Here is a 56465-nt window from a genome sequence, read left to right on the forward strand (position 1 = left end):
GGGTCTTGGTCAGGCCGAGCTGGAGGAGCGCCGTGACGAGGCCGCAGATCAAGATGATCAGGAGCCGGTACTTGCTCATGTCGAGGCCGAGGACCGTGACCTGGCCCTGCAGCGCCGGCGGGATGGCGATGAACTGCTGCGACGAGCCCATCGTGTAGTCGACGATGGCGACCGACATGAACACGAGCCCGATGGTGAACAGCACCTGGTCGAGATGGCTCTTGGCGTAGACGTGGACGTAGAGGGTGCGCTCGAGCAGAGCGCCGAGCGCCGCCGAGAACAGGAAGGCGACGACGAGGCCGAAGCCGAACGGCACGCCGAGCCGGTTCACGACGACGAGCGCCGCGTAGCCGCCCGCCATGGCGAAGGCGCCGTGCGCCAGATTGACGAAGTTCATCAGCCCGAGCGTCACCGACAGGCCGGCGGCGAGCACGAACAGGAGCATGCCGTAGGCGATGCCGTCGAACAGGATCGTGACCATGGGACCGCCGGGGGTGACAGTGTGGACGCTTCCTTCACCTCTCCCCTGCGGGGAGAGGTCGCTGCTCGCGCTTTTGCGCGAGCAGCGAGTGAGGGGGTGCCGAGGCATCCGACCGGCGCCGGAGCCCCCTCACCCTAACCCTCTCCCCACAGGGGAGAGGAAACAGGCTGCGGTCGAGGCACCGACGTGCCCTTCGCGCACATTCGATCTCACTTCTTCGCCTTGCCCGGATCCTTCACGTCCTTGAAGGTCTCGAACTCGACGTTGTAGAGCTCGCCGTTCTTCTTCTCGACCTTGCGGACGTAGATGTTCTGGACGATGTCGCGGGTCTCCGGGTCGATCGAGATCGGGCCGCGCGGGCTCTCCCACGCCATGCCTTTCATCGCGGCGAGCAGCTTGTCGCCGTTGGTGTCGCCGTTGGTCTTCTTCAGCGCCTCGTAGACGAGGTGCATGGCGTCGTAGCCGCCGACCGACATGAAGTTCGGGCGCAGGCCGTTGTTGGCCTTCTTGAACGCCTCGACGTACTTCTTGTTGAGCTCGGAGGGGTGGTCGGCCGAGTACATGTGCGCCGTCACGGTGCCGATCACCTGGTCGCCCATGCCGTTGAGGAGGTCGTCGTCGGTCACGTCGCCGGTGCCGATGATCTTGATGCCGGCCTTGTCGAGGCCGCGCTCGATGAACTGCTTGACGAAGGTCGCCCCCTGGCCGGACGGCACGAAGACGAACACGGCGTCCGGCGAGGCATCGCGGGCGCGCTGCAGGAACGGCGCGAAATCGGGCGCCGCGAGCGGCACCTTCAGGGCCTCGGCCACCTGGCCGCCGCCCTTGGTGAAGGCCGCCGTGAAGCTCTTCTCGGCGTCGATGCCGGGTGCGTAGTCCGACACGATGGTGACGACCTTCTTGACGCCGTTCTTGGCCGCCCATTCTCCGATGATCTCGCTCGACTGCGGCAGCGTGAAGCTGGTGCGCAGGATGTAGGGCGAGCGCTCGGTGATGATCGAGGTGCCGGCATTGGCGACGATGGTCGGGATCTTCGCCTCGGTGGCGAGCGGCGCGACGGCGAGCGCCGTCGGCGTCACGGCGAAGCCGATCAGCACGTTCACCTTGTCGCGGACGATCAGCTCCTGGGCGAGGCGCTTGGCGTTGTCGGCGACGGCGCCGTCGTCCTTGACGATCAGCTCGATCTTCTTGCCGGCGACCGTGTCGCCGTGCTGCTGCATGTAGAGCCGCATCGCCGCGAGGGTCTGAACGCCGGTCGACTGCTGCTGTCCCGTCATCGCCTCGATGACACCGATCTTGACGACGCCCTGCGCCGAGGCGGCCCCGACGGCCAGAAGGCCGAAGGCGACGCCGGCGGCGAGCCGTGTCAGCATGGTCCCGAGCATGTCTTTCTCCCTGTGGTTCGTTGTTTGTTGTCGTTGCAGTCGTCTCGTCGTCTCGGAGCGGCTCGATGGGCCGAGCCCGGCCCCCATGCCCCCGACATGCCGTGCGCCACCGACACCGGAGCTGTCGCGTCCGGGCTCGCGGACCTGACGGTCCGCGTTCCGGAACGACCCGTGCCACATCGCGGCGGCATGCGGTCCGGAGGTTCGACGTCGCTCGGATCCTCAGATCTCGAAGAACACCGTCTCGGCGTCGCCCTGCAGGCGGATGTCGAAGGTATAGACCGTGTGGCCGTTCTGGTCCGACTTCGCCGCGATCAGGGTGGCGCGCCGCTCCTCCGGCACCAGCGCCAGGATCGGATCGGCGGCGTTGCCGGGCTCGTCGGCGAAGTAGATGCGGGTGTAGCTCTGCCGCAGCATGCCGCGACCGTAGACCGCGACCAGGATGTGCGGTGCCTGGGTCGTGTCGTCCGGCCCCGGCACCGGGCCGGGCTTGATCGTCTCGAACACGAAGCGGCCGTCGGCGTCCGTCCCGGTGCGCCCGAAGCCCTGGAAGGTCGAGTTGCGCGGCCGCGGGTCGGCCGGGCTCGCGTAGCGGCCCTGCGCATCGGCCTGCCAGATCTCCAGCATCGAGTCGGTGATCGGCGCGCCGTCGCCGTCGAAGACGCGACCCTCGATGCGGATGCGCTCGCCGGCGGCGTCCGGCGTGATCAGGTTGTTGCCGAAGGTGTCCTTCCAGGCGTACTTGCCGTTCGGGGTGAGGCCGTAGGCGAAATACGGCCCGACGGTCTGGGACGGCGTGATGCCGAGCGACATCTCAGCTCTCCATCGGGGTCTGGTTGCGGCCGCGCAGCACGATGTCGAACCGGTAGGCGAGCGCCCATTCCGGCACGGTGCTCTCGAGGTCGAAGGCCGAGACCATGCGGTTGCGCGCCGCCTCCTCGGTCACCGAGTTGAAGATCGGATCGAACGGCAGAAGCGGATCGCCCGGGAAGTACATCTGGGTGACGAGCCGCGACACGAAGGAGTGGCCGAACATCGAGAAGTGGATGTGGGCCGGCCGCCAGGCGTTCGGATGATTGCCCCACGGATAGGCGCCGGGCTTCACGGTGACGAACTTGTAGTGCCCGTTCTCGTCGGTCTTGCAGCGGCCGGCGCCGGTGAAGTTCGGATCGAGCGGCGCCGGGTGCTGGTCGACGACGTGGATGTAGCGACCGCAGGCGTTGGCCTGCCAGATCTCGACCAGCGCGTTCCGCACCGGGCGACCATCCTCGTCGAGCACGCGGCCGTGCACGATGATGCGCTCGCCGAGCGGCTCGCCGGCGTGCTGACGGGTGAGATCCTCGTCGCCCGGCTGAACGGCGTCCTGCCCGTAGACCGGGCCGGTCAGCTCGCTCAGCGTGTGCTTCATCAGGATCAGCGGCTTGGTCGGCGACCGCTTCGGAGTGCTCTTGTACCCCGGTGACAACCGGGGCGGAAATGCGGACAGACTCTGGGTGGGAAAAAAGAACGTCATGGCCCTGGGTGTTTCCTGTGTTGTCGCTGCGATGAGCTTGTTTTTTCGTATTTCACCCCGCCGGGGCGGCGAATGCAAGTCCAGATTGATCCGATTTTGGACGCTGCGTGCGATTATCGCGCACCCAAGCCGCAGTCGTCCCACCGCCGATGGCGGTGCCCGGTTCCCATGACGCCCCGAGCGGAACGGGCCTCCGGCGAAGCGTTTTCGGACTGCCGAGAAACGGCGGCGCCATCGGGAGGCCCGCATGTGGGCCGTGCAGGGCTCGGGTCTGGCCTGCTCCATCGCACCCTGCCATGGTCGCGTCCCCGTCGCCGTCCCGCCTTGCCGGCCCAGCGCCCGAACCTGGATCCCGCCCCCGATGCGCATCGACGCCTACACGCACTTCATCCCGGCCGGCATTCTCGCCGCCATGGACCGGCTCGGCGCCGGCCAGCAGGGCATCGGCAAGCGCATGCGTGGCATCCCGTGCATCTACGACCTCGACGCCCGCCTGCGGATGCTCGACTCATTCCCGGACTACGCCCAGATCATCGCCTATTCGAGCCCGCCCATGGAGGACGTGGTCGCGCCCGAGCAGACCGAGGCGCTCTGCCGGATCGTCAACGACGGGCTCGCCGAGATCGTGTCGCGCCACGGCGACCGCTTCCCGGGCTTCGTCGCGCAGGTGTCGCTCGCGAATGTCGAGGGCGCGATCCGCGAGGCGAGGCGCGCCATCAACGATCTCGGCGCCTGCGGCGTGCAGATCTACACCAACGTCGAGGACAAGCCGATCGACCTGCCGGCGTTCGAGCCGTTCTGGGACACGGTGGAACAGCTCGACAGGCCGGTGTGGATCCACCCGGCGCGGCGCGCCGACTTCCCGGACTACCGAAGCGAGGACAAGTCGCTCTACGAGATCTGGTGGACGTTCGGCTGGTCCTACGAGACCGCCGCCATGATGGCACGGCTCGTCTTCTCCAAGGTGCTGGACCGCCATCCGCGCCTGAAACCGATCGTCCACCATTTCGGCGGCATCGTGCCGATGCTGGAAGGCCGCATCGGGCCGGGCTGGGATCTGATCGGCACCCGCACGTCGGACGCCGACTATGCGAGCCTCAAGGCGTCGCTCGCCAAGCGCCCGCTCGATTATTTCCGCGAGAGCTTTTTTCCGGACACGGCCGTGTTCGCGTCGAAGATCGGCACCCAGGCCGGCCTCGCCTTCTACCCGAAGGAGAACATCCTGTTCGCGACCGATTGCCCGTTCGACCCCGAGAAAGGCCCCGGCTTCATCCGCGACACCCAGCAGATTCTCGACAGCCTGGATCTCCCGCAGGAGACGCTCGACCTGATCTATTTCGGCAACATCCAGCGCATCACCGGTAAGACCTTCGTGAAGTGAGGGCCGAGGCGCCCGCCTGAACCTCTCCCCGCCGCGCGGGGAGAGGTCGGATTGCGCGCCGCAAGCACGAAATCCGGGTGAGGGGGCGTCACCGTATCCACGAGAGGCCCCCTCATCCGTCTCGCCGCTGCGCGGCGAGCCACCTTCTCCCCGCACGCGGGGAGACGGTCCGCAAGGCACCAACGGCTCTCCACAAGTCCGTCGTACGCGCGGTTAGAATCCCGGCGGCGCTTCTGCTAGCGTGCCGCCGCCATGGACGCCCTGCACAAGCCCGCTCCCGACGGGACCGCCGATCCGCGTGCCGAGACGCGCGCCCCGGACACGTGCGCCCCGGACACTCGTGCCCCGGACACTCGTGCCGCCGACACCCGCGTCACGCCGATGATGGAGCAGTACATCGAGATCAAGGCCGCCAATCCGGACTGCCTCCTGTTCTACCGGATGGGCGATTTCTACGAGATGTTCTTCGCCGATGCCGAGACGGCGAGCCGGGCGCTCGGCATCGTGCTGACCAAGCGCGGCAAGCACCAGGGCGCCGACATTCCGATGTGCGGCGTGCCGATCGAGCGCGCCGACGAGTACCTGCATCGCCTCATCGCGCTCGGCCATCGAGTCGCCGTGTGCGAGCAGATGGAGGATCCGGCCGAGGCGAAGAAGCGCGGCGGCAAGTCGGTCGTGCGGCGCGACGTGGTGCGTCTCGTCACGCCGGGCACGTTGACCGAGGACTCGCTCCTCGATTCCCGCCGCAACAATTTTCTCGCCGCGATCGTGCGCGGCAAACCTTCGTCGGAATCGGACGACACGCGCTTCGCGCTCGCCTGCCTGGACATCTCGACGGGCGAGTTCCGGCTCACCGAATGCGACCGCGTGCGGCTGGCGTCCGAGATCGCCCGGGTCGAGCCCGGCGAGGTGATCGTCTCAGACGCGCTCTGGGAGGATCCCGAGGTCGCGCCGTTCCTGCGGTCGCTGCCCGCCGTGACGCCGCTCGGCCGCGACGTGTTCGACGGCGCCAGCGCCGAGCGGCGGCTCACGTCGTATTTCGCCGTCGCCACCTCGGAGGCGTTCGGCACGTTCTCGCGGCTGGAGCTGACCGCGGCCGCCGCCTGCGTCACCTATGTGGAGCGCACCCAGCTCGGCAAGCGGCCGCCGCTGTCGCCGCCGTCGCGCGAGGCGCTCGGCGCGACGCTGTCGATCGACGCGGCGACCCGCGCCAATCTCGAGCTGATGAAGACGCTCGGCGGCGAGCGGCGCGGCTCGCTGGTCGCCGCGATCGACCGCACCGTCACGGCGGCGGGCTCGCGCCTCTTGGCGCAACGCATCGCGGCTCCTCTGACGGATCCGGCCGCGATCGCGCGCCGGCTCGATGCGGTCGAGTTCTTCACACGCGAGTCCATCCTCCGCGGCGTCGTGCGAGAAAAGCTCGCGGCGGCGCCGGATCTGGCCCGCTCGCTCGCCCGCATCGTGCTGGCGCGCGGCGGCCCGCGCGACCTCGCCGCGATCCGCGACGGACTCGCGGCCGCCGGCGATCTCGCGGCGCGCTTGTCGGCCGACGGACTGCCGGACGAGATCACGTCGGCGACGCACGATCTGCGCGCGCCGGATCCGGCGCTCGCCGAGACGCTGGGTGCGGCGCTCGCCGACGCGCTTCCCTTGCAGAAGCGCGACGGCGGCTTCGTGCGGTCGGGATACGAGCCGGCGCTCGACGAGGCGCGCGCGCTGCGCGACGAGTCGCGTCGCGTGATCGCGGCGCTGCAGGCGCGCTACGCCGACGAGACCGGCATCCGGGCGCTGAAGATCCGGCACAACAACGTGCTCGGCTATTTCGTCGAGGTGACGGCACAGCACGCCGAGCGGCTGATGACGCCGCCGCTGAACGCCACCTTCATCCATCGCCAGACGCTCGCCGGCCAGGTGCGCTTCACCTCGACCGAGCTCGGCGCGCTGGAGGCGAAGATCGCGAGCGCCGCCGACCGCGCGCTCGGGCTCGAGCTCGAGATCTTCGACAGGCTCGCCGCTGCCGTAGTCGCCGCCGCCGACGCCGTCAAGGCGGCCGCACAGGCGCTCGCCGTGATCGACGTCGCTGCGGCGCTCGCCGCGGTCGCGACGGAATGCCGCTTCGTGCGGCCCGAGGTCGACGACGGCGTCGGCTTCTGCATCGCGGGCGGCCGCCATCCGGTGGTCGAGCAGGCGATCGCCGCCGAGGGCGGCTCGTTCGTCGCGAACGACTGCGACCTCTCGCCGACCTCCGACACGGGGCGCGGCCGCATCGCCGTCGTCACCGGCCCGAACATGGCGGGCAAGTCGACCTATCTGCGCCAGAACGCCCTGATCGTCGTGCTGGCACAGGCCGGCAGCTTCGTGCCGGCGACGCGGGCCAAGATCGGCGTGGTCGACCGGCTGTTCTCGCGCGTCGGCGCCGCCGACGATCTCGCCCGCGGCCGCTCGACCTTCATGGTCGAGATGGTGGAGACGGCCGCGATCCTGAACCAGGCGAGCGACCGCTCGTTGGTGATTCTGGACGAGATCGGCCGCGGCACCGCGACCTATGACGGTCTCTCGATCGCTTGGGCGGCGGTCGAGCATCTGCACGACCGCAATCGCTGCCGCGCGCTGTTCGCCACGCATTTCCACGAGTTGACGGCGCTCGCCAACAAGCTCGACCGGCTGTTCAACATCACGGTGCGGGTGAAGGAGTGGCACGGCGACGTCGTGTTCCTGCACGAGGTCGTGGCCGGCGCGGCGGATCGCTCCTACGGCATCCAGGTGGCCAAGCTCGCCGGCCTGCCGCCGGCCGTCATCGAGCGCGCCAAGCACGTGCTCGGGGCGCTCGAGGCCGAGGACAGAACCTCGCCGGCGCGAAAGCTCGTCGACGATCTGCCGCTGTTCGCGCCGCGCGTCGCACCGCCCAAGCCGGCCGTCGATCCGCACGCCGAGGCCGTGATGAAGCGGCTCTCGGAGCTCGACCCCGACGACATGTCGCCGCGCGAGGCCCTGGAGGCGCTCTACGCTCTCAAGCAGGCGGCGCGGGGGTGATCGTCACCTCTCCCCGCGCGGCGGGGAGAGGTCGACATTCGCGCGATCAGCGCGGATGTCGGGTGAGGGGGCGTCACCGCGAGTCTGTGCTGTCCGGAAGCGCCCCCTCATCCGGCTCGGACCTTCGGTCCGAGCCACCCTCTCCCCGCGCGGCGGGGAGAGGGAAGACGGAGCGCTCTGCGCCTGACAAAGCACCAGATCAGATCCGCCCGGCTGATCGGATCGGACTTACCCTCTCCCTCAGGGAGAGGGTCGACGCGCGAAGCGCGTCGGGGTGAGGGTTTACGGAGCGAGTTGTCTGGCCTCGGCACCCCCTCACCCGGACTTCGCGCCTTCGGCGCGAACCCCGACCTCTCCCCGCCGGGGAGAGGTGAAAAAGTCGGATCACGCCGCGTCGGCGCGCGGGCGGACCGTCTGCTTCACCTCGAAGCCCTCGAACTTCGGATGCTCGAGATAGAGCGGGCCGGTGCCGGAGTTGTCGGCGCGGGCATGCGCCTTGCGGAACTCCTCGGACGTCGTCCACGCCTCGAAATTCGCCTTCGTGGCCCACACGGTGTGCGACGAGTAGAGCGTGTGGTCCTCGGCCTCCGGACCTTTCAGCAGGTGGAACTCGACGAAGCCCGGCATGCGATCCAGATAGGTCTCGCGCGTCGTCCACACGGTCTCGAACGCGGTCTCGCTGCCCTTCTTCACCTTGAAGCGGTTCATCGCGATGTACATCGGGGGGTCTCCTGTCTGGCGTCTGGCTGGATTGAACCCTGACCGCTCCGGAAAAGGAAGCGATCAACGAAGGAAGAAGCTGACCGGCACCGAAAAGCTCATGCCCTGCCCGTTCGGCGGGGCCGGGAACGGCGAGGCGCGGCGCACCATCGCGGTGGTCTCCTGATCGAGGCTGGCGATGCCGGACGAGCGGCCGAGCCGCACCGAGGTGACGCGACCCGAGCCGTCGATCGAGAAGCTCACGCTGGTCGTGCCCTGGTGCCCGGCCGCGCGCGCGTCGGAGGGGAACTGCTTGTGGCGGGCGAGATGCGCCGCGACGATGCCGCGATAGTTGGTGTCGAGATCCGAGCGGCCGCGGCCGAGGCCGCTCGCCGCGCTCGACGCCACGCTCGCCGTGGCGCTCGCGGTGACGCGGGGCTTCGGGTCCGTCTTGGGCTTCGGTTTCGGCTTGGCGACCGGCTTCGGCTTGGCCTCGACCGTCGGCTCGGGCTTCGGCTCTGGCTTCGTCTCCGGCTTGGGCTGCGGCTTGGGCGGCTCGGGCGGCACCACCGCGACCGACTCGGGTGCCTCCTCCGCGATGACCGGTGTCGGCTCGGGCGGCGGCGGCTCCTTCACGGGCTCCGGCTCGGGTGGCGGGGCCGTCGCCACCTGTTGCTCGACCGGCGGCGGCTCCTCCGGCGTCGGCTCGACCTTGGCCTGCTCGGGCGGCGGCGGATCTTCGACCTTCTCGGGCAGCTTCTCGTCCGGCTGCGGGGTCGGCTCGCCGGTCGAGGCCGTGCTGGTGGTCTCCGAGTCGCCCGGATCGGGTGCGAGGCCGGCGAGCTGGTCGGCCCCCAACACCATCTCGACCGAGATCACCTCGAGGCCGATGCTGGCGGCCGGCGGAGGATCGCGGAAGAACGCGGCGAGCACCGCCCCGTGCAGCGCGACCGAGCAGAGCAGCACCACCGCGGTGCGCCCTGCCGAGCCGGCCTTGGCGCCGACGACGGCCCGGTCGTCCGTCGCGAGCGGCGGCAGCGACGGCGCGGCGTGGTTGCTCGGCCCGTGATCGCGGGTCGCCCGCACATGGGCGAGCGACACCACGTTCGTGCCTCTCGTGGTCCCCTCGCCCGCGCAAGCTCCGTCGCCATGTGGATCGGTGTCGCGCCGCAGCTCCACGGGTGGAGCCGCGGACGCGCCGTCGGCGTCGGAAGGGCGGCCCGGCACGACCGTGAGCAGGCCGTGACGGGGATCGATCGGGGCACGCGAGGCTTTCATGGCGGGGCTCAGGCTCCTCCGAAGCGGATCTTGACCGAGCCCTTGAACGTGATGCCGGGTGCCGGCGAGGCCCACAGAAGGTCGTTCTGGGCGCCGACGTCCGCGCTCTTGGCGATCGCATAGGGCCGGTAGTACTGGTTGAGCAGGTTGTCGATGCCGAAGCTCATCAGCACGTCGGGGGTCGGCTGGTAGCCGAGATAGACGTTGACGAGGTTGTACGAGCTCGCCGGGATGTAGTTCGCCGGGATGTCGTCGTTGGAGGCGACCGCGGCCCAGCGCACCATCGCCGTGATCTTGCGATCGAGGAAGCGGGCGCCGACCGTGGTGACCAGGCGGTCGCCCTGGATGCGCACCAGACCGACGCCGGTGTCGACGTTCTTGCCGCGCTGGATCGTGCCGGCGAGACCGACGAACCAGCCGCCGGTGTCGTACATGGTCTCCGCCTCGAAACCGTCGATGCGGGCGTGCGGAATGTTCTGATACTGGTAGTACTGCGGCAGGCTCGGCGTGCCGCCGAAGCTCGTCAGCTCGATGTAGTCGTAGACGTCGTTGCGGAACACGTTGAACTTGCCGCGGAACGTCGCACCGGCCAGGAACACGTTGTCGTATTTCAGGTTGACGCCGGCTTCCTTGTTCTTGCCGACCTCCGCCGCGAGGGTCGGGTTCGGCAGGAAGCAGAAGCTGCCGATATTGCCGTCCGCGCACAGGAAGCCGGGCTCGAAGGTGCTGGCGCGCGCATGCGCGCCGCTGATCACGGTCTCGGTCAGCGACGGCGCGCGATACCCTTCCGCATAGGTGACGTAGGGCGTGAAGCCGTCGATCGGCGTCACGCCGATCGTGACCTTCGGCGACACGCGGTCGCCAGACGAGCCGCCCCCCGTGCCGGAGAGCTCGTAGGTGTCGTAGCGGGCCGCGCTGATCACCTCGAGCCAGGTCGCGTAATTGCTCTTCACCTGCACGAAGGCGCCGCCGACGGTGCGCTCGCCGCCCGGCGTCGTGACGTCGGACACGCCGCGCGGATCGTAGGTCTCGACCGTGTCGCGGAACGCGTCGCCGCCGACCGTGACGGCGTGGCGGAACCCGAAGGCCTCGAAGCGCGAGGTGTTGTTGGCGTCGAAGCCGACCGTGTCGAGCAGATAGCTGCGCTCGTCGCCGACGCAGCCCGAGACCGCGTTGCCGGGCTTCCCGGCCGGACACGGCGCGCTCGCCGTGGTCGAGATGTGCTGGGTCTTGACCTGCTGGGAGTCGGTGCGGTTCCAGTAGACGTTGGCGTCCCAGTCGATCAGCTGGTTGTCGGGCCGTTGATAGCGCCAGCGCGCCGCCGTGGTGATGTTGGTGAGATCGGTCGCGTAGACCGAGGTGCCGCGGCTGCTGACGCCGTCGATGGTGCGGGTCGGCTGACCGGCGTCGTACTGGTAGTTCTGGAAGATGCCGGTGAACTTCACCTCGTGACCGTCGGCCGGGCGGACCGTCAGCTTGGTGATGGCGCTGCCCACCTGGTTCCAGGAGTTGACCACCTCGGTGCCGGAGCCGTCGTCGTAGTTCGCCTGCTTCTTGAAGCTGCCGCCGACGAAGAGGTCGACGTTCGGGTTGACGTGGACGCCGCCGAACACCGAGGCGAGACCGCTGCCGTGATTGCTGCCGACCTGGGTGTGCCCTTCGACGCCCCAGCGCTCGCCGGGCCGCACCACGTCCTGGATGTCCTTGGTGCGGAACGAGGCGACGCCGCCGATCGCGCCGGACCCGTAGATGTTGGCGGTCGGGCCGCGCACGATGTCGACGCCGCCGATCAGCTCGGGATCGAGGAAGAAAGCGCCGCTCGCCCCGTGGCCGGTGCGCTGATAGTTCTGGCGGGCGCCGTCGACCACCACGGCGACGCGGCCGAAGTCCTGCAGGCCGCGGATGTTGATCGAGGTCGACGGCTCGTCGCCGCGATCCTGCACGGCGACGCCGGGCACCGCGATCAGGAGATCGGACAGGCGCTTCGGCAGAATCTGATTGATCTGATCCATGCGCACGGTCGAGACCGGCGCGAGCGAGTCGATCGCCTTCTCCTCGGTCTTGGTCGCCGTCACCGTGATGGCGTCGAGCGACTCCACCGCCTGCGCGAGCGCGACCGTTCCCGACGAGACCAGAATCGCGGCCGTGATCGCGATCGTCGATGCGCCCGACGGAAGCCTGCCGGCTCCCCGCCCCTGTCCAACCATGTGAGCCCCCACTCGCGGTTCTGATTGTCGTCGCGGGCTGGCGGGCGAGCCGGAGACCGGCTGCTTGCTGGCGTGACGTCGCGGCCCCGTTCGGGTTCCGCGGTTAAGACTTGCCTTTGGTAACCGACTGTATTACGGCACGTCAAGGAAGACTACGATAGTTTAGAATCTCTCTAAGGATCAAGTATCCAGTCTAAAATGGCTCTAAACTATAGTCGTCGTCAAGACTATGCAGTACAGAGCGGAACAGGCCCCGAGATGAACCGCACCGAGATCGACCGAGGTTCCGTTTCCGCCACCCCGGCGGGCGCGAACGACACGCGGGCTGAACGCAGTGTGACGGTGGTGGACCATCGCATCGAGAGCCGTGATCTGTTCGTCGCCACCCGCGAGATCATCATTTCACATGGGCCCGACGCCTACCGGCTGCGGCTGACCGCGCAGAACAAGCTGATTCTGACCAAGTGAGGCTTTCATGACACGGACGCGTCCGGGGCTTCGGCGTCTCGCGGCGGCGACGCTGGTCGGAGTCGGCCTGCTCGCGGCGGACGTCACGTCGCTGCGCGCCGCCGAGATCGTCGTGACGGACGCGACCGGCCGCGACGTCGGCGTGACGGACGCGCGCCGCATCGTCTCGATCGGCGGCTCGGTCACCGAGATCCTCTACGCGCTCGGGCTCGACGCGCGCGTCGTCGCGGTCGACACGACCAGCATCCATCCGCCGAGCGCCCTCCAGGACAAGCCGAATGTCGGCTACATGCGCCAGCTGTCGCCGGAGGGCATTCTCGCCATGTCGCCGTCGCTGGTGCTGGCGCTCGACGGCTCCGGCCCGCCCGAGGCGCTCGCCGTGCTGCGCGCCGCCAAGGTGCCGTTCGTGCAGGTGCCGGACCGCTTCACGCCGGACGGCATCCTCGACAAGATCCGTCTCGTCGCCGCCGCGGCCGGCGAGCCGCGACGCGGCGACTGCCTCGCCGCCGCCGTCGCGCAAGAGCTCTCCTCGCTCGCCACGCCGGCCGGACCGCGTGCCGCCGGCCGGCCGCCGCGCGTGCTGTTCGTGCTCTCCTTCGTCAACGAGCGCGCCATGGTGGCGGGCCGCGACACCGCCGCCGACGGCATCATCCGCATGGCCGGCGCCACGAACGCGATGGCGGATTTCGCCGGCTACAAGCCGGTCGGCGACGAGGCGATCATCGCCGCGCAGCCCGACGTGGTGTTGACGATGGAGCGCCCGGGACAGACCTTCACGGCCGAGGCGGTGCTGTCACGGCCCGCTTTCGTGATGACGCCGGCCGGTGCCGCCAAGGCCTTCGTCTCGATGAACGGCCAATATCTGCTCGGCTTCGGCCCGCGCACCGCGCTCGCCGTCCGCGATCTCGCCGAACGGCTCGCCGTGCTCGGCGCCCCCGCCGCCAAGCCCGCCGCCGAGTCGCTGCCGGCCGTCGACACCCTGACGGCCCGCCACGACGCCGCGCTGGAGGCGTGCCTCAAATGACCGAGGCCGCGGCCCGCCATCCCGCCCTCGTGGCGCGCAGCGGTCCGCCGGGCCTGCGGGCGCTGCCACGCTGGGTCGTGATCGTCGGGCTCGCGCTGTTGCTGCTCGCCGCCGCCGTCGCCTCGGCCGGTATCGGGGCGGCCGGCATCCCGCCCGGCCGTCTCCTCGCCGCGCTCGGGCTCGCCGACGGCACCGCCGCCGACATCACCCGCGATCGGCTGATCCTGGTCTCGATCCGGCTGCCCCGGGTCGCCATGGCGATCGCGGTCGGGGCGCTGCTCGCCACCGCCGGCGCGATCATGCAGGGCCTGTTCCGCAACCCGCTCGCCGATCCGGGCCTGGTCGGCGTGTCGGCCGGCGCCGGCCTCGCGGCGGCGACGACCATCGTGCTCGGCGACAAGCTCCTGGGGAGCTTCGGGCCGGACGCGCTGCCGCTCGCCGCTTTCGTCGGCGCGCTCGGCGTCACGGCGCTGCTCTACCGCATCGCCACCCGCGAGGGCCGCACCTCGATCGCGACACTCCTGCTCGCCGGTCTCGCCGTCGCGGCCCTGGCGGGCGCCGGCACCGGCCTGCTCGTTTTCCTCGCCGACGATCGGCAGCTGCGCGACATCACGTTCTGGACGCTCGGCTCGATGGCCGGCGCCACTTGGCCGAAAGTGTGGGCGATGCTGCCGTTCCTGGCCGCCGTGCTGGCCTCGCTGCCGATGATCGCGCGCGGCCTCGATCTGCTCGTGCTCGGCGAGGCCGAGGCGTTCCACATGGGCGTGCCGGTGGAGAGCCTGAAGCGCTTCGCCATCGTGCTGATGGCGGCGGGGGTCGGCGCCGCCGTGGCGGCGAGCGGCGTCATCGGCTTCGTCGGCATCGTGGTGCCGCATCTCCTGCGTCTCGTGATCGGGCCCGGCCACCGCATGCTGCTGCCCGCCGCCGTGCTGTTCGGCGGCCTCGTGCTGCTGATCGCCGACACGATCGCCCGCACGATCGCGGCGCCGGCCGAGCTGCCGGTCGGCATCGTCACGGCACTGATCGGCGCGCCGTTCTTCCTCGCGCTCCTGCTGCGCCAGCGCGCCGTGGTGGGCCTATGACCCTGATCGCGGCGACCGGCGTGACGGTGCGAGCGGGACGGGCGACGCTGCTCGACGGCGTCGATCTCGCCGTCGCGCCCGGCGAGACGGTGGCGATCGTCGGCCCCAACGGGGCCGGCAAGTCGACGCTGCTGCGCGTGCTCTCCGGCGACATCCGCCCCGTCGCCGGGACGGTCGTCCTGAAAGGCACGCCGCTCGGCGACTACGCGCCGAAGGCGCTCGCGGGCCATCGCGCCGTGCTGTCGCAGAGCATCGCGGTGGCGTTCCCCTTCACGGTCGACGAGGTCGTCCGCATGGGGGCCGGCGACGCGCACGGGCCGCACGCCGACGCGCTGGTCGAAGCCGCACTCGCCGAGGTCGATCTCTTGCCCTGCCGTGACCGCATCATCACGACGCTGTCGGGCGGCGAGCAGCACCGCGCCCATTTCGCCCGCGTGCTGGTCCAGCTCGCCCGCGGCGAGGCGGATCACGGCCCCGGCCTCCTGCTGCTCGACGAGCCGACCGCGGCGCTCGATCTGCGCCACCAGATCGACTTCGTCGCGACGACGCGGGCGCGCGCGAAATCCGGAACCGCGATCGTCGCCGTGCTGCACGACCTCAATCTCGCGGCCGCGTTCGCCGATCGGGTCGTGGTGATGCACCGCGCCGGCATCGCCGCGTCGGGTCCGGCCCAGAGCGTCATCACGGCCGAGATGCTGGCCCGCGTGTTCGAGGTGGAGCTGGCGAGCTGCGGCCTGCCGATCGGCACGCCTTGCGTGCTGCCGCACATGATCACGCCGCGCACCGGGCGACCGGTCGGCGGCGCGCGCCCGAGGAGCTGACGGCGCACGGAGGGGGGAATGCAGGGGATTGCGACACGGCAGGCCGCGGGCGGTCAATCCGGCCCCGCGCATCCGCACGGCGGTGGTCACCCGCACGCCGGCGGACATCCGCACGGCAGCAGCCCCCCGCACGGGGGTGGCCACGCCTCCGGCGGGATGCGCGATCACCCGGCCTCGGCGCCGCAGACCCTCGAGTCCTTCCTGGTGCCGCCGGGGCGCGACGCGCTGACCCAGGCCTTCTCGGGCCGCAGCTTCGCGCCACCGTGGCGCGGCAGCACGGCGATCGATCCGGCCGAGACCGAGGCGGTTCTGGCCCGGGTGTTCGAAACGCCGCGCGAAGAACCGGCGCTCGCCTATCTGCACGTGCCCTACTGCCAGAGCCGGTGCCTGTTCTGCGGTTTCTTCCAGAACGTCTGGCGCCCCGAGGCGGCCGCGGCCTATGTCGACGACATCGTCGCCGAGGTGGCGGCGCGCGCGGCGACGCCGCTGGTCGCCTCGGCGCCGATCGCCGCCGTCTATATCGGCGGCGGCACGCCGACCGGCCTGCCCGCCGCCGGGCTCGCCCGGCTGGTCGCGGGCCTGCGCACCCATCTGCCGCTCGCGACGGATTGCGAGGTCACGCTGGAGGGACGCGCCTACGACTTCGGCCTGACCAAGGCCGTGGCGGCGATCGGGGCCGGCGTGAACCGCATCTCGCTCGGCGTGCAGAGCTTCGACACCACGATCCGCCGCCGGCTCGGCCGTAAGCTCGCCGAGGAGGAGCTGCGGGCCGCGATCGGCGAGCTCGTCGCGCTCGGACGTGCCAAGATCGTCTGCGACCTGATCTACGGCCTGCCCGGCCAGACCGAGGAGACCTGGGCGCGCGACCTCGACACCGTGGCCGCGCTGGGGCTCGACGGCGTCACGCTCTATGCGCTCAACATCTGGGGCGGCGGCCCGCTGTCGCGCGCCATCGCGGCCGGCAAGCTGCCGCCGGCGAGCCCGATCGCGCGGCAGGCCGAGGCCTATGCGGCCGGCGTGGCGCGCCTGACCGCGCTCGGCTTCCGCCAGGTGTCGCAGTCGCATTTCGTCCGCTCCGACGCCGAGCGCAACGTCTACAATGCCGGCATCAAGCGCGGCATGCCGTGCCTCGCCTTCGGCCCCGGCGCCGGCGGCCAGGCGCACGGCGTGCGCTGGCGTAACGTCATCGAGATCGAGCGCCGCCGCGCCCTGCAGGCGCAGGGCCGCGCGCCGGTCGAGGGCCTGTCGCGCATGCCGGCCCGCTACGCCGCCCAGGCGGCCATCACGGCCGGGCTGGAGAGCGGCCGCGTCGACCTCGCGGCCGTCGACCGCCTGGCGCCCGGCTTCGCCGCCGCGGCCGCGCCGCTGCTCGCCAACTGGCGCGAGGCCGGTCTCGTCGTCCCCGCGAACGCGGCGGAGGGCGAGGGCGGCGGCGCGCACGACAGCGCGCACGGCGGCGGCCTCTTGCGCACCACCACGGCCGGCGCCTTCTGGATCACCAATCTCACCAGCGGCCTCTACGCGGCGCTCGACCGCGCCGCCGAGCCCTCGCCATCCTCCAAGGAGCCTCCCATGACCAACACGGCCGTCGCCCCCGCCCCGTCGCCCGACGCGCTCGCGGCGCAGCTCGCCGCCAACCCGGACGGCGTTCTCGAAGTCCTGGCCCGCCAGCACGGCGTCTCGACGCTCGAGGCGACCCGCATGCTGCCGGCGGAGAACTGCACGTTCGCGCCGGCCGACAAGTTCGCCGACGTGATGGGCGAGCTGACGACGTGGGGGACGATGCTGTTCATCGTCCACACGCCGAGCATCGTGCTCGAATGTGCCGGCGCGATCCCGCCCGGCGAGTTCGGCCGCGGCTACTTCAACCTGCACGGCGACAGCCCGATCGGCGGCCACATCAAGGCCGACCGCTGCACGGCGATCGCCTTCGTGCGTCGCCCGTTCATGGGCCGCGAGAGCTGCTCGATCCAGTTCTTCGACGGCGACGGCGAGGCGATGTTCAAGATCTTCGTGCGCCGCCTGCCGGACCGCAGCATGGACCCGGAGCAGGTGGCGAAGTTCGAGGCGATGCGGGTGCGGCTGGCGGGGTGAACGAGGCGCCCCGCCGCCTCTCCCCTCATGGTGAGGAGCGGCCGAAGGCCGCGTCTCGAACCATGCGGCCACCTCATCGGCGACATGGTGCCGTGGCCGTCCTCGCCCTTCGAGACGGCCGCTGCGCGGCCTCCTCAGGGTGAGGACGGTGCAGCGTCGGGCGTCGTGTGGCCCCTCAGATGATCGCGTGCCGCACCTTGGCCGACACCCACTCGCTGACCAGCACGGTGGCGATCACGACCAGCAGGATCAGGCTCACCTGCGACCAGGCGAGGGTGTTGAGCGAGGCCTCGAGCGACAGGCCGATGCCGCCGGCGCCGACCAGGCCGACCACGGCGGACTCGCGGATGTTGATGTCCCAGCGGAACACCGTGATGCCGGCGAAGGCCGGCATCACCTGCGGCACGATGCCGTAGTCCATCACCTGCAGGGCGGAGGCGCCGGTCGCCTGCATGGCCTCGACGGGCGCCGGGTCGATCTCCTCGATCGCCTCGTAGATCAGCTTGCCCATGAAGCCGACCGAGCGCAGCGCGATCGCGACGATTCCGGCGAGCACGCCGGGGCCCAGGATCGTGACCAGCAGCAGCGCCCAGATCAGCGAATTGATCGAGCGCGACGCGACGATGATCAGGAGCGCGACCGGGCGCACCAGCGCGACGCTCGGCGTCGTGTTGCGGGCCGCCAGCGCGGCGACCGGCACGGCGATCGGCAGCGCCAGCAGCGTGCCGAGCGTGGCGATCGCCAGCGTGTCCCACAGGGGGCGCAGGAGCTCGCCGAGATAGGACCAGCGCGGCGGCACCATGCGGGCGCCGATGTCGGCGGCCTGCCGCGGCGCGTCCCACACGAAGGCCCAGATGGTGTCGCGCGTCATCTCCTCCCAGGCGGCGACGACGAGCGCGACCAGCAGGAACCACGCGACCCAGCCGAGGAGCGCGCGCCTGCGCGTGGTGCGCCGCCACACCGGCGTGCCGTCGATGGCGCGGCTCACCGGCATCACTGGATCCTCTTGCGCACCAGGCCGGAGCCGTACTCGGCGGCCATGACGATGGCGATGATCAGGATCAGGATCGCGGCGGCGCTGCCGTACTCGTAGCGGTCGAGCGCGGTGTTGAGCGTCGCCCCGATGCCGCCGGCACCGACGATGCCGACCACGGCGGACTCGCGGAAGTTGATGTCGAGCCGGTAGAGCGACAGGCCGATCAGCCGCGGCATCACCTGCGGCCGCACCGCATAGTCGACGAGCTGCAGCCACGAGCTGCCGGTCGCCCGGATCGCCTCGACGGGCGCCGGGTCGATGTCCTCGATGTCCTCGGCCAGGAGCTTGGCGATGAAGCCGATGGTGGCGACCGTCAGGGTGAGGAAGCCGGCGAACGGGCCGAAGCCGACCATGGCGACGAACAGGATGGCGACGATCACCTCGTGGAAGCTGCGCGACAGCGCGACGACGGCGCGGCAGACCAGATAGACGGGCGGCGGCGCGAGATTGCGGGCGGCGCCGATGCCGATCGGGATCGCCAGGAAAATGCCGGCGACCGTCGACGTGACCGTCATGGTGAGACTCTCGCGCATGCCTTGCACGATGTCGCCCCAGCGACTGGAAAAGTCCGGCGTCATGAAGCCGGCGAGCAGACGGGCGGCGCGTGGCACGCCTTCCGCGAGGCGTGCCCAATTCACCTCGACCGAGCCGACCGCGACGACAAGATAGAGGATCGCGCCGCCGTAGAGGACGACACGCAGCCACGGCCGCACGATGAAGGGCGGGCGCCGCCAGCGGTCGGGATAGGAGGCGGCGGCGAGCGTCACGGCGTCACTCGGCGGCGGCGCGCAGCGCGGCCATCGACGTCACGGAGGCGGGCGCGGAACGGCCGGCGGACCCCGGCCCCGAACCGTCGTCCTCCGCCTCGGCATCACCGGCGCGCGCCGTGCGGGTCCAATCCTCCTCGCCGTAGATGCGGGTCAGCACGGTCGCGTCGAGCCCGGACGACGGCCCGTCGTAGACGACCTCGCCGGCCTTCAGCCCGACGATGCGGCCGAGGAACATCTGGGCGAGCGCGACGTCGTGGATGTTGACGATCGCGGCGAGGCGGCGCTCGGCGCAGACCTCGCCGATCAGTCGCATGATCTGCCGCGACGTCTTCGGATCGAGGCTCGCGGTCGGCTCGTCGATCAGCAGGAGGTCGGGATCCTGCAGCAGCGCGCGGGCGATGCCGACGCGCTGGCGCTGTCCGCCGGAGAGCGCGTCGGCGCGCTTGTCGACGTGATCGAGGAGGCCGACGCGGTCGAGCGTCGCGAAGGCGTTACGCACGTCGGCGGGCGGGAAGCGGCGCGCCAGGCTGCGCCAGAACGGGACCGTGCCGAGCCGACCGGCCAGCACGTTCTCCATCACGGTCAGCCGCTCGACCAGCGCGAACTCCTGGAAGATCATGCCCATGCGGCGGCGCAGCCGGCGCAATGCGCGACGCGACGCGCCCGTCACCTCGTCGTCGCCGAGGAAGATCCGGCCGGACGTCGGCTCGACCAGCCGGTTGACGCAGCGGATCAGCGTCGACTTGCCGGCGCCCGACGGGCCGATCAGGCCGATCACCTCGCCGGCCGGCACCACGAGGTCGACGCCGCGCAGCGCGGCGTCGCCGGTGCGGTACTGCTTTCGCAAGCCCTCGATCCGCAGCATGCGGGATCAGCCCTCGCCCGTGTCGGTGCTCGCGCGCACGACGCCTCGGCGCGTCAGCCCTTGCAATCGTAGGAGATGCCCATCGCCTTGTCGATGTCGCGCACCACCTCCCAATGCTGCTTGTAGGTGATCGGGATGAACTTCTCCTGCGGCGGCTCGGTCGACTGGAACTCCTTGAGGAGATCGCTGCCGGTCCAGTCGAACGAGAAGAACGCCTCCTTCACCTTGGCGGCGAGTTCGGGCTTCAGGTTGTAGACCATGCCGTAGCCGGTGGTCGGGAAGGTCTGCGACTTGTAGATCGAGACGAGCTGGTCCTTCTTGACCACGTTGCGGGCCAGCATGCGCAGCATCACCGAGTTGGCGATCGCGGCCACCGGATAGTCCTTGTTGGCCACGCCGATCACCGAGTTGTCGTGCTTGCCGGAGAACACCGGCTCGTAGTCCTTGCCGGGCTCGAGTCCGAACTTCTCCCGCAGCAGCGCCGACGGCGCCTTGTAGCCGGAGTTCGAGGTCTGCGACGTGAAGGCCATCTTCTTGCCGCGGATGTCCTCGGGCTTGGTCACGCCGGAGCCCGGATACGTGATGATCTCCATCTCGTAGCCGTACTCGCCCTTGAGCGAGGCCATCATGGCGAAGGGCACGAAGCCGGCGCAGTTGACGGCGATCGGGTTCGAGCCGGTGTTGAAGCCGGCGACGTGCAGGCGGCCGGCCCGCATCGCCTCGAGCTGGGCGGCGTTGGACTGGACCGGGAAGAACTGCACCTTCTTGCCCGTCACCTTCTCCATGTGGCGCAGGAAGCCGTCCCACACCTTGGCGTAGACGGCGGGATCCTCGACCGGCGTGTAGGCGAAGATCAACGTCGCGGGGTCGACCCACTGCTTCGGATCGGTCGGCGCGTCGGCGACGAGGTCGCCGTCGGCGTCGGTGTAGCGGGCGTCGAGCGCGGCGGCGGTGAACGGCTGCAGGGCGAGGGCAAGGGCGCCGAGAAGGGCGCCGAGGCGGCGAACGCGCATCGCGGAGATCTCCATGTGCGGCCCGCCGCGCGCCGGCGGCGGTCCGACGACGCGCCGCGGCCGCGGCCGGGATCCGACCCGGACGCCTAGGCCGCTCGTATTACAGTGATGTGACGGCTGCGACGGATTCGCCCGGCGAGGCCCAAAGCGACCCGCGTCTTTCTCGACTTTGCCTATTTGTTCGGCATGCCGACCTGTCTTGTATGCAATGAGAGTGGAGCCTCGGCGCCGCGGCAGCCTCGCACGGCTTCCCTCGCCACGCCCGTTCCCATCGGAGATTCAGCAGGTTCGCCGGATCGACCCGGCGCCCGCGCCGAGTTGGCACGCCGCTTGCGGGAGGTCTCACGCCCCGCGCCCCCGCCCTGCCATTCGGAGAACGAGAATGAAGCGTCGAGACGTCCTCAAGTCGATGACGGCCCTGGCGGCCGGCAGCATGCTCCCGGCCCCGGCGATCTGGTCGGAGGCGAAGGCCCAGGCCCGCAACGAGACGCTGCTGCTGGTCTCCGAGAGCGGCCCGAACAATCTCGACATTCACGGCGTCGGCACCAACCGCCCCGGCTACGAGGTCGCCTGGAACTGCTACGACCGGCTGATCTCGCACGGCACCAAGACGCTGGAGAACGGCGTCGCCTCCTACGACCGCGACAAATACACGCCCGAGCTCGCCGAGGACTGGACCGTCACCGACACGTCGGCAACCTTCAAGCTGCGCAAGGACGCGACCTTCCACGACGGCACGCCGGTGACGGCCAAGGACGTGAAGTGGTCGTTCGACCGCGCCGTCACGGTCGGCGGCTTCCCGACCTTCCAGATGAAGGCGGGCTCGCTGGAGAAGCCCGAGCAGTTCGTCGTCGTCGACGACCACACGTTCCGGGTCGACTTCATCCGCAAGGACAAGCTGACGATTCCGGACATCGCCGTCATCGTGCCGTCGATCTTCAACTCGGAGCTGATGAAGAAGAACGCCACCGAGAAGGATCCGTGGGCCATGGAGTACGCCAAGGCCAACACGGCCGGCGGCGGCGCCTACAAGGTGACGAAGTGGACGCCCGGCACCGAGGTGATCTACGAGCGCAACGAGACCTGGAAGGGCGGGCCGCTGCCCAAGATCAAGCGCATCGTGTGGCGCATGGTCCCGTCCGCCGGAAACCGGCGCGCCCTGATCGAGCGCGGCGATGCCGACATCTCGTTCGACCTGCCCAACAAGGACTTCGTCGAGCTGAGCCAGGCCGGCAAGGTGGCCGTGGTGTCGAGCCCGATCGGCAACGGCATCCAGTATATCGGCATGAACGTGACCAAGCCGCCCTTCGACAAGCTGGAGGTGAGGCAGGCCGTCGCCTACGCGATTCCTTATCAGAAGATCATGGACGCCGTGATGTTCGGCCTCGCCAAGCCGATGTTCGGCGCGCCGGAGGGGGCCGCGCTCTCGACCGCCTGGCCGCAGCCGCACGGCTACGTCACGGATCTCGCCAAGGCGAAGGCGCTGCTCGCCAAGGCCGGCCTGCCGAACGGCTTCGAGACGACGCTCTCGTTCGACCTCGGCTTCGCCGCCGTCAACGAGCCGCTGTGCGTGCTGGTGCAGGAGAGTCTCGCCCAGATCGGCATCAAGGCGACCATCAACAAGGTGCCGGGATCAAGCTGGCGCGCCGAGATGACCAAGAAGGAGATGCCGCTGATCTCCAACTTCTTCTCGGGCTGGCTCGATTATCCCGAGTACTTCTTCTTCTGGTGCTATCACGGCCAGAATTCGCTGTTCAACACCATGAGCTACCAGAACAAGGAGATGGACGCGCTGATCGACGCCGCCCGCAAGGCGGCCGCCGAGGGCGACACCGCCGCCTACGACAAGGACGTGACGGGCTTCGTCGCCAAGGCGTTCGCCGACGTGCCGCGCATCCCGCTGTTCCAGCCCTATCTGAACGCGGCGATGCAGAAGAGCGTCTCCGGCTATCGCTACTGGTTCCACCGCCAGCTCGACTACCGCACGCTGAGCAAGGCGTGAGCGCGACGTACAAATGAACCGAGCCGGCACAGCGCCGGCACTTCCTCTCCCCGCGTGCGGGGAGAGGGTGGCTCGGACCGAAGGTCCGAGTCGGGTGAGGGGGCGTCTCCGTATCCCCGAGAGGCCCCTCACCCGACGTCCGCGCCGATCGCGCGAACGTCGATCTCTCCCCGCACGCGGGGAGAGGTGAGACAGGCGCCACGCTGCGGAGCGCATCATGCCGACCCTGATCTTGAAACGCCTCGTGATGACGATCCCGAGCCTGATCGGGGTCGTGATCGTGACGTTCCTGCTCACCCGGGCGCTGCCCGGCGATCCGGCCGCCTATTTTGCGGGGCCCGCCGCCAGCGCCGAGGCGATCGAGCAGATCAGGTCGAAGCTCGGACTCGACCAGCCGCTCCCCGTCCAGTTCCTCGACTATGTCCGAGCGCTCTTTCGCGGTGACCTCGGCACCTCGCTGACCACCGGGCAGCCGGTGGCGGCCGAGATCGCGGCGCGGCTGCCCGCCTCGGCCGAGCTGACGCTGCTCGGGCTTCTTGTCTCGATGGCGATCGCCGTGCCGCTCGGCATCCTCGCCGCGACCAAGCCCGGCTCGATGGTCGACCACGCCTGCCGCATCGTCACCACGGCCGGCGTCTCCCTGCCGGTGTTCTTCACCGGGCTGATCCTGGTCTATGTGTTCTATTATCTGCTCGGCTGGGCGCCGGCGCCGCTCGGCCGGCTCGGGGTGTTCGACAGCGCGCCCCCGACCGTCACAGGCTTCTACCTGATCGACAGCCTTCTCGCGGGCGATCTCCCGACCTTCTGGGCGAGCCTGACGCAGCTCGCACTGCCCGCCATGACGCTCGGCATCTTCGCGCTCGCCCCGATCGCCCGGATGACGCGCGCCTCGATGCTCGCGGTGCTCTCCTCCGACTTCGTGCGCACCGCGCGCGCCTGCGGCCTCGCCTCTTATACGGTCGTGGTCACTTACGCCTTTCGGAATGCCATGCTGCCGGTGATCACGACGCTCGGCATGGTGTTCTCGTTCCTGCTCGGCGCCAACGTGCTGGTCGAGAAGGTGTTCGCCTGGCCCGGCATCGGCTCCTTCGCGGTCGAGGCCCTGATCGCCTCGGACTTCGCCCCCGTGCAGGGCTTCGTCCTCACCATGGCGGTGCTCTACGTCGCCCTCAATCTGGCGATCGACCTCCTCTACGGCCTGATCGACCCCCGCGCGAGGATGGACGCATGATGACTGGGATGATGGCATCCGAGCTGCAATGTCGCCGCGCGCTCCTCACCGACGCCGTCATCCTGAGGTGCCCGGCGCGGCCGGGCCTCGAAGGATGCGGCCACCAAGTCGGCGTCGCCGACTTGGCCTTCATTGGTGTCGATCTCGGGCAAGCCAGAGATCGATGCCGTCGCCCTTCGAGGCCCGCGCGTCCCGCGCGGCCACCTCAGGGTGACGGATTGGAGTGGATGTCATGACCGCCCTCGTCGCCACGCTGCGCCATGCGCGCTATGTCGTGTCGGAGAACCCGGTCACCGGGCTCGCCTTCGGGCTCTTCGTCGCCATCGTGCTCACCGCGCTGTTCGGTCCGTTCCTGGTGCCGCACGATCCGCTCGCCTCCAACACGGCGATGGCGCTGCAGCCGCCCTCGGCGCGATTCTGGTTCGGCACCGACCAGCTCGGCCGCGACATCTTCTCGCGCGTGATCGTCGCGACCCGGCTCGACTTCGGCATCGCCGTCGCCTCGGTCGTGCTCGTCTTCTGCATGGGCGGGCTCGCCGGCGTCGCGGCCGGCTTCTTCGGCGGCTGGACCGACCGCATCGTCGGCCGCATCGCCGACACCATCATGGCGTTCCCGCTGTTCGTGCTCGCCATGGGCATCGTCGCGGCGCTCGGCAACACGGTGCAGAACATCGTCATCGCCACCGCGATCGTGAACTTTCCCCTCTATGCCCGTGTCGCCCGCGCCGAGGCGAACGTCCGCCGCGAGGCCGGATTCGTGGAAGCAGCGCGGCTCTCCGGCAACGGCGAGTGGCGGATTCTCGTCTTCCAGATCCTGCCCAACGTGATTCCGATCCTGGTCGTGCAGATGTCGCTCACCATGGGCTACGCGATCCTCAACGCCGCCGGCCTCTCCTTCATCGGGCTCGGCGTGCGGCCGCCGACACCCGAGTGGGGCATCATGGTCGCCGAGGGGGCCGCCTTCATCGTCTCGGGCGAATGGTGGATCGCCTTCTTCCCCGGCCTCGCGTTGATGATCGCCGTGTTCTGCTTCAACCTGCTCGGCGACGGCCTGCGCGACATCGTCGACCCGCGGAGGCGGACGTGAGGGTGATCCAGCACGAGCAAGTCGTCGCCTCCGCACCGGGCGTTGCAACCGGCCCCCGTACCCTCTCCCATGGGGAGAGGGTCGGGAGCGAGCGTCAGCTCGCGACCGGGGTGAGGGGTTCCGACGCCGGCGTGGGCACCCCCTCACCCGCCGCGCTCCGCGCGGCGACCTCTCCCCGCAGGGGAGAGGTGAGCCGGAGGCCGCCGCCACGCTCGTCGGGAGGGAGCCGCCCATGACCGCCGCCCCGGCCCTTCTGGTCGAAGACCTCTCGGTCGCGTTCCGCACGCGGTCCGGCACGGTGCGGGCGCTGGAGCGCGTCAGCTTCGCGGTGCCCAAGGGCGAGACGCTGGCGATCGTCGGCGAATCGGGCTCCGGCAAGTCGGTGACGGCCTATGCCGTGATGGGAATTCTCGATCCGGCCGGGGAGATCACGTCCGGTCGCGCCGTGCTGGGCGGGCTCGATCTTCTGGCCGCGACCGCCGACGAGGTCGCCGCCGTGCGCGGGCGTGAGATCGCGATGATCTTCCAGAATCCGCGCACGGCCCTCAATCCCATCCGCCCGGTCGGCCGGCAGATCGCCGACGTGCTGATCCGCCATGCCAACGTGCCGCGCCGCGAGGCGCCGGAGCGCGCCGTCGACCTCCTGCGCGCCGTCGGCATCACGGATCCGGGGCGCCGCGCGAAGGCTTATCCGTTCGAGATGTCGGGGGGCATGTGCCAGCGCGTGATGATCGCCATCGCGCTCGCCGCGAAGCCCTCGGTGCTGATCGCCGACGAGCCGACCACCGGGCTCGACGTGACGACCCAGGCCGTGATCATGGATCTGATCGGCGACCTCGCCCGCGACATCGGCATGGCGACCATCTTCATCACCCACGATCTGGCGCTCGCCGCCCAGCGCGCCGACCGGATCGTGGTCATGCACGCGGGCCACGTGGTCGAGAACGCAGCGACCCGAGAACTGTTCGCGCGGCCGCGCCATCCCTACACGGCCGAGCTGATCGCCGCGACGCCCGACGCCGCCGCGAGCCTTGACGACCTCGCCTCGATCCCGGGCACGCTGCCCGATCTGCGCCGGCTCGACCTGCCGACCTGCCGCTATGCCGAGCGCTGCCCGCGCCGCCTCGCCGACTGCGACGCGGCGCTGCCGCCCGCCCTCGCGATCCCCGAGCACGTCGTCGCCTGCCGGAACCCGCTGTCATGACCGCACCCCTCGCCGTGACCGAGCACGCCGCCGTCATCCACGACGCGCCGCCGGCCGACATGCCGCTGCTCGACGTCGCCGAGCTGGAGAAGCGATTCCCGGTGAGCGGCACGATCGGGCCGCTCGGCCGGCTGCGCCGACGCATGAAGGGCGGCCCGACGCATCTGCCGCACGTCCACGCCGTCGACGACGTGAGCTTCGTGATCAGGAAGGGCGAGACGGTCGGGCTGGTCGGCGAATCCGGCTGCGGCAAGTCCACGCTGGTGCGCGTGCTCACTCGTCTGCTCGACCCGTCCGCCGGCATCGTTCGGCTCGGCGGTCGCGAATTGTCGCTCACGCCGGCCCGGCGCTTCGCGAAGGATCCGGACCGCGGCCGCATCCAGATGGTGTTCCAGGACGCCGGCGAGAGCATCAATCCGCGCTTCACCGCCTTCGCCGCGATCGCCGATCCGCTGCGAAGACTGCGCGGCCTCAAGGGGGCGGCGCTCACGGCGAAGGTCGAGCGTGCCGCCGATCAATGTGGGCTGCCGCGGGCGCTGCTGACCCGGTTCCCGCATCAGCTCTCCGGCGGCCAGCGCGCCCGCGTCGGCATCGCGCGCGCCGTCGCGGTCGAGCCCGACCTGCTGGTGCTCGACGAGCCGACCGCGGCGCTCGACGTCTCGGTGCAGGTCGTCATCCTGCAGCTCCTACAGACGCTCAAGGCCGATCTCGGCATGAGCTATCTGTTCGTCTCGCACGATCTCGGCGTCGTGCGGCTGATCTGCGACCGCGTGCTGGTGATGTATCTCGGCAAGATCGTCGAGTCCGGTCCGGCCCGCGACGTGTTCGCGAACCCGCTGCATCCCTACACGCGCGCCCTGGTCGACGCCGCGCCCAGCCTGCACGACCGCGGCGCGGGGCGCATCCGCCTGCAGGGCGAGCCGCGCTCGCCGATCGATCCCGACCCGAACGTCTGCCGCTTCTACGGCCGCTGCCCGAAGGGCACCGACCGCTGCAAGGCCGAGATGCCGACGCTGCGCCGCTTCGGCGACCGCGAGGTCGCCTGTCACTTCGCCGAGGAGATCACGTCCCGATGAGCAGCACCGACACCGGGCGGCGCACGCTCGCCGAGGAGCTGCGCCTGCAGCTCGCCGACGAGATCGTGCGCGGCGCGCTGCAGCCCGGCACGGCCCTCGACGAGAGCGAGCTCGCCCGCCGATTCAACGTGTCGCGCACGCCGGTGCGCGAGGCGATCCGACAGCTCGCGGCGAGTGGCCTCGTCGACTCGCGGCCGCATCGCGGCGCCGTGGTGGCGCGGCCGAGCGACGCCCAGGTGGTCGGCATGTTCGAGGCGATGGCCGAGCTCGAGGCGCTGTGCGCCGGCTTCGCCGCCGAGCGCATGACCGGCGCCGAGCGGCGCGCGCTCGAAGGCGTCCACGAGGATCTCGGCGCGCTCGTCCGGCTCGGCGATCCGCAGCGTTTCCACGAGGCCAACGAGGTCTTTCACGGCGCCGTCTACGCCGGCGCCCACAACGCCTATCTGACCGAGATCACAGTGGCGACGCGCGCCCGGCTGCAGCCGTTCCGGCGCGCCCAGTTCCGCAATCTCGGCCGGCTGGCGAAGTCCCACGCCGAGCACGACCGCGTCGTCCGGGCGATCCTGCGCGGCGACCGCGACGGCGCCGTCAAGGCCATGCAGGCCCACATCATGACGGTGTGCGAGGAGTACGGCGTCTACGCCGACACCCGCGGCGTGCTCACGCCGGAGCCGTCCCTTTCGCGAGAAACGCGCGCCACCCACCCGACGCCGTGATGTCGCGGGCACCGGCGACCGCCTCGGCCTCGACCAGGAAGCACTTGACGACGCGGCCGTCGGACAGCGTCGCGTTGCCGATCGACAGCGGCGACGGCACGGCGGCGACGAAACGGCCGAACGCTTGCGCCGACAGCGCCCACAGCTCCACCTCGATCGGCCCGCCCGAGCCGGCGGCGACGCGCAGGAGGCCGGGCTTCGGCGGCGTCGTGCCGGGCAGCGCGAACAGCCGATAGTCCGCCGCCGTGCGCGTGGTCTCCAGATAACGACCGCCGAGGCCGGTCAGCTCGTGATTGAGCGGCAGGCCGGTGAGATGCGCACCGACCGCGGCGAGCACGACCTCGCCCTCGCGCGCCCCCGGCGCGAGCGCGGGCAGCTCCGGCTGCGGCACGCCGAGCGCGCCGAGCGGCAGGCCTGTCTTCGCGTGCAGCATCCGCCCGAGCGACGCCAGCACCGCGTCACGGCCGGCCGGCGCGAGCAGCGTGACGCCGAACGGCGTGCCGTCCGCGGCGATGGTCGCCGGCACGGCGAGCCCCGCCATGTCGAGCAGATTGACGAAATTGGTGTAGGTGCCGAGCCGGCTGTTGAGGAGGATCGGCTCCGCCTCCACCTCCGCCACCGTGTAGGCGGCCGGCGCGGTCGGCACCATCAGCAGGTCGACATGGGCGAGCGTCTCGCGCGCCCGCACGCGCAGCTCCTGCAGCGTGTAGAAGGCCTGGAAGGCGTCGACGGCGGTCGGCCGGCTGCCGCCGAGCACGATCTCGCTGGTCACCGGATGCACGTCGTCGGGATGTGTCGCCATGAACTCGCCGACCGCGGCGAAGCGCTCGGCGACCCACGGGCCTTCGTAGAGCAGCCGCGCGGTGGCGTAGAACGGCGTCATGTCGAGGTCGACCAGCGTGGCGCCGAGCTCGGCCGCGATCTCCAGGGCGCGCAGGAACGCCGTCTCGGCGCGCCCGTCCCCGAAGAAGATTCGGTCGGCGTGGCGCGGCACGCCGATGCGCAGCCCGGCCGGCAGCGGTCCCGGCACCACGGCCGGGAAGCTGCGCGAAAAGGCGTCGGCCCGGTCCGGTCCCGCCATGGCGGCGAGCGCCAGATGAGCGTCGTCGGTGGTCAGCGCGAACACCGAGATGGTGTCGAGCGAGCGGCAGGCCGGCACGACGCCGGTCGCCGGGACGAGACCGAGGCTCGGCTTCAGGCCGACGATGTTGTTGAGGCCGGCCGGCACGCGCCCCGAGCCCGCCGTGTCGGTGCCGAGCGCCAGCGGCACGATCCCGGCGGCGACCGCGACGGCGGAGCCGGACGACGAGCCGCCGGGAACGAGCGCCGGGTCGTGCGGGTTGCGGGGCGTGCCGTAGGGCGAGCGCACGCCGACGAGGCCGGTGGCGAACTGATCCAGATTGGTCTTACCGATCACGATCGCGCCGGCGGCGCGCAGCCGCGCCACCGCGGTCGCATCGCGCGCCGGCATGTACGCGTAGCCCGGGCAGGCCGCCGTGGTCGGCAGGCCGGCGACGTCGATGTTGTCCTTCACGGCGATCGGGACGCCGTAGAGCGGCCTGCCGGCGGGGCCTTGCGCCGTGAGCGCGCGCGCTTCGGCGATTGCGTCGGCCTCGTCGCGCAGGGTGATGAAGAGTGCAGGATCGTCGTAGGCGCGGGCCCGCGCATAGGCGCGCGCGACCGTTTCGGCCGGATCGGCGCTGCGGCTGCGATGCGCGCTCACGATGTCGACCACGGTCTCCGCCACGGGCTCCCCCTCGTGCTGCCGGTCTGCACCGGATGTCTTGTCCTGCACATGCCTTGTCAGCACGAGATTCGTGCAAGCGCAATGCCACGATCACGGCGGCGCAGGATGACCGTTCGGACGCAACCTCGTGTCGCGGACGCGGTGCGGCGCCGCGTGAGCCGGGATCCACGACGGAAAGCCCGGGAACGATCCGAGATCGTGCTCCCTCACCCCTGACGCGTGCGCTGGCGGCGGATGTGCTCGATGATCGCCGAATTGTCCCAGTCGCCCTCGCCGGCCGCGATGCAGCCGGCCATCGCCTCGGCATAGGCGGCCGCGAAGGGCAGCGCCTGGCCGTGCTCGCGGGCCGTGCCGAGGATCAGGGCGAAGTCCTTGGCGGACTGCGCCACCTTGCCGGCGGTGGCGAAGTCGCGCGTGATCATCTTGCGACCCTTGACGTCCATGGCCTGCGAATAGGCGGCGGAGTTGCGCGCCGCCTCGAAGAAGGCGTCGAGCGGCAGGCCGAGGAGCTCGGCGTAGACGAGCCCCTCGGCGAGCGCCGCGCGGTTGAGGCCGAGAATCAGGTTGGTGGCGAGCTTCGCCTTGGCGCCGTTGCCGACCGGGCCGAGATGGAAGGACTTGGCGCAGACCGCCGCGACGATGTCCTTTGCCGAATCCAGCGCCGCCGCCTCGCCGCCGACCAGACACACCGCCTCGCCGCGCGCGACCTGATCGCTCGCCCCCGACAGCGGCGTCTCCAGGAAGCCGAGTCCTGTCGGCACGAGCCGCGCCGCGAGCGCCGCCATGCGGTCGGGATCGCAGGTCGCGAAGTTGAGGACGAGGCGGGTGCGGCGCGACGCCGGGTCGACCGACAGGAGCCCGCCCTCGCCCTCGATCACGCTCTCGACCTGATCGCTGTTGAACACCGCGATCAGCACGCGCTCGCAGCGCCGCGCGATCTCCGCGACCGTATCGACCGCGATGCCGCCGAGCCCGGCGAGGCGGGTGCGGGCGTCGGCCGCGATGTCGGTACCGACCACGGCGAAGCCGGCGCCGAGCAGACGCTGCGCCAGCGCCGTGCCGATGAGACCGAGGCCGATCAGGCCGACCGGCATGCGCGAATCCTGCATGGTGAGATCCTGACGATGGGACGGGGCTGTAAGGAAACGACGCGGACGGGGTCGAGGCGAGGCGGGTCGTCGCGACCCGGAGGTCGCCGACGCCGGCCCCTGTTCTAACGCGTCGCATCGGGCTTGTCAGCGACGGCGCGTCAGGTGCCGACCGGCCGGCCGGCGGAGCCCTCGGATCGCGAAGACGCTCAGCCGTGATGGCTGCGCTCGCCGTTGCCGCGCCGCGAGAAGTCGATGCGGTCGGCCGGCTGCGGCGTGCTGAACAAATAGCCCTGCGCTTGGCTGCAACCGGCCGCCTGGACGAGGCGGAACTGCTCCCAGGTCTCGACGCCTTCGGCCGTGGTCGCCATGTCGAGGGCGTGGGCGAGGCCGGTGACGGCGCTGACGATGGTGGCGCAATCGGTGCGCTGCGTCATCTCGCTCACGAAGCCGCGGTCGATCTTGATCTTGGAGAACGGGAACAGTCGCAGATAGCTCAACGACGAGTAGCCGACGCCGAAATCGTCGAGCACGATGTTGATACCGAGCCCGGCGAGCTCGGTCAGCATGCCCGTGATGGCGGCGTTCTTCTGAAGCAGCACCGATTCGGTGATCTCGATCTCCAGCCGCGCCGGCGGCAGGCCGGCGGTCGCGAGGATGCCGCGCACCATCGGCACCAGGCCCGGATCGCGGAACTGCACGAGCGAGAGGTTGACGGCGATCTTGATGTGCTCCGGCCACGCCATCGCATCCGCGCAGGCGCGGCGCAGAATCCATTCGCCGATCGCCATGATCGCGCCGGTGTCCTCGGCGATCGGGATGAAGCGGTCCGGCGGCAGGATCCCGAAGACGGGGTGATGCCAGCGCACCAGCGCCTCGACCCCGCACGGCATGCGGGTGCCGACGTCGACGATGATCTGATAATGGACGTCGAGCTCGCCACGGGCGAGGGCGTTGCGCAGGTCGATCTCCAGCACGTGCTGCATGCGGGCCTGTGCGTCCATCTCGGCCTCGAAGAACCGGACGCAGTGCCGACCCGCCGCCTTGGCCCGGTAGAGGGCAAGGTCGGCGTTCTTCAACAGCGTCGAGGTGTCGTCGCCATCCTCCGGGGCGAGCGCGATGCCGGCGCTGATGCCGATGCCGATGCGGCTACCGTCGACGTCGTAGGGCGCGCCGACGACGTCGAGCAGCGTGTCGGCGAGCTGCGCCGCGGCGCCGCGGCGGTCGCCGCCGCCGGGCATCAGGATGGCGAACTCGTCGCCGCCGAGGCGGCCGACCGTGCAGTCCTCCGGCACGTGCTTGCGCAGCCGCTCGGCCACCGCCCTGAGCAGTGCGTCGCCGACCGGATGGCCGAGCGAATCGTTGACCGCCTTGAACAGGTCGAGATCGAAGATGAACAGGGCGAATCCCTCGCCGGTGTCGTGCAGGCGGGCGAAGGCCTCGTCCATGCGCTCGCTGAACAACAGCCGGTTGGCGAGGTCGGTGAGCGCGTCGTGACGCGCCATGTGAGCGATGCGCCGGGCCGCCCGCTGGCGCTCGGTGACGTCCTCGTGGGTGGCCACCCAGCCGCCGTCCGGCGTCGCCTGATTGAGCACCGCGACGATGCGGCCGTCGGGCAGCTCGGTCTGCATGTAGATGCGGGTGCCGTCGCTGAGGCGGTCGAGCAGGCGGGCCCGATAATCGGCGATGTCGCCCATGAATGTGCCGGCGGCGAGGCGGCGGGCGAGGAGCTGGTCGAGCGTGGTGCCGGCCGGCGCATCGTAGGGCGTCAGCCCGTACATGCGCAGGTAGCGCTCGTTGCAGATCACCAGGCGCTGATCGCTGTCGAACATGCACAGGCCCTGCGACATGTTGTTGAGCGCCGTATCGAGCCGCGCATTGACCCGCTTGAGCTCCGCCGACGTCGCGGCGAGCGAGGATTCCGAGCGGGTCAGCCGGCGGAACTGGAGAATCAGGGCGCGCAGCAGCATCACGGCGGAGAGAACGGCGAGCAGAGTCGCGATCGCGATCAGCACGGCGCGACGCCGCCACGCCTCGAGCACCAGGTTCTCCGACACGGCGATGTCGACGACGAGCCGGAAGCGGTCGAGCGGCTGCACCGACACCCAACGAGGCTCCGGATCGAAGAAGCCGCCGCCCAGAAACGAGCCCCCGCCCTCCGCGACCACGCGGTACCACGGGGAGGTCGAGGGCAGCCGCTCGCCGGCCCAGCGGCGCGGATCCGGGAAGCGGGCCAGGATGGTTCCGTCGGTGCGGACGAGCAGGAAGGTGCGGCCGGTCAGGCTGGCGATCGAGCGCCAGATCCGCTCGAAATAGGCGATCTCGAAGCCGGCCGTGACGACGCCGAGATACTCGCCGCGATCGCTCACGATCGCCTTGCTGAAATAGATCGTGGTCTCGCCGGTGACGCGGCTCACCAGTGGCGTGCTGACGAACAGCGCGTCGGACGGCTTGCCGCCGAACGTGGTGACGTATTCGCGGTCGCCGAGATTCATCGTGAGCGGCGGCCACGCCCGGGTCGTGTTGACGGTCTCGCCGTCACGGTTGGTGATCGTGATCACGGCGCGGCCGGGCAGCCGGCGGAGACGATCGTTGAGCGTCTGGAACACCACCTCGGAGCCGAAGTGGCGGCGAAACGCCTCCTCGCTGTCGATGTGCACCGCGGCGGCGCGCTCGCGAACCTCGTCGAGAATGTCGACGAGCGGCTCAACCGCCCCGGCGATCTGATCGCCGATCAGCAGGGCGATGTTCTCCGAGTCGCGCACCGATACGCGGATCGCGTCCGACCTGAGACCCCAGACGGTCAGGCCGATCGCCAGAAGCCCGATTCCGATCAGGGCTCCGGCGACCGCGATCAGCGCATGGAACGGCAGAACGAGTCCGCGCGCCTTCATGTGGTCCCCACCAACACTCGGCCTATTCTGGACGGCGAAGGTGGAGGAATCGACTCAACTCCCGGTATTTTCTCGTCGGCCGTTACCGGAAGGTTAATCACGCGGGTGAGCCGGGCGAAGCCGATCTCCCATCATCCGAGGCCGCGAACGATCGCCTCTCGCGCGATCTCGGTGAAGACTTCTCATTTCACGGGAAAATCCCACACCCGCAGCGGTGGCGTCGGCCCGCCATAGTCGAAATGCCACCACTCGAGGCGGTAGTTGCGGAAGCCTTCCGCCGCCAGCGCGCCGACCAACCGGTCGCGATTCGCCCGCGCCGCGGGTGCGACCCGGGCGGCCGTCGCGCTCGCCGCCGCCGAGCAATCGTAGGCCGTGCCCATGTCGAGGCTCGACTCGCGCGCTCGCTGCGCGAAGGGGCCGTCGCACGGGCCGGCCTCGCGCGGCGTCGGCAGGTCGGGCTCGTCGGCCCGCACCAGCCCGACATCGACCGCGATGCCGAGCGAATGGCGGGAGCGCTTGGCGATGTAGCCGAGCGCGAACTGCTGCGACTTGTGGATCGCCGGCGAGAAGATCGGCGCCATGCGGTCGGGCTCGGGACTCTGCGCCCACGCGACGAAGGCGCGCACCGCCCGCTCCGGCCGATAGCAGTCGTAGACCTTCAGCGAATAACCCTCGGCCAGCAGGCGCGCCTGGGCGCGGGCGAGCGCGTCGGCGACCGGCCGCAGCAGGATGCATTCGCCGGCCAGATACCCCGGCACGCGCCGTCCGGTGAAGTTGAACGGCCCGGCATAACGCATGTCCTGGCGGATCGAGGGATCACGCTCGCGCAGCCGCACGAAGCCCTCCGGCAACCCGGCCGACTGGGCCACGGCCGGCGCGATCGCGCCCGTCGCCGAGAGCGCCGCCGCGATCGACACGACCGCCGTCACGGCCCCGAGAGACTCCGCCCGTCGCATGCGCATCCTCAGATCCCGGCCGGCAACGCGACGACGTCGTAGGCGTGGACGATGCGTCGCTCGCGCTGCGGATCGAACAGCTCGTAGGCGAAGCGCGACGACGGCCGGATGCCGCCGATCGCCGCGAAGGTGCCGCAGTAGAGCGCCGTGCCCTCCGGCAGATCCTCACGTCCTACGAAGGCGCGCATCAGGTCGCCGGGCGGCAGGATCGCGCCGACCGTGCCTTCCTGATAGAGGCGCGTCTCGCCGTGCTCGACGATCCAGGAGCGCAGGATCAGCGAGTCCCAATGGTCGGCGACGTCGTCGAAGGCCCACAGGTCGGGCGCGATCGGCTTGTCGCACATCTGCTTCGCCACGTGCGGCTCGCTGCGCTCGATCCGCCGGTCGGTATGGTCAGAGCCGACCCCGACCCACAGGCCGCGACCGTCGCGCACCAGCACCACCTCGACCTCGCCCGACGACTCGCTCCCGACCACCTCGATGGCGTCCGCCGAGGTCAGCCGATGGGTCGAGATGCGCCGGAACTGCGGCGTCGAGGGCGGGCGCGGAATGCCGAGCGCCTCCATCTCGGCGACGCGCAGATCGCGCCCGGTCGGGTCGCGGCTGGTCCACACCGCGATCACGACGGTACGCAGCTCGATCGGGCGCCGATCCATGGCGCTGCCGCTCAGCGTCCGGAACGTCAGGGTCTCGGCAGGCATGTGGTCCTGTCCTGGCTGCCGCCCGGGCGCGGCCCGGGCGCGTGGTCCGGCACGCCAGCGCGGTCTGCCCAGGTCGCCCGCGGTCGCGGGCCGGATCCCAACCGAACCATAGCCCTTCCCGAAAAGCACCGACAACTAAGGGACGTTCCGGGTCGTGATCCGGGCGAGCTCGCGCACCGCGCCGGCGGTCCGGATCAGGGTCGGCACGGCTTGGCTTGCGGCATCCCGTTCGACTACGGTCGCGGCGCGCCGTCCCGGCGATTCGGGCTCGTCATGCCGCTCCGCCTCGTCTTCATGGGCACGCCGGATTTCGCCGTGCCGACCTTCCTCGAAATCGTCGGTCGCGGCCACGAGGTCGTCGCCGTCTACACGCGCGCGCCGAAACCGGCGGGCCGCGGCATGGCGCTGCAGCCGACCCCGATCGAGGAGGAGGCGCGCCGCCTCGCCATCCCCGTGCTGACCCCGAAGACGCTGCGCAACGAGGAGGCGCAGGCGACGTTCCGGGCGCACGACGCCGACGCCGCCGTCGTGGTCGCCTACGGGCTCATCCTGCCGAAGCCGGTGCTCGACGCGCCGCGGCTCGGCTGCTTCAACCTGCATGCCTCGGCGCTGCCGCGCTGGCGCGGCGCCGCGCCGATCAACCGCGCCGTGATGGCGGGCGATCCCGAGACGGCCGTGATGGTGATGCGCATGGAGGAGGGGCTCGACACCGGCCCGATCGCCATGGCCGAGCGGCTCGCCATCGCGCCCGACATGACGGCCGGCGACCTGCACGACGCGCTCGCGCGGCTCGGCGCCGACCTGATGGCGCGAGCCCTCGCCGCACTGGAGCGCGGCCCCCTCGCGCTGACCCCGCAACCCGAAGCGGGCGTCACCTACGCGGCCAAGATCGAGAAGGCGGAAGCCCGCATCGACTGGACGAAGCCGTGGACCGCCGTGCACGACCACGCCCGCGGCCTGTCGCCGTTTCCCGGCGCCTGGTTCGAACTGCCCGAGGCGAAGGGCCCGGCCCGCATAAAAGTGCTGCGCACGACGCGCGGCGACGGATCGGGGCCGCCCGGCACCGTGCTGGACCACCGGCTCACGATCGCGTGCGGCGACGGGGCCGTGCGCATCCTGCAGCTCCAGCGGGCCGGCCGCCAGCCGATGACGGCGGACGAGTTTCTGCGCGGCACGGCGGTCGAGCCCGGCACCGTGCTCGCGTGAACGGCGTGCTCGCGAGAACGGCGTGCTGACGTGAACGGTGTGCCGACGTGAACGGTGTGCTGACGTGAACGACTTGCCGGCCTGACGACATGCCGGCCGAAGGAACCGAAATGCCGCGTTACAAGCTGACCATCGAATACAACGGCGCGCCCTTCGTCGGCTGGCAGGTCCAGCAGAACGGCGTCTCGGTGCAGGGCGTGCTGGAGGAGGCGTTCGCGGCCTTCGCGGGCGAGCCCGTGACCGTGAAGGGCGCCGGCCGCACCGACGCCGGCGTCCACGCGCTCGGCCAGGTCGCCCATGTCGATCTGGCGAAGCGCTTCGACACCGACACGGTGCGGGACGCGGCGAACGCCCATCTGCGGCCGCATCCGGTCGCCGTGCTCTCCGCCGAGGACGCGGCCGACGACTTCGACGCGCGCTTCTCGGCGACGCGCCGCCACTACATGTATCGCATCGTCAACCGCCGCGCGCCGCTGGCGCTCGACGAGGATCGCGCCTTCCGGGTGCCGAAGGCGCTCGACGTGCCGGCCATGCACGCGGCGGCGCAGCGCCTCCTCGGCAGGCACGACTTCACCACGTTCCGGGCGGCCGAGTGCCAGGCGCAGTCGCCCGAGAAGACGCTCGACCGGCTCGACGTCGACCGCTCCGGCGACGACATCCTGATCACCGCGGTGGCGCGCTCGTTCCTGCATCATCAGGTGCGCTCGATGGTCGGCTCGCTGGTGATGGTCGGCGACGGCCGCTGGAGCGGCGACGATCTCTTCGCCGCCCTGATGGCGCGTGACCGCGCCGCCTGCGGGCCGGTCGCCCCGCCCGACGGCCTTTATCTGGTCGCCGTGGAGTATTGAGCACCGCCGTCGTTCCGGGGCGCCGCGCAGCGGCGAACCCGGAATCCAATCGCAAACTCGGAGTATGTCGCTGGATTCCGGGTTCGCGCCTTCGGCGCGCCCCGGAATGACCATCACCCGAAATACCGCACAAAAATCTCACGATAGATCGCGGTGAGGGCGATCAGGTCCGCCACCGGCACGCGCTCGTCGATGCCGTGCATCGAGGCGTTGACCAGGCCGAACTCGACCACCGGGCAGTAATTCTTGATGAAGCGCGCGTCCGACGTGCCGCCCGAGGTCGAGAGCTCGGCCTGACGCCCGGTGACGGACGTGATCACGTCGCCGACCAGAGTCACGAACGGACCCGGCGCGGTGAGGAACGCCTCGGCGTTGGACGGCTCCCAATCGATACGGAACCGTGCACCCTGCGCGGCGGCCGCGGCGCGCGCCTCGATCAGGGCGCGCAGCGAGCCTTGCGTATGCAGATCGTTGAAGCGGATGTTGAAGCGCGCCCGCGCCTCGGCCGGGATCACGTTGACGGTCTTGTTGCCGACGTCGATCGAGGTGAACTCGAGATTGGACGGGTCGAAGTGATCGGTGCCGGCGTCCAGCGGCTCGGCGAGCAGGGCCGCGACCATGCGCACGACGGACCGTACCGGATTGTCGGCAAGATGCGGATAGGCGACGTGGCCTTGCGTGCCGGTCACGACCAGGGTGCCGTTCTGCGACCCGCGCCGGCCGATCTTGATCATGTCCCCGAGCGTCTCGGGGTTCGTGGGCTCACCCAGGATGCAGTGGTCGAACTTTTCGCCGCGCTCGGCCGCCCACTTCAAGAGCTTCACGCTGCCGTTGACGGCGACGCCCTCCTCGTCGCCGGTGAGCAGGAACGACAGCGTGCCCTTCGGCCGACCGCCGTTCGCGGCGAGATGATCGAGTGCGGCGGCGAGCGCGCAGGCGACCGCGCCCTTCATGTCGACGGCGCCGCGGCCGTAGAGAACCCCGTCCGCCACGTCCCCGGCGAAAGGCGGGTGCGTCCATTGCGCCTCGTCGCCCGGCGGCACCACGTCGGTGTGGCCGGCGAAGACGAGATGCGGGCCGCCGTGGCCGATGCGAGCGTGGAGATTCTGAACGGCCGCGTGGCCGGGCTCGGAGAACACCGGCCGCTCGACCGTGAACCCGGCGCGCGAAAGAATGTCGGCGACGAGCGCCAGCGCGCCGCCCTCGGCCGGCGTCACCGACGGGCAGCGCAGGAGATCACGGGCGATGGCGACGACGTCGGCCGGCATGGTTGTCACTCCGCCCGCCCGTTGCCGTGCGGCCGGCCGCTCGCCGGCGCCGGTCCCCAGCGGTTCGGCCCCGGCGTGCCGGGTCGGAAGCCGAGATCGACGATGAGGGCGAGCGCGAAGATCAGCCACGGCACGGTGAGCACCAGGAGGAGCGCGCTGGGTTCCTCCGACGTTCCCGCCGCACCGATCACGAACAGGAAATCGATGACGACGCTGATCGCGAAGAACGCGCCGGGGATCACGGTCGGCATGCCGCGGTCGTGGCCGCGCTTCGCCATGATGGCGAATTCGGGATAGCTGAAGGCCAGGCTGACGATCGAGGTGAGCCGCTCGCCCTCGATGGCGGCGGCGATGGCGTGGCAGCCGAGCTCCACGGCCATCACGGCGACGAGGGCGATCCAGAAGGTCTTGCGGCCGATGCGGCCGTCGAACCCGAACAGGACGTCATGCCAGCTCATGTCGTCCCCCAGCTCGCTGCGTCAGCCGTCATTCCGGGGCGCACCGACGGTGCGAACCCGGAATCCACCGCCAACCACTGAACTTTTGGCTGGAGTCCGGGTCCGGCGCTGCGCGCCGTCCCGGAACGACAGCCGTCTCGTCGACCGAAGCATGCCCCGCCTGCCGCCGTAGAGCCGCGGCATCAGTCCCGCAAAAGCTCGTTGATCGAGGTCTTCGAGCGGGTCTTCTCGTCGACGCGCTTGACGATCACGGCGCAGTAGAGGCCGGGCCCCGGCGTGCCGTCCGGGAACGGCTTGCCCGGCATGGTGCCCGACACCACGACCGAATAGGGCGGCACCTCGCCCATGAACACCTCGCCGGTGGCGCGATCGACGATCTTGGTCGAGGCGCCGAGATAGACGCCCATCGAGAGCACCGAGCCCCGGCGCACGATCACGCCCTCGGCGACCTCGGCGCGGGCGCCGATGAAGCAGTCGTCCTCGATGATCACCGGGCCGGCCTGCAGCGGCTCCAGCACGCCGCCGATGCCGGCGCCGCCGGAGATGTGGCAGTTGCTCCCGATCTGGGCGCAGGAGCCGACCGTCGCCCAGGTGTCGATCATGGTGCCGGTGTCGACGAAGGCGCCGAGATTGACGAAGGACGGCATCAGCACGACGCCCGGCGCGATATAGGCCGAGCGCCGGACGACACAGCCGGGCACAGCGCGGAAGCCGGCATCGCGAAACTGCGCCTCGCTCCAGCCGTCGAACTTGGACGGCACCTTGTCCCACCAGCCGGACCGGCCGGGGCCGCCCGGGATGACCGTCATGTCGGCGAGGCGGAACGAGAGCAGGACCGCCTTCTTCAGCCATTGGTTGACCCGCCAGGAGCCGTCGGCCTGCTTCTCGGCGACCCGCTCCTCGCCGCGGTCGAGCAGGCGCAGCGCCCGGTCGACGGCGTCACGCACCGCGCCCGTGGTGTTCGGGCCGAACTCGGCGCGGCGCTCGAACGCCTCGTCGATGGTCTTGGCGAGCTCTGCATGCGACATGCGGCAATCCTCGAAAATCGCAATGGCGGCCGCCTTGTCGGTGCAGGCCGGCCGTCTGTCAAGGGCGCCGGGGCGGCGCCCGGCGCAGGTCCGCCGAGCGGCGTGACGCGCTACGGAAGCCGCTGCAGGAAGCCGGTCAGGTCGTCGGTGACGTGGTCGACATGGTCGGCGTCGTGGCCTTCCAGCTCCCAGTACTCGCGGACCACCTCGCGGGTCTTCTCCGGCACCACCAGCACCGTGACCATGCCGAGCCGGTGAGGCACCGCGAGGTTGCGGGCCAGATCCTCGAACAGCGCGGCCTTGGTCGGGTCGACGCCGTGGCGCGCCAGGAACTTGTCGTAGACCTCGGGAAACGGCTTCGGCGACAGCTCGCCGGCGACGATGTCGAACACGTCCTCGAAGCAGTGGTCGATCTCGAGCTTGGCCAGCACGGCGGCGGCGTGGCGGCGGGTGCCGTTGGTGAGGATCAGCTTTCGCCCCGGCAGGCGCTCGATCGCGGCGCCCAGCGCCGGGTTGGGCTCCAGCGGCGAATGGTCGATCTCGTGCACATAGGCGAGGAAGTCGTCCGCCTTCATGCCGTGCTCGATCATCAACCCGCGCATGCTGGTGCCGAAGCGCTTGTAGTAGTCCTTCTGCACCCGGAACGCCTCGTCGTGGGTGACGGCGAGGAAGTTCGCGATGTAGTCGCGGATGCGCACGTCGACCTGCTGCCACAGGTTGAGGTGATGAGGATAGAGCGTGTTGTCGAGGTCGAACACCCAGGTCTCGACATGGTCGAAGGATCGGGGCGCGACGGCGGGGGCTTGCGGCTCGGTGGCGGACATGGCCCCGTGTTTAGCCCGATCGCAGCAAGGCGTCACGCCTCACGCGCCGGACCCGCGGCGCTCACTCGCGGAACCGGACCGTGGTCGCCGGCTGGGCGGTGAGGTCGATGGTGGCGAAGCCGGTGGCGTCGAGGCCGGCCCCGACGCAGTCCTTGTGGTCGGAGAGCTCGAAGCGCGCCTCGCGGGTGCACAGGGTGATGTCGCCGCCCCAGGAGAGCCGCCCGGTGCCGGTGCCGCCCCGCACCGGCTGGCCGTCGCGGTCGACCGCCTCGCCGAAGCTGTAGAGCCGGCGCGGCTTGCCGTCGAGGTCGGGCCGCAGGCACTTGCCGGGCTCGATTCGGTACCAGCCACGGGCGACGATGCCGCGCCGCTCGTCGGTGCCGACGGCGGCCAGCACGGCGTAGCGCGTGTCGTTGCACCAGGAGAAGCCGGTCGCGGCCGGTTGCTGGACGGTCTCGATCAGCCGGTCGAACAGGTCCGGGGCATCCTTGGCCTGGGGGGCGAGCCCGCGGTCCTTGAGGAACTGGGCGATGGCGGCCTCGGTCTTCGGGCCGGTGACGCCGTCGACCGGGTTGGCGTCGTAGCCGGCCATCACCAGAAGCCGCTGGATGCCGGCGAGACGGGCCTGCTCCTCGGAATACTCGGCCTCCTCGGCGAGCGCCGCCACGAGGCCCGTGACACCGCCCGCGGCACCGCCCTCTTGCGTCTCGGACGGCTTGACGGCGGTGAAGCGGGCGAAGCGCTGCGGCGGCCGGCAGGCGCGTGCCGCCGCGATGACGAAGTCGCCGTCGGCGATGCACAGGTCGGCGTGGCCGCTCTGCGGCTCCGGCGACGGGCCGTAGACCGGCAGGGCGCGGGCGTGGAGGAAGATCCGCTCGGCCTCGACCGTGCCCTGCAGCACCCCCCGACACTGGCCGGGATCGAGCCGGAACCAGCCGCGCGTCGCGGTCGCGCCCTTCTCCTCGAGCCCGAGCGCGGCCTCGACCACGAAGCTGAGGCGGTTGCAGATCGTCAGGTCGGCCCGGGCCGGGCCGGCCGCCAGCGCGGAGAGCGCCAGGACGGCGGCGCCCCTGGCGGTCGCACCCCTGCGTGTCATGGCGCCCCTCCGGCCCGATGATTCGATCTCGGAAGAAGGGATGAATCGCCGGCGTCGCGAGGGCAAGGGCCCGCGTTCGGCCGTCGATCGACGGCGACCGCAGCATCCTGGGCTCACCCCCCTCCCCATCCCTCCCCCAACCCAAGTCGGGCCTGCCCGACTTGGGCAGGATGATGCGCACCCCGGCGAGCCCGGGGTGCGTGGGGGAGGGAGCCGGTTGAGGCAAGCGCAAGACGACGCTCGGGTCGACAGCCGATTGAGAGAGCTCGCGGCTCTTGCGTTCCCTCCCCCCTTGTGGGGGAGGGACAGGGAGGGGGTGAGCCCCGCCCTCGAGCCTGTGTTTCGATCAGCAGCGGATTCCGCTCAATGCACCGCGGCGTGGCGCTCGGCCGGCGCGGCGGGCGGCACGACCGTGGCGTCCAGCTCGGCGATGCGGCGGTCGATCGCCGCGACGGCGTGGCGCGAGAACGGGCCGAGATGCAGGTAGAACGCCATCAGGAGCACGATGTAGCGCAGCGCCCCGGGGTTCGACTTCGCCACCTCGACAAAGACCTTCCAGAACGGCTCGCGCGCCTCCGGCACGGCGCGGATGATCTGGTGCACGGCCTCGATGCCGCCGAGCCGCTTGCGCGGATCGCCGTCGGGCAATTCGCGCGGGCGTCCCGAGCGGTCCATCATCGATGCGAGCCGGGACAGCCGGCCCGCATAGGCGACCGGATCGAACACGGTCTGCAGGATGGTGCGGTAGTCGACCAGAATGTCACGCAGTGGCCGGAGCGTGTCGAAGTTGCAGCCGAGCGTGCACTGGTCGCCGCCGGTCTCGACATGCATCACGTCGTGGCCCGGATGCAGCCGGCCCTCCTTCTCCAGGCGCCGCGTGAGCTGAGTGCCGGGCAGCGCGTAGAGAAGCCCGACCATGCAGACGGGAATCGCCGTCTCCTCGATGAAGTCCGTCATCGAATCGGCGATCGACACCTTCTCGGTGTCGAAGCCGACGATGAAGCCGGCCGTCACGAACATGCCGTAGCCGTAGATCTTGTGGATGCACTCGGCGATGTTGCGCTTGGTGTTCTGCTTCTTGCGCATCTGCACCAGCGTCTCGGGATCCGGGCTCTCGATGCCGACGAAGACGGCGAAGAAGTTCGCGTCCTTCATGGCCTGCATCATCTCGTCGTCGTCGGCGAGATTGATCGACGCCTCGGTCGAGAACTCGAACGGGAAGCCGCGCTCCCGCTGCGAGGCGGTGAGGCGCGGCATCAGGGTGCGGATGTTCTTCTTGTTGCCGATGAAGTTGTCGTCGACGAAGTCGACATGGCCGCGCCAGCCGGCGTCGTGCAGCGCTTGCAGCTCGGCGAGAATCTGATCGTTCGTCTTGGTCCGCGGCACCCGCCCGTAGAGCTCGATGATGTCGCAGAACTCGCAGGTGAACGGGCAGCCGCGGGCGTACTGGACGCCGATGTAGAGGTAGTGATCGAGCTTCAGGAGATCCCAGCGCGGCAGCGGCGTCTTGGTGATGTCGGCCTGGTATTTCTCGGCCGTGAACACGCCCTTGCGCTCGCCGCGCTCCCACGCCGCGATGAAGGCGTCGATGACCAGCTCGGCCTCGCCGATCACCTGGAAGTCGGCCTTCGCGTAGAGATGCGGGCTCGACGACACGTCGGGACCGCCGACGCAGACCGGCTTGCCGTGCCGGTGCGCGACGTCGATCAGATGGAGGAAGTCCGGCTGCTGGTTGAGCATGCCGCCGATCATCACCAGATCGGCCCAGGCGATGTCGCCGTCCGCGAGCGTCTCGGTGTTGCGGTTGACGAGCCGCACCTCCCAGTGGGGCGGCAGCATCGCGGCGACCGTGATCAGCCCGAGCGGCGCCGCCGGATACCGGGCGCCGACCAGCTCACAAGCCGCCTTGTAGTGCCAGAACGAGTTCGCGATGAACTCGGGATAGATCATCAGGACGCGGGTGGAGCGCGCAGTCACGTCGGACCTCTCCGTGGCGGGCAGCAGCAACATCCGGAAACGTTGCGGCACCTTGCACGGATCGATCCGCACACTCAAGCGTCGAAGCCACCGCCCCGCCGGATTGGTCGCGGCGCGCGGCGAATGGGTTCGGACGACGGCGAATTTCCGGCTGTGACGGGACGCCGCGGTAGCATGGCACGCCGTCAATCGGCGCACGGCGGAGCGCGGGATCGGACGCGTCTCGTGGGCAGCGACTCGCGACTGAGCTGACCGTCCCCGCTTCCGCGGGGACGAGCAAAGGATGGGTCAAGGTGGACGAGCGACTAGTCCATCCAGGTGAGGCCGGACGATATCGGCCTCGAACTCACCGGTGGATCAGCGTACCGGCGCCGTGGTCGGTCAACAGTTCGAGCAGCACCGCATGCTCGACCTTGCCGTCGAGGATGACGACACCCTCGACGCCAGCTTCCAGCGCGTAGATGCAGGTCTCGACCTTCGGGATCATGCCGCCCGAGATGGTGCCGTCGGCGATCAGGCGGCGGGCGTCGTCGATCGACAGCTCCTTGATGAGCTGTTTCGACTTGTCGAGCACGCCTGGCACGTCGGTGAGCAGCAACAGGCGCTTGGCCTTCAGCGCACCCGCGACCGCGCCGGCGAACGTGTCGGCGTTGACGTTGTAGGTGCCGCCCCCGGCCGCGGTGGCGACCGGCGCCAGCACCGGGATGAGCTGCTTGCCGAGGATCTCGTCGAGCACCGTGGTGTCGACCTGGTCGGGCTCGCCGACGAAGCCGAGATCGACGATCTGCTCGATCGCCGAGCCGGGATCGACCACGGTGCGGCTGACCTTGCGGGCCGTCACCATGTTGCCGTCCTTGCCGCACAGGCCGACCGCCTTGCCGCCCGCCTCGTTGATGTAGCCGACGATCTGCTTGTTGATCGAGCCGGCGAGCACCATCTCGACGACCTCGATGGTCGCCGCGTCGGTGATCCGCAGCCCCGCCGCGAACTCCGACTTGATGCCGAGGCGCTTCAACATCTCGCCGATCTGCGGGCCACCGCCGTGCACCACCACCGGATTGATGGCGGTCTGCTCGAGCAGCACGATGTCGCGAGCGAAGCTCTTGGCGCCGGCCTCCTCGCCCATGGCGTGGCCGCCGTACTTCACCACGACGATCTCCTCGTCGTAGCGCTGCATGTGCGGCAGCGCCTCGATCAGCACGCGGGCGATGTCGTGAGGCGACACGGTCATGGCGGATCCTCGGGGCAGGCGAAACGGACGCGCGGCCGGACCGGCGCGCCGGCCGGGTTTTACCGGGCCGCGGGCCTGTCGAAAAGCCCGGATTCGGCGCAGCCGGACCGCGCCGGACGCCTCAGCCGCGCACCATCCGCACGGCGGCGGCGACCGCCAGCGTCAGCCAGCTCAGGATCAGGAGGCTGCCGCCGGTCGGCGCCGCCATCGGGAACAGGCGGTTGCCGACGAAGGCGCGCAGCGTGATGTCGCCGGCGAAGAACACGGTGCCGAGCACGAAGCCGATCAGCGCGGCGAGCGCCAGCGGCCTGAAGGTCAGACCGGCCGCGACCGCGGCGGTGCCGCCGAGCAGCGCGGCGGCGTGGACCATCAGGATCTGGGCGGCGCTGTCGAGCCCGGCGCCGGGCGCCGCATGCGCCGCCGCCGCCGCGAGCGCCACCCCGGCCGCGCCCATCACGCCGGCGACGAGGACGAAGAACTGGAGGGTCATGAAGGGCTCCACTGAAAGGCACGCGTCGGTCGTTTCCGGCTCGGCGGCGCAGCCGTCGAGACCTGGAATCCAGCCCCGTCCGGGGCGCCTTCCTTATGGCTGGATTCCGGGTTCGCCGCTACGCGGCGCCCCGGAAAGACGCGCCCCTCGCCGCCTCCCTCACCGCGCCTCGCTCATCAGCCGGGCGACGGCGGCGCGCATCTCGCCGATGCCGGCGCCGGTGCGCGAGGCGGTGACGAGGATGCCCGGATAGGCGGCGGTGCGCGTCTTCAGCGCCGCCTCGGTCGCGGCCGTGACGGCGGCGAGCTCGGCGGGCTTGGGCTGGTCGGCCTTGGTGAGCACCACCTGGTAGCTGACCGCGCTTTCGTCCAGGAGATCGAGCACCGGCGCGTCGGTGTCCTTCAGGCCGTGGCGGGCGTCGATCAGCACATAGACACGGGCGAGGTTTTGGCGGCCGCGCAGATAGGCGCGGATCAGCTCGGTCCAGGCGGCGACCTTGGCCTTGGGGGCCGCGGCATAGCCGTAGCCCGGCATGTCGACGAGGCGGAGCCGCTCGCCCGCCGTGAAGAAGATCAGCTCCTGGGTCCGGCCCGGCGTCTGCGACGTGCGGGCGAGGCCCTCGCGGCCCGTGAGCGCATTGACGAGGCTCGATTTACCGACGTTGGAGCGCCCCGCGAAGGCGATCTCGACGCCGAACATTTTCGGCAGCGCCCCCATGGTCGCGGCCGCCGCCATGAACTGCCAGTCGACGGCGAAGAGTTTTCGCCCGGCCGACATCTCGGCGGGCGTGAACGGGGCGGGCACGACGGGGGCGATCGGTGAGTCGGACATGATGACATCTCGGCTCGGCTGGTCGTCGTCTCCCGGGCGCGGCGCAGCACGCAGCGAAGCGGAGTGGGGCGCCGCCGACCCGGACCCCATCGGCGCCGGCCTTGAAGCACTGGACCCCGGCTCGACGCTGCCCCGGCCTGGCGGGCCGGCACAGCGCGTCGGCGGCACGAAGCAGGGGAGCGCGGCGGCCGCGCCCTACTCGGCCTTCCGTTTCGGGATCAGGCCCTTGAGGTTGTCGAACAGCTCGATCTTGGCGCCGTTCTTGCGCATGATCACGGCCTGCTGGATCACCGAGAGCGTGTTGTTCCACGCCCAGTAGATCACGAGACCGGCCGAGAAGCTGGCCAGCATGAAGGTGAAGATGATCGGCATCCAGTCGAAGATCATCTTCTGGGTCGGATCCGGCGGCGCCGGGTTGAGCTTCATCTGCACCCACATGGTCACGCCCATGATGAGCGGCCAGGCGCCGAGATGGAGGAACGAGCCGATCACCGGAACGACGGTCGGGTCGAACGGCAGGAGCCCGAACAGGTTGAAGACCGTGGTCGGATCCGGCGCCGAGAGGTCGTGGATCCAGCCGAAGAACGGCGCGTGGCGCATCTCGATGGTGACGAACAGCACCTTGTAGAGCGAGAAGAACACCGGGATCTGGATCAGCACCGGCCAGCAGCCGGCGATGGGGTTGATCTTCTCCCGCTTGTAGAGCTCCATCAGCTCCTGCTGCTGCTTGACCTTGTCGTCCGGATAGCGCTCGCGCAGCGCCTGCATCTGCGGCTGCACGGCCTTCATCTTCGCCATCGAGGCGTAGGACTTGTTGGCCAGCGGGAAAAACAGGATCTTGATCAGCACCGTCACCAGCAGGATGGCGACGCCGAAATTGTGGGTCCACTGGAACAGGAAGTCGATGGTCCAGAACATCGGCTTGGTGATGAAGTAGAACCAGCCCCAGTCGATCAGGAGCTCGAAGCGGTTGAGCTTGAGCGTCGTGTCGTAGTTGTCGACCGTGCCGACCTCCTTGGCGCCGGCGAACAACCGGCCCATGGCGGTGGCGGTCTGGCCCGGCTGCACCGTGACGGGATCGAGCAGATAGTCGGTCTGGAAGCTGCGGACGTTGCCGACCTGGGCGGAGGAGAACTTGGCGTTCAGGCTCGCCGCCGGATCGGGCAGCAGGGTCGCGGCCCAATACTTGTCGGTGATGCCGAGCCACGCATTGGTGACCTTGAAGGGCATCACCTTCTTGTCCTCGATCGCCTTGTAGGTGATCTCCTGCAGGCCCTGGTCGCCGAGCACGCCGATCAGGCCCTCGTGCAGGATGTAGTAGCCGAGGGTCTGCGGCGTCCCGTGGCGCGACACGAGCCCGTAGGGATACAGCGTCACCGGCGCCGTGCCGCTGTTCACCACGTCGTCCTTCACGGTGAACAGGAACTTGTCGTCGACCGTGACGGTGCGGCGGAACTGCAGGCCCTCGCCGTTGTCCCACACCAGCGTCACGGGCTTGGCCGGGGTGAGGGCGCCGGCACCCTCCTGGGTCCACACCGTGTCGGGGCCGGGCAGCTTCACGGCGGTGCCGGCGCCGCCGACCCAGCCGAACTCGGCATAGAAGGGATGCGGCGTCCCGGACGGCGACAACAGCACGATGGCGGGCGACTTCGGGTCGACGGTCTCGCGGAAGCGGACCAGTGCGACGTCGTCGATGCGGGCGCCCTTGAGGGCGATCGAGCCCCGGATGTTGGGCGTCTCGACCTGGACGCGCGGGCCGGCGGCGAGGACCGCCTCGCGCGACCGCTCGGTCGTGACCGGCTGGCCTGGCACCGGCGGCGCGCCGGCCCCCGGGGTCGGCGCCGCGCCCGGCTGCGGCGGGGCACCGGGCTGCACGGCCGGCTGGCCGGGCGACGCCGGCTGGCTCTGCTGGGCCTGCTGCTGCGCCTGCTGGGCCTTTCGCTGCTGCTCCAGCTGCGGCATGCCGAAGAAGAATTGCCAGGCGATCAGCACGACCGCCGACAGGGCGATGGCCAGGAGGACGTTCTTCTGCTCGTTCATGAGGACGCTCGGGCGGTCGGCCGCGGCTCGGGTTCAGGGCCCTGCGCACCGGAGGGCGCAGGAGGCTCGGGCTCGCGCACGGGCCGGTGGACGCGCGTCACGGCACCGAGGAAGTCGGCGACGCAGCGGTCGAACGGCCGGTCCAGGGCGGCGCGCCGGCCGACGATCACGTAGTCGCTGCCGTCCCGGAGTCGACCCGCGGCCGAAAGCCGCACGACCTCGCGGAGACGGCGGCGCACCCGGTTGCGCTCGACCGCGGTGCCGACCTTCTTGGTCACCGTGAAGCCGACCCGCGGCGGGCCCCGGTCACCGCGCTCGCGCGCCTGCAGGACGAAGGCCGGCGTGGGCGCCTTCGCGCCCTTGGCGGCCGCGAGAAAATCGGCACGCTGCCGCAACCGCTGCATCGACGCGACGCCCGGCCGGCAGCGGCGGGATCACGCGCTGAGCCGCTTGCGGCCGCGGGCCCGACGGGCGTTGAGCACCTTGCGTCCACCGACGGTCGCCATCCGGGCACGAAAGCCGTGGCGGCGCTTGCGCACCAGTTTGCTCGGCTGATAGGTCCGCTTCACGGTCTTCTACTCCGCTTTTTCGTGTCGGCCGGACATTGCTGTCGCCGGCGCCTGGTCGGCACGTGTCGCAGATCGTCGCTTTTCGGGGATCGGCGCGGCCGAAAATTCAGGGCCGGCTTATACGGGAGCCCCCTGCCCCCGTCAATGCGAGGGAAAAACCCGTCGGTGAGGCTCCGACGCGGCATTTCGGGCGCCCGCACCGCGTCGCCGCACTCCGGCACCGGCGGCCGGCGCGGGCCGCACCCCGCCCACCCGCGCCGCCCCCTCTGCGCCGCCCCCTCTGCGCCGCCTGCATCTGCCGCCTGCCCGTGCCGCCTGCCGCGCGTCGGACAGCCGCCCCTGTCGAGTCCGCCGGCGCGGACCGTCTCCATGGCGAAACGGTAAGAATCCCACGGCGGTAAAGACACGCGGCGGCCGCATTTTCGGTGCAGAGGTTCGGGTCTGGAACGGACGAGCCCGCGGGGCTCGCGGAGTGGTCGACCGGGCGCGTCGGTTGGGCTGATGGACGCTGAAATTCCCCCGAACCTCGCGGCCGGCGCGCCGAGCGCCGGACCGTCGTCCGGCGGTGCGACCGCGGCCGGTCCGGCGACCGCCCCTGCAGGGGCGTCCGGCACGGCTGCGCCCGGCGCCCTGTTCGCCTCGGCCCGGGGCATCGTGCGGCCGCGCTTCGGCCTCTCCGGGCAGCTCCTGGTGCTCACCCTCCTGTTCGTGATGGTGGCCGAGGTGCTGATCTATGTGCCCTCGATCGCCAATTTCCGGCTGAGCTATCTCAGCGACCGCCTCGCCGCCGCCCACACGGCCGCGCTGGTGCTCGACGCCGCCCCACGCGGCATGGTGCCCGAGAGCCTCGGCCGCCAGCTCCTCGACAGCATCGGGGCGCGCGCCGTCGCCATGAAGATGGGGCGCGAGCGCCGCCTGCTCGCCACCACGGATCTGCCGGCCGCCGTGAGCCAGGACGTCGACGTCCGCCGGGACGGCGCCCTCGACGCCATCCTGGACGCCTTCGAGACCCTCGTGGTGTTGCGCGACACCGACCTGATCCGCGCGGTCGGCCCCGCCCCGGTGGGCGGCGAGTTCGTCGAGATCGTCGTCGAGGCGGGTCCGCTCAAGCAGGCGATGTGGCGCTACTCGCGCAACGTGCTGCTCTTGTCGCTGGTCATCTCCGCCATCACGGCGGCGCTGGTCTATCTGACCCTGCACGTGCTGTTCGTGCGGCCGCTCCATCGCATCACGGCCAACATGGCGGCGTTCCGGGCCAACCCGGAGAACCCCTCGCGCATCGCCCGGCACTCCACCCGCGAGGACGAGCTCGGCATCGCCGAGCGCGAGCTCGCCGCCATGCAGACCGACCTCGCCTCGATGCTGCAGGAACGCTACCGCCTCGCCGCGCTCGGCCTCGCCGTCTCGAAGATCAACCACGACCTGCGCAATCTCCTCAACTCGGCGCAGCTCATCTCGGATCGCCTCGGCAGCATCGCCGACCCGCAGGTGCAGCGCTTCGCGCCGAAACTGATGCTGGCGCTCGAACGGGCCATCGCGTTCTGCGAGACGACGCTCGCCTATGGCCGCGCCCAGGAGCCCCCGCCCGACCGCAAGCCGGTGGCGGTCGAGACGCTGGTCGAGGAGGTGCGCGAGTCGCTCGGCCTCGCCGGCGACGGCCCGATCGGCTGGGTGACGGCGATCGAGCGCGGCCTGACGCTGGACGCCGACTACGAGCAGATGCTGCGGGTGCTGGTGAACCTGGTGCGCAACGCCGTCCAGGCGCTGGAGAGCCGCGCCCCCAACGATCCCGGGCGCGACCAGATCAGGATCAGCGGCCGCCGCGAGGGCACGGTCGCGGTGCTGGAGGTCTCCGACACCGGCCCGGGCCTGACGACCCGCGCCCGCGAGCACCTGTTCGAGGCGTTCCGCGGCTCGACCCGCGCGGGCGGCACCGGGCTCGGGCTCGCCATCGCGGCCGAGCTGGTGCGGCTGCACGGCGGCGAGATCGGTCTCGTCGAGGGCACGCTCGGCGCCACCTTCCGGATCGCGATTCCCGATCGCCCGGTCGACCTCATGGACCGCCGCGACCAGCGGGCGCGCGCCTGACCGGCCCGACAGGGCCGATGCTCCGGCTCGGGCCGGGTCGCGGTCGGGCCGAGGGCCGGCCCGGCTCCGACGAACGGCGCCGGCTCGCGTTCGCCATGCACGCGGCGCCGTCGCGATCCCGTCACAGGTGGCTTGCCAAGCCGGCGGCGACTCGCTAGCTATGCGTCGCCGCGCCCCGGCGTCCCCTGGACGCCCGTGGGCGGTCCGGCCACGCGCCCGTAGCTCAGCTGGATAGAGCACCAGACTACGAATCTGGGGGTCGGACGTTCGAATCGTTCCGGGCGCGCCATTCACTTTCGTCGCCATGCTTCGACCCTCGGCTCGACCCGCCGCCCTTCGGCGCCGCGGGGCCAGGGTGCATCGTCGGCGGGATCCGCGCCGCGCGTGCTTGCCACCCCGACGGGGCGTGCTAGATGCTGCCCGGGCCCGCGGGCGGTGACGGCCGTCAGGGCGTCTCGGCCACTTCGCTGCGCGAGCAACGCCGCGCGAGCCCCCGCCCCGTGAGCCCCGCCCCGTGAGCCCCGCCATGTCGATCGACCACTACCTCGAACTGTCCGGGCGCGTGCTCGTCGAGAGTGCCCGTCATCCGGGTTGCCGGCGGGCGGATGCGGCCGTGGCGGCGATCGCGGCGGCGCTGTCGGCCGGCCTGCCGCTCCTGGTGTGCGGCAACGGCGGCTCGGCGTCGGACGCCATGCACATCACGGGCGAGCTGGTCGGCCGCTTCCTGAAGGAGCGCCGCGCGCTCAACTGCATCTGCCTCGCGTCGAACACGGCCGTGCTCACCGCCTGGTCGAACGACTACACGTTCGAGACGGTGTTCGCGCGCCAGGTCGAGGCCTATGCGAAGCCGGGCGGCGTCGTCCTCGGCATTTCCACGTCGGGCAACTCGAAGAACGTGATGCGCGCCTTCGAGGCGGCCCACACGCACGGGATGACGACCGTCGCGCTCACCGGCGAGGGCGGCGGCGCGCTCGCGGCGCTCGCCGACATCCTGATCGACGTGCCGTCGCGCGTCACCCCGCAGATCCAGCAGGTGCATCTCTGCCTGTATCACTACATCTGCGAGCAGGTGGAGGCGCGGCTGGTCGCCGACGGCAAGGCGTAGCTCAGCCGGCCCGGCCTGCCCCGTCGGGCCAGCCGGAGGCGACGAGCGCGTCGAGCGCGCTCGGCATGTCGGCGGCGACCGTGAACGCGGTGCGCCCGGATCCGGGCAGCCGCCCGAGCTTGGCCTCCTCGTCGCGCCCGTGGCCGGTGCGCACCAGCACGGCCCGCGCGAGGCCCGCCGCCGCGCCCGCCGCCAGATCCGACACCTTGTCGCCGATCACGGCGGAGGCGGGCAGATCGATGGCGAGCATCTCGGCCGCGGCCAGGATCATGCCCGGATTGGGCTTGCGCCACGGGTGCTCGGCGACCCGATAGGGCGCGGTCCCGACGTCGTGGAAGGCGCACGCGAGGACGAGATCGATCCGCGCGCCGGCGGCCGCCAGGCGGCCGATCATCGCGCGCTGAACCGCCTCGAACTCGCGCCATCCGTAGTAGCCGCGGGCGATGCCGGCCTGGTTGGTGACCAGCACCACGGGCAGGCCCAGCGCGTTGCAGCGGGCGATCGCGGGCGCCACGCCGTCGAGCACCCGCACCTTCGCCGGATCCGACAGGTAGTGGGCCTCCTCGACGACGACGCCGTCCCGATCGAGGAACAAGGCCGGGCGGCCGGGCGGGAGCTCGGCGGTGAGCCGCTCCACCCAGCACCCGACGCCGTCATGGAGGCGCGGATCCGGCGACTGATCGGACATCTGCACGCGGTTGTCCCGGCTCGTCGGCGCGACGTGATCGCGACCGCCACGATGGCGCGGCGCGGCGCGGCGCTGCGCTGCGCTGCGACCAAAGCGGACCCGACCGGTCGAGTCAAATGCCCGCTCGCCGCCGCGCGGCGCCGCCGTCCGAGCGGCCGCTCCCGCCCGGGGCGGGGCGTGCGATCGGTGCCGAGGGGGGGTGTCGTCAAACGATCACCGAGCCGGGACAGAAACGCTGGACGGGTCACCGTGCGCCCCGTAAGAAGGCCCCGCAACGAGCGTCACGCCGAGGCAAATCGGCGGCAGAGGACACCTAATGAAGCGTGCGTTGATCACCGGCATCACCGGCCAGGACGGAGCGTATCTGTCGCAGTTCCTGCTCGACAAGGGATACGCCGTCTACGGCGTCGTGCGCCGCAGCAGCGCCTCCGACGTGATGGACGAGAAGCTGCGCTGGCTGGGTGTCGCCGACCGGATCACCATGCTGGACGGCAACCTCACCGACCTGTCGTCGCTGCTGCGGGTGATGCGGGACGTGAAGCCGGACGAGGTCTACAATCTCGGCGCCCAGTCGTTCGTGAAGTCGTCCTGGAACCAGCCGCTGCTCACCGGCAACGTCACCGGCGTCGGCGCCGCGAACGTCCTCGAGGCGGTGCGCCTCGAGGCCCCGCAGGCGCGCTTCTACCAAGCCTCGTCCTCGGAGATGTACGGCCTCGTCCAGGAGCCGATCCAGTCCGAGACGACGCCGTTCTATCCGCGCTCGCCCTATGCGGCCGCCAAGCTCTACGCCCACTGGATGACGGTGAACTATCGCGAGAGCTTCGGCCTGCACGCCTCGAGCGGCATCCTGTTCAATCACGAGTCGCCGCTGCGCGGCATCGAGTTCGTCACCCGCAAGATCACCGACGGCGTCGCCCGCATCAAGCTCGGGATGCAGACGCAGCTCGCGCTCGGCAATCTCGACGCCAAGCGCGACTGGGGCCACGCGCGCGACTACGTCAAGGCGATGTGGCTGATGCTGCAGCAGGACGCGCCGGGCGACTATGTCGTCGCGACCGGACGCACCACGTCGGTGCGCGACTTCTGCCGGCTCGCCTTCTCGCATGTCGGCCTCGCCATGGAGAATCACGTCGTCACCGATCCGCGCTTCCTGCGGCCGGCCGAGGTGGACCTCCTGCTCGGCAACCCGGCCAAGGCGAAGGAGCAGCTCGGCTGGACGGCGGAGACCAGCCTCGAAGCGCTGGTCGCCGAGATGGTCGAGGCCGACCTCGCGCGCCTCACCCGCCGCTGACCGTCCTGCGAAAAGCGTCGCGCCGCCCTCACAGCGGCGCGACGAGCCGTTCCAGATAGGTGCCGTAGGCGGTCTTGCTGAAGCGTGCGGCGAGCCGCCTCACGTCGTCGGCGCCGATGAAGCCCTGCAGATAGGCGACCTCCTCGAGGCAGCCGACCAGGAGACCTTGACGGGCCTGGATCGAGCGGACGAACTCGGAGGCTTCGAGCAGCGCGTCGTGCGTGCCGGTGTCGAGCCAGGCGTAGCCGCGGCCGAGCTTCACCACCTCGAGCGCGCCCATCTCGAGATAACAGCGGTTGACGTCGGTGATCTCCAATTCGCCGCGCGCCGACGGCTTCAGGTCGGCGGCGATGTCGAGCACGCGGTTGTCGTAGAAATAGAGCCCGGTGACGGCCCAGGGCGACCGGAACGTCGTCGGCTTCTCGATCAGCTCCACGGGCTTGCCCGCCTGGTCGAAGACGACGACGCCGTACTGGCTCGGATCGCGCACGTAGTAGCCGAACACGGTCGCGCCGGCGTCGGACCGCGCCGCGCGCGCCAGCTCGGCCGACAGGCCGTGGCCGTAGAAGATGTTGTCGCCGAGGATCAGGCAGACCTTGTCGCCGCCGACGAAGTCGCGGCCGAGCACGAAGGCGTGGGCGAGGCCGATCGGCTTGTCCTGCACGACGTAGTCGATGCGGATGCCCCAGGCCGAGCCGTCGCCGAGCAGGTGCTCGTAGAAGCCGAGATGCTCGGGAGTCGAGATGAGCAGAATCTCGCGGATGCCGGCCAGCATCAGCACCGACAGCGGATAGTAGATCATCGGCTTGTCGTAGACCGGCAGGAGCTGCTTGTTGACGGCGAGCGTCGCCGGGTAGAGCCGCGTGCCGCTGCCGCCGGCCAGGATGATGCCCTTCATGATCCGAAAACCTCTTCGGGCAGCCGGTCGAGGACCGCGGCGAGGGCCGCGCGCCAGTCGGGCTGCGCCATCTGATAACGTGCGATGGTCGAGGTGGAGTCGAGCCGCGAGTCGGCCGGCCGCCGCGCCGGGGTCGGATAGTCGGCCGTCGCGATGGCGACGACCTCGGGCGTCTTCGCGAGCCGCGGCCCTGCGATCTCGAAGATCGCGCGCGCAAAGCCGCACCAGGTGGTCTCGCCCGCATCGGTGAAGTGGAACGTGCCGCCGTGGTCGTCCGGGTCGTTCACGAGCCGGGCCGCGATCGCGAGGCTGGCAGCCGCGAGATCGGCCGACGACGTGGGCGTGCCGCGCTGGTCGTCGACGACGCGCAGCACGTCGCGCTCGCGGCCGAGCCGCAGCATGGTCTTCATGAAGTTGCCGCCGAACGGGCCGTAGACCCAGGCGGTGCGCAAAATCACGGTTCGCGCCGAAGAGGCACGAACGGCCTGCTCGCCCGCCTCCTTGCTGGCCCCGTAGACTCCGAGCGGAGCGACCGGATCGGTCGGGAGATAGGGCGCGCCCTTGGTGCCGTCGAACACGTAGTCGGTCGAGACATGGACGAGCGGGACGCCCTTGGCGGCGGCCGCGGCGGCGAGCCGGCCCGGCGCCTCGGCGTTGAGCACGACGGCGAGATCGCG

Annotated in this window: 49 protein-coding genes and 1 tRNA gene (2 of these 50 only partly in view); 19 read left to right on the plus strand and 31 right to left on the minus strand. The window is 70.5% G+C overall.

Features of this window, described 5'->3' with window-relative positions; translation table 11 throughout:
• The 4 genes from ACFSOX_RS05425 to pcaH form a co-directional block, all read right to left on the minus strand.
• A protein-coding gene (locus ACFSOX_RS05425) for a branched-chain amino acid ABC transporter permease (protein ID WP_378476777.1) crosses the window boundary here: on the minus strand, positions 1 to 481 show its 5' portion. The gene continues 380 nt to the left of window position 1, outside the view; only the first 481 of its 861 coding nucleotides appear in the window; it begins with the start codon at positions 479 to 481; its stop codon lies beyond the left edge, outside the window.
• Positions 482 to 690: 209 nt separating this feature from the next.
• Positions 691 to 1854, minus strand: coding sequence for an ABC transporter substrate-binding protein (locus ACFSOX_RS05430; protein ID WP_378476956.1), 1164 nt, complete (start codon positions 1852 to 1854; stop codon positions 691 to 693).
• Between the two features lie 234 nt (positions 1855 to 2088).
• Positions 2089 to 2679 carry a protocatechuate 3,4-dioxygenase subunit alpha gene (gene pcaG / locus ACFSOX_RS05435; protein ID WP_378476778.1) on the minus strand — a complete coding sequence of 197 codons (591 nt, stop codon included), beginning with the start codon at positions 2677 to 2679 and terminating at the stop codon, positions 2089 to 2091.
• A 1-nt stretch (position 2680) separates the two neighbouring features.
• Positions 2681 to 3379 (minus strand): protocatechuate 3,4-dioxygenase subunit beta, encoded by a 699-nt coding sequence (gene pcaH / locus ACFSOX_RS05440; protein ID WP_378476779.1) that lies wholly within the window; start codon positions 3377 to 3379, stop codon positions 2681 to 2683.
• Positions 3380 to 3740: 361 nt separating this feature from the next.
• Here pcaH and ACFSOX_RS05445 point away from each other — a divergent pair, with 361 nt between their 5' ends.
• Both ACFSOX_RS05445 and mutS read left to right on the plus strand, forming a co-directional pair.
• Entirely contained in the window at positions 3741 to 4760 is a 1020-nt protein-coding gene (locus ACFSOX_RS05445; protein ID WP_378476780.1) for an amidohydrolase family protein, read from the plus strand.
• 252 nt (positions 4761 to 5012) lie between these two features.
• A complete protein-coding gene (mutS, locus tag ACFSOX_RS05450; RefSeq protein WP_378476781.1) occupies positions 5013 to 7793 on the plus strand; it encodes a DNA mismatch repair protein MutS in 2781 nt (926 codons plus the stop codon).
• Between the two features lie 384 nt (positions 7794 to 8177).
• Here mutS and hmuQ read toward each other — a convergent pair whose 3' ends face one another.
• The 3 genes from hmuQ to ACFSOX_RS05465 form a co-directional block, all read right to left on the minus strand.
• Complete coding sequence (gene hmuQ / locus ACFSOX_RS05455) at positions 8178 to 8513, minus strand: heme-degrading protein HmuQ (protein ID WP_111358904.1); 336 nt, start codon at positions 8511 to 8513, stop codon at positions 8178 to 8180.
• A gap of 63 nt (positions 8514 to 8576) precedes the next feature.
• Entirely contained in the window at positions 8577 to 9770 is a 1194-nt protein-coding gene (locus tag ACFSOX_RS05460; RefSeq protein WP_378476782.1) for an energy transducer TonB, read from the minus strand.
• A gap of 8 nt (positions 9771 to 9778) precedes the next feature.
• Entirely contained in the window at positions 9779 to 11977 is a 2199-nt protein-coding gene (locus ACFSOX_RS05465; RefSeq protein ID WP_378476783.1) for a TonB-dependent hemoglobin/transferrin/lactoferrin family receptor, read from the minus strand.
• Positions 11978 to 12235: 258 nt separating this feature from the next.
• Between ACFSOX_RS05465 and ACFSOX_RS05470 the strand changes: the two genes are divergently transcribed.
• The 5 genes from ACFSOX_RS05470 to hutW all read left to right on the plus strand — a co-directional run bounded on the left by ACFSOX_RS05470 (position 12236) and on the right by hutW (position 17466).
• Positions 12236 to 12445: a hemin uptake protein HemP gene (locus ACFSOX_RS05470; protein ID WP_378476784.1), complete on the plus strand. Its 210-nt coding sequence runs from the start codon at positions 12236 to 12238 to the stop codon at positions 12443 to 12445.
• Between the two features lie 7 nt (positions 12446 to 12452).
• A complete protein-coding gene (locus ACFSOX_RS05475) occupies positions 12453 to 13469 on the plus strand; it encodes a heme/hemin ABC transporter substrate-binding protein (protein ID WP_378476785.1) in 1017 nt (338 codons plus the stop codon).
• Entirely contained in the window at positions 13466 to 14551 is a 1086-nt protein-coding gene (locus ACFSOX_RS05480) for a FecCD family ABC transporter permease (protein WP_378476786.1), read from the plus strand. The genes ACFSOX_RS05475 and ACFSOX_RS05480 overlap by 4 nt, the downstream gene beginning before the upstream one ends.
• Positions 14548 to 15372, plus strand: coding sequence for a heme ABC transporter ATP-binding protein (locus tag ACFSOX_RS05485; protein WP_378476787.1), 825 nt, complete (start codon positions 14548 to 14550; stop codon positions 15370 to 15372). The genes ACFSOX_RS05480 and ACFSOX_RS05485 overlap by 4 nt, the downstream gene beginning before the upstream one ends.
• Positions 15373 to 15528: 156 nt before the next feature.
• Complete coding sequence (gene hutW, locus ACFSOX_RS05490; RefSeq protein WP_378476788.1) at positions 15529 to 17466, plus strand: heme anaerobic degradation radical SAM methyltransferase ChuW/HutW; 1938 nt, start codon at positions 15529 to 15531, stop codon at positions 17464 to 17466.
• A gap of 175 nt (positions 17467 to 17641) precedes the next feature.
• Here hutW and phnE (ACFSOX_RS05495) read toward each other — a convergent pair whose 3' ends face one another.
• From phnE (ACFSOX_RS05495) to phnD, 4 genes are read right to left on the minus strand one after another with little or no spacing between them, the layout of a single operon-like run.
• The gene (phnE, locus tag ACFSOX_RS05495) at positions 17642 to 18460 is read right to left on the minus strand and encodes a phosphonate ABC transporter, permease protein PhnE (RefSeq protein ID WP_378476789.1); all 819 of its coding nucleotides are present in this window, start codon (positions 18458 to 18460) and stop codon (positions 17642 to 17644) included.
• Positions 18460 to 19269 carry a phosphonate ABC transporter, permease protein PhnE gene (phnE, locus tag ACFSOX_RS05500; RefSeq protein WP_378476790.1) on the minus strand — a complete coding sequence of 270 codons (810 nt, stop codon included), beginning with the start codon at positions 19267 to 19269 and terminating at the stop codon, positions 18460 to 18462. Before phnE (ACFSOX_RS05500) ends, phnE (ACFSOX_RS05495) begins: the two co-directional genes overlap by 1 nt.
• Positions 19270 to 19273: 4 nt before the next feature.
• Positions 19274 to 20137 carry a phosphonate ABC transporter ATP-binding protein gene (phnC, locus tag ACFSOX_RS05505; protein ID WP_378476791.1) on the minus strand — a complete coding sequence of 288 codons (864 nt, stop codon included), beginning with the start codon at positions 20135 to 20137 and terminating at the stop codon, positions 19274 to 19276.
• Between the two features lie 53 nt (positions 20138 to 20190).
• The gene (phnD, locus tag ACFSOX_RS05510; protein ID WP_378476792.1) at positions 20191 to 21150 is read right to left on the minus strand and encodes a phosphate/phosphite/phosphonate ABC transporter substrate-binding protein; all 960 of its coding nucleotides are present in this window, start codon (positions 21148 to 21150) and stop codon (positions 20191 to 20193) included.
• Positions 21151 to 21532: 382 nt separating this feature from the next.
• On the opposite strand from phnD, the gene ACFSOX_RS05515 reads away from it, so the two are divergent.
• From ACFSOX_RS05515 to ACFSOX_RS05540, 6 genes are all read left to right on the plus strand, one after another.
• On the plus strand, positions 21533 to 23152 hold the full coding sequence (locus tag ACFSOX_RS05515; protein WP_378476793.1) for an ABC transporter substrate-binding protein: 1620 nt from the start codon (positions 21533 to 21535) through the stop codon (positions 23150 to 23152).
• 217 nt (positions 23153 to 23369) lie between these two features.
• The gene (locus ACFSOX_RS05520) at positions 23370 to 24383 is read left to right on the plus strand and encodes an ABC transporter permease (protein ID WP_378476794.1); all 1014 of its coding nucleotides are present in this window, start codon (positions 23370 to 23372) and stop codon (positions 24381 to 24383) included.
• A 232-nt stretch (positions 24384 to 24615) separates the two neighbouring features.
• Positions 24616 to 25470, plus strand: coding sequence for an ABC transporter permease (locus ACFSOX_RS05525; protein WP_378476795.1), 855 nt, complete (start codon positions 24616 to 24618; stop codon positions 25468 to 25470).
• Positions 25471 to 25702: 232 nt separating this feature from the next.
• Positions 25703 to 26674 (plus strand): ABC transporter ATP-binding protein, encoded by a 972-nt coding sequence (locus ACFSOX_RS05530; protein WP_378476796.1) that lies wholly within the window; start codon positions 25703 to 25705, stop codon positions 26672 to 26674.
• Positions 26671 to 27750: an oligopeptide/dipeptide ABC transporter ATP-binding protein gene (locus ACFSOX_RS05535; RefSeq protein ID WP_378476797.1), complete on the plus strand. Its 1080-nt coding sequence runs from the start codon at positions 26671 to 26673 to the stop codon at positions 27748 to 27750. The genes ACFSOX_RS05530 and ACFSOX_RS05535 overlap by 4 nt, the downstream gene beginning before the upstream one ends.
• Positions 27747 to 28466 (plus strand): GntR family transcriptional regulator, encoded by a 720-nt coding sequence (locus tag ACFSOX_RS05540; protein WP_378476798.1) that lies wholly within the window; start codon positions 27747 to 27749, stop codon positions 28464 to 28466. Before ACFSOX_RS05535 ends, ACFSOX_RS05540 begins: the two co-directional genes overlap by 4 nt.
• Here the strand turns inward: ACFSOX_RS05540 and atzF are convergent.
• The 5 genes from atzF to ACFSOX_RS05565 form a co-directional block, all read right to left on the minus strand.
• The gene (gene atzF / locus ACFSOX_RS05545) at positions 28411 to 30213 is read right to left on the minus strand and encodes an allophanate hydrolase (protein ID WP_378476799.1); all 1803 of its coding nucleotides are present in this window, start codon (positions 30211 to 30213) and stop codon (positions 28411 to 28413) included. The genes ACFSOX_RS05540 and atzF overlap by 56 nt on opposite strands.
• A 206-nt stretch (positions 30214 to 30419) precedes the next feature.
• Complete coding sequence (locus tag ACFSOX_RS05550) at positions 30420 to 31322, minus strand: NAD(P)-dependent oxidoreductase (RefSeq protein ID WP_378476800.1); 903 nt, start codon at positions 31320 to 31322, stop codon at positions 30420 to 30422.
• 188 nt (positions 31323 to 31510) lie between these two features.
• On the minus strand, positions 31511 to 34195 hold the full coding sequence (locus ACFSOX_RS05555) for a bifunctional diguanylate cyclase/phosphodiesterase (protein WP_378476801.1): 2685 nt from the start codon (positions 34193 to 34195) through the stop codon (positions 31511 to 31513).
• Positions 34196 to 34377: 182 nt separating this feature from the next.
• Positions 34378 to 35157, minus strand: coding sequence for a M15 family metallopeptidase (locus ACFSOX_RS05560; RefSeq protein ID WP_378476802.1), 780 nt, complete (start codon positions 35155 to 35157; stop codon positions 34378 to 34380).
• Positions 35158 to 35159: 2 nt separating this feature from the next.
• Positions 35160 to 35852 (minus strand): DUF2848 domain-containing protein, encoded by a 693-nt coding sequence (locus ACFSOX_RS05565; RefSeq protein WP_378476803.1) that lies wholly within the window; start codon positions 35850 to 35852, stop codon positions 35160 to 35162.
• 273 nt (positions 35853 to 36125) lie between these two features.
• On the opposite strand from ACFSOX_RS05565, the gene fmt reads away from it, so the two are divergent.
• Together fmt and truA are read left to right on the plus strand one after the other, a co-directional pair.
• Positions 36126 to 37058 carry a methionyl-tRNA formyltransferase gene (gene fmt / locus ACFSOX_RS05570; protein WP_378476804.1) on the plus strand — a complete coding sequence of 311 codons (933 nt, stop codon included), beginning with the start codon at positions 36126 to 36128 and terminating at the stop codon, positions 37056 to 37058.
• A gap of 110 nt (positions 37059 to 37168) precedes the next feature.
• A complete protein-coding gene (truA, locus tag ACFSOX_RS05575) occupies positions 37169 to 37906 on the plus strand; it encodes a tRNA pseudouridine(38-40) synthase TruA (protein WP_378476805.1) in 738 nt (245 codons plus the stop codon).
• A 113-nt stretch (positions 37907 to 38019) separates the two neighbouring features.
• Here the strand turns inward: truA and dapE are convergent, their stop codons facing one another.
• The 12 genes from dapE to rpmH all read right to left on the minus strand — a co-directional run bounded on the left by dapE (position 38020) and on the right by rpmH (position 49718).
• A complete protein-coding gene (gene dapE, locus ACFSOX_RS05580; RefSeq protein ID WP_378476806.1) occupies positions 38020 to 39174 on the minus strand; it encodes a succinyl-diaminopimelate desuccinylase in 1155 nt (384 codons plus the stop codon).
• Positions 39175 to 39179: 5 nt separating this feature from the next.
• Positions 39180 to 39632: a DUF805 domain-containing protein gene (locus tag ACFSOX_RS05585; protein WP_378476807.1), complete on the minus strand. Its 453-nt coding sequence runs from the start codon at positions 39630 to 39632 to the stop codon at positions 39180 to 39182.
• Positions 39633 to 39814: 182 nt separating this feature from the next.
• The gene (gene dapD, locus ACFSOX_RS05590) at positions 39815 to 40660 is read right to left on the minus strand and encodes a 2,3,4,5-tetrahydropyridine-2,6-dicarboxylate N-succinyltransferase (RefSeq protein WP_378476808.1); all 846 of its coding nucleotides are present in this window, start codon (positions 40658 to 40660) and stop codon (positions 39815 to 39817) included.
• A gap of 110 nt (positions 40661 to 40770) precedes the next feature.
• The gene (locus tag ACFSOX_RS05595; protein WP_378476809.1) at positions 40771 to 41484 is read right to left on the minus strand and encodes a pyrimidine 5'-nucleotidase; all 714 of its coding nucleotides are present in this window, start codon (positions 41482 to 41484) and stop codon (positions 40771 to 40773) included.
• A 61-nt stretch (positions 41485 to 41545) separates the two neighbouring features.
• Positions 41546 to 42580, minus strand: coding sequence for a DUF1036 domain-containing protein (locus tag ACFSOX_RS05600; protein WP_378476810.1), 1035 nt, complete (start codon positions 42578 to 42580; stop codon positions 41546 to 41548).
• A 363-nt stretch (positions 42581 to 42943) separates the two neighbouring features.
• The gene (locus ACFSOX_RS05605) at positions 42944 to 44530 is read right to left on the minus strand and encodes a B12-binding domain-containing radical SAM protein (RefSeq protein ID WP_378476957.1); all 1587 of its coding nucleotides are present in this window, start codon (positions 44528 to 44530) and stop codon (positions 42944 to 42946) included.
• Between the two features lie 373 nt (positions 44531 to 44903).
• A complete protein-coding gene (gene argB, locus ACFSOX_RS05610; protein ID WP_378476811.1) occupies positions 44904 to 45788 on the minus strand; it encodes an acetylglutamate kinase in 885 nt (294 codons plus the stop codon).
• 121 nt (positions 45789 to 45909) lie between these two features.
• Positions 45910 to 46278, minus strand: a complete 369-nt coding sequence (locus ACFSOX_RS05615) for a DUF423 domain-containing protein (protein WP_378476812.1) — start codon at positions 46276 to 46278, stop codon at positions 45910 to 45912.
• 159 nt (positions 46279 to 46437) lie between these two features.
• A complete protein-coding gene (gene yihA, locus ACFSOX_RS05620; RefSeq protein ID WP_378476813.1) occupies positions 46438 to 47109 on the minus strand; it encodes a ribosome biogenesis GTP-binding protein YihA/YsxC in 672 nt (223 codons plus the stop codon).
• Positions 47110 to 47304: 195 nt separating this feature from the next.
• Entirely contained in the window at positions 47305 to 49149 is a 1845-nt protein-coding gene (gene yidC / locus ACFSOX_RS05625) for a membrane protein insertase YidC (RefSeq protein WP_378476814.1), read from the minus strand.
• The gene (rnpA, locus tag ACFSOX_RS05630; protein ID WP_378476815.1) at positions 49146 to 49553 is read right to left on the minus strand and encodes a ribonuclease P protein component; all 408 of its coding nucleotides are present in this window, start codon (positions 49551 to 49553) and stop codon (positions 49146 to 49148) included. Before rnpA ends, yidC begins: the two co-directional genes overlap by 4 nt.
• 30 nt (positions 49554 to 49583) lie before the next feature.
• Complete coding sequence (gene rpmH, locus ACFSOX_RS05635) at positions 49584 to 49718, minus strand: 50S ribosomal protein L34 (RefSeq protein ID WP_111360736.1); 135 nt, start codon at positions 49716 to 49718, stop codon at positions 49584 to 49586.
• 711 nt (positions 49719 to 50429) lie between these two features.
• On the opposite strand from rpmH, the gene ACFSOX_RS05640 reads away from it, so the two are divergent.
• From ACFSOX_RS05640 to ACFSOX_RS05650, 3 genes are all read left to right on the plus strand, one after another.
• Positions 50430 to 51806, plus strand: coding sequence for a sensor histidine kinase (locus ACFSOX_RS05640; protein WP_378476958.1), 1377 nt, complete (start codon positions 50430 to 50432; stop codon positions 51804 to 51806).
• Positions 51807 to 52018: 212 nt separating this feature from the next.
• Positions 52019 to 52095, plus strand: a tRNA-Arg gene (locus ACFSOX_RS05645).
• A 237-nt stretch (positions 52096 to 52332) separates the two neighbouring features.
• Complete coding sequence (locus ACFSOX_RS05650) at positions 52333 to 52911, plus strand: D-sedoheptulose-7-phosphate isomerase (RefSeq protein WP_378476816.1); 579 nt, start codon at positions 52333 to 52335, stop codon at positions 52909 to 52911.
• A 1-nt stretch (position 52912) separates the two neighbouring features.
• On the opposite strand, the gene ACFSOX_RS05655 is transcribed toward ACFSOX_RS05650, so the two are convergent.
• Positions 52913 to 53599, minus strand: coding sequence for a D-glycero-alpha-D-manno-heptose-1,7-bisphosphate 7-phosphatase (locus tag ACFSOX_RS05655; RefSeq protein WP_378476959.1), 687 nt, complete (start codon positions 53597 to 53599; stop codon positions 52913 to 52915).
• A 316-nt stretch (positions 53600 to 53915) separates the two neighbouring features.
• Here ACFSOX_RS05655 and gmd point away from each other — a divergent pair, with 316 nt between their 5' ends.
• Complete coding sequence (gene gmd / locus ACFSOX_RS05660) at positions 53916 to 54890, plus strand: GDP-mannose 4,6-dehydratase (protein ID WP_378476817.1); 975 nt, start codon at positions 53916 to 53918, stop codon at positions 54888 to 54890.
• A gap of 28 nt (positions 54891 to 54918) precedes the next feature.
• On the opposite strand, the gene rfbA is transcribed toward gmd, so the two are convergent.
• Positions 54919 to 55788, minus strand: coding sequence for a glucose-1-phosphate thymidylyltransferase RfbA (gene rfbA / locus ACFSOX_RS05665; protein ID WP_378476818.1), 870 nt, complete (start codon positions 55786 to 55788; stop codon positions 54919 to 54921).
• Positions 55785 to 56465, minus strand: the 3' portion of a protein-coding gene (gene rfbD, locus ACFSOX_RS05670; protein ID WP_378476819.1) for a dTDP-4-dehydrorhamnose reductase. The gene runs 207 nt beyond the window's last position; 681 of the gene's 888 nt are visible here — the last part of the coding sequence; its start codon lies off the right edge, out of view; its stop codon occupies positions 55785 to 55787. Before rfbD ends, rfbA begins: the two co-directional genes overlap by 4 nt.

This window comes from Rhodoplanes azumiensis (assembly GCF_042682915.1).
Classification (GTDB): Bacteria; Pseudomonadota; Alphaproteobacteria; order Rhizobiales; family Xanthobacteraceae; genus Rhodoplanes; species Rhodoplanes azumiensis.

Bases quoted from the DNA above. Each gene is read 5' to 3' on its own strand.
- ACFSOX_RS05430 (WP_378476956.1), bottom strand. From the start codon at position 1,854: ATGCTGACACGGCTCGCCGCCGGCGTCGCCTTCGGCCTTCTGGCCGTC.
- pcaG (WP_378476778.1), bottom strand. From the start codon at position 2,679: ATGTCGCTCGGCATCACGCCGTCCCAGACCGTCGGGCCGTATTTCGCC.
- pcaH (WP_378476779.1), bottom strand. From the start codon at position 3,379: ATGACGTTCTTTTTTCCCACCCAGAGTCTGTCCGCATTTCCGCCCCGG.
- ACFSOX_RS05445 (WP_378476780.1), top strand. From the start codon at position 3,741: ATGCGCATCGACGCCTACACGCACTTCATCCCGGCCGGCATTCTCGCC.
- mutS (WP_378476781.1), top strand. From the start codon at position 5,013: ATGGACGCCCTGCACAAGCCCGCTCCCGACGGGACCGCCGATCCGCGT.
- hmuQ (WP_111358904.1), bottom strand. From the start codon at position 8,513: ATGTACATCGCGATGAACCGCTTCAAGGTGAAGAAGGGCAGCGAGACC.
- ACFSOX_RS05460 (WP_378476782.1), bottom strand. From the start codon at position 9,770: ATGAAAGCCTCGCGTGCCCCGATCGATCCCCGTCACGGCCTGCTCACG.
- ACFSOX_RS05465 (WP_378476783.1), bottom strand. From the start codon at position 11,977: ATGGTTGGACAGGGGCGGGGAGCCGGCAGGCTTCCGTCGGGCGCATCG.
- ACFSOX_RS05470 (WP_378476784.1), top strand. From the start codon at position 12,236: ATGAACCGCACCGAGATCGACCGAGGTTCCGTTTCCGCCACCCCGGCG.
- ACFSOX_RS05475 (WP_378476785.1), top strand. From the start codon at position 12,453: ATGACACGGACGCGTCCGGGGCTTCGGCGTCTCGCGGCGGCGACGCTG.
- ACFSOX_RS05480 (WP_378476786.1), top strand. From the start codon at position 13,466: ATGACCGAGGCCGCGGCCCGCCATCCCGCCCTCGTGGCGCGCAGCGGT.
- ACFSOX_RS05485 (WP_378476787.1), top strand. From the start codon at position 14,548: ATGACCCTGATCGCGGCGACCGGCGTGACGGTGCGAGCGGGACGGGCG.
- hutW (WP_378476788.1), top strand. From the start codon at position 15,529: ATGCGCGATCACCCGGCCTCGGCGCCGCAGACCCTCGAGTCCTTCCTG.
- phnE (WP_378476789.1), bottom strand. From the start codon at position 18,460: ATGCCGGTGAGCCGCGCCATCGACGGCACGCCGGTGTGGCGGCGCACC.
- phnC (WP_378476791.1), bottom strand. From the start codon at position 20,137: ATGCTGCGGATCGAGGGCTTGCGAAAGCAGTACCGCACCGGCGACGCC.
- phnD (WP_378476792.1), bottom strand. From the start codon at position 21,150: ATGCGCGTTCGCCGCCTCGGCGCCCTTCTCGGCGCCCTTGCCCTCGCC.
- ACFSOX_RS05515 (WP_378476793.1), top strand. From the start codon at position 21,533: ATGAAGCGTCGAGACGTCCTCAAGTCGATGACGGCCCTGGCGGCCGGC.
- ACFSOX_RS05520 (WP_378476794.1), top strand. From the start codon at position 23,370: ATGCCGACCCTGATCTTGAAACGCCTCGTGATGACGATCCCGAGCCTG.
- ACFSOX_RS05525 (WP_378476795.1), top strand. From the start codon at position 24,616: ATGACCGCCCTCGTCGCCACGCTGCGCCATGCGCGCTATGTCGTGTCG.
- ACFSOX_RS05530 (WP_378476796.1), top strand. From the start codon at position 25,703: ATGACCGCCGCCCCGGCCCTTCTGGTCGAAGACCTCTCGGTCGCGTTC.
- ACFSOX_RS05535 (WP_378476797.1), top strand. From the start codon at position 26,671: ATGACCGCACCCCTCGCCGTGACCGAGCACGCCGCCGTCATCCACGAC.
- ACFSOX_RS05540 (WP_378476798.1), top strand. From the start codon at position 27,747: ATGAGCAGCACCGACACCGGGCGGCGCACGCTCGCCGAGGAGCTGCGC.
- ACFSOX_RS05550 (WP_378476800.1), bottom strand. From the start codon at position 31,322: ATGCAGGATTCGCGCATGCCGGTCGGCCTGATCGGCCTCGGTCTCATC.
- ACFSOX_RS05555 (WP_378476801.1), bottom strand. From the start codon at position 34,195: ATGAAGGCGCGCGGACTCGTTCTGCCGTTCCATGCGCTGATCGCGGTC.
- ACFSOX_RS05560 (WP_378476802.1), bottom strand. From the start codon at position 35,157: ATGCGCATGCGACGGGCGGAGTCTCTCGGGGCCGTGACGGCGGTCGTG.
- ACFSOX_RS05565 (WP_378476803.1), bottom strand. From the start codon at position 35,852: ATGCCTGCCGAGACCCTGACGTTCCGGACGCTGAGCGGCAGCGCCATG.
- fmt (WP_378476804.1), top strand. From the start codon at position 36,126: ATGCCGCTCCGCCTCGTCTTCATGGGCACGCCGGATTTCGCCGTGCCG.
- truA (WP_378476805.1), top strand. From the start codon at position 37,169: ATGCCGCGTTACAAGCTGACCATCGAATACAACGGCGCGCCCTTCGTC.
- dapE (WP_378476806.1), bottom strand. From the start codon at position 39,174: ATGCCGGCCGACGTCGTCGCCATCGCCCGTGATCTCCTGCGCTGCCCG.
- ACFSOX_RS05585 (WP_378476807.1), bottom strand. From the start codon at position 39,632: ATGAGCTGGCATGACGTCCTGTTCGGGTTCGACGGCCGCATCGGCCGC.
- dapD (WP_378476808.1), bottom strand. From the start codon at position 40,660: ATGTCGCATGCAGAGCTCGCCAAGACCATCGACGAGGCGTTCGAGCGC.
- ACFSOX_RS05595 (WP_378476809.1), bottom strand. From the start codon at position 41,484: ATGTCCGCCACCGAGCCGCAAGCCCCCGCCGTCGCGCCCCGATCCTTC.
- ACFSOX_RS05600 (WP_378476810.1), bottom strand. From the start codon at position 42,580: ATGACACGCAGGGGTGCGACCGCCAGGGGCGCCGCCGTCCTGGCGCTC.
- ACFSOX_RS05605 (WP_378476957.1), bottom strand. From the start codon at position 44,530: ATGATCTATCCCGAGTTCATCGCGAACTCGTTCTGGCACTACAAGGCG.
- argB (WP_378476811.1), bottom strand. From the start codon at position 45,788: ATGACCGTGTCGCCTCACGACATCGCCCGCGTGCTGATCGAGGCGCTG.
- ACFSOX_RS05615 (WP_378476812.1), bottom strand. From the start codon at position 46,278: ATGACCCTCCAGTTCTTCGTCCTCGTCGCCGGCGTGATGGGCGCGGCC.
- yihA (WP_378476813.1), bottom strand. From the start codon at position 47,109: ATGTCCGACTCACCGATCGCCCCCGTCGTGCCCGCCCCGTTCACGCCC.
- yidC (WP_378476814.1), bottom strand. From the start codon at position 49,149: ATGAACGAGCAGAAGAACGTCCTCCTGGCCATCGCCCTGTCGGCGGTC.
- rnpA (WP_378476815.1), bottom strand. From the start codon at position 49,553: ATGCAGCGGTTGCGGCAGCGTGCCGATTTTCTCGCGGCCGCCAAGGGC.
- ACFSOX_RS05640 (WP_378476958.1), top strand. From the start codon at position 50,430: ATGGTGGCCGAGGTGCTGATCTATGTGCCCTCGATCGCCAATTTCCGG.
- ACFSOX_RS05650 (WP_378476816.1), top strand. From the start codon at position 52,333: ATGTCGATCGACCACTACCTCGAACTGTCCGGGCGCGTGCTCGTCGAG.
- ACFSOX_RS05655 (WP_378476959.1), bottom strand. From the start codon at position 53,599: ATGTCCGATCAGTCGCCGGATCCGCGCCTCCATGACGGCGTCGGGTGC.
- gmd (WP_378476817.1), top strand. From the start codon at position 53,916: ATGAAGCGTGCGTTGATCACCGGCATCACCGGCCAGGACGGAGCGTAT.
- rfbA (WP_378476818.1), bottom strand. From the start codon at position 55,788: ATGAAGGGCATCATCCTGGCCGGCGGCAGCGGCACGCGGCTCTACCCG.